Genomic DNA, 50,092 nt, shown 5'->3' with positions numbered 1-50,092 from the left:
ATAGAACCGGGCCTGGCGATGAAATCCGCGCCAACCATACAGCCGATAGGTCGCCACCCAGCGCCTGACCGTGGAGGCCTCCAGGCTGTGGCGACGAGCAACGGCTTTGACTGATGTGGACGTCTTGCAGGCCTCTTTGGCAACCTGCAGTTTGAAACGAGCGTCGTATCTGTTCATGTATCCCTCGGGGTTGGATCTGGCGTCCAACTCCCGGGGGTCACTTCACCATGGGGGCTTGGCAGCCGCATCCATGCGGCTGACACCCCGCACTCCGACACCGCCCCACCTCTGACAGTTTGCCGCGATCGGGTAGATCCACGCCATGCGTGGATGAATTTCTGTCAGATATCGAAATTCAAACTGGGGTCAGATCCGTTTTCCGAAGGAAAACGGATCTGACCCCAGTGCCATTCCGACAGCTCGCGGAAAACTGTCGAAGGCGGGGTGGGTCCGGTTGCGGGAGTGTCCGCGGCATGGATGGGTTTACGGCGTCTCCCGCAACCGGACCCACCCCGCCTACCCACGAGTAGTCAGCTTTTGCCGTTGCCGTTGATTCGGCAGGTGCAGGGCTGCAAGCCCTGCCGAACACCCCCTACCTGCGGGGTGCGAGCTGCTCGAGCATTTCCCAGGACTTCAGGCCGCGTGGCCCGAGGTGATGGGCCAGCACCCGCCGCATCGGCAGGCGCAGGCTGGCCAGGTCGGCGGCAGCGGGCTCTTCGTCGGCCGCCAACGCCAGCAGCGCCGAGCCAGTGGCCGCCGCCCGGCGCTCCCCGCCGCGCTCGCTCAGCAGTCGCTGCGCGCCTTCCTGAGGATCCAGTTCGTAGCGCGCCGCCGGGTCGATCGGCTGGCCATCGCTGGCGCTGTCCAGATCGAAACCCAGGCCCAGCGCGGACAGCAGCTCGCGTTCGAAGCGACGCAGGGTCCAGGCCAGGCCGGCGCCCACGGCCAGCCGCGCACGTGCCTCGCCGTAGGCCAGGTACAACTCAGGCAGCGGGTCCTGGCGCGGGGCCAGGCGCAGGGTCAGTTCACTCAGGTAGAAGCCGGCCAACATCGCCTGGCCGACCAGGCGTGGCGCGGCATCCAGCGCCTCGGCACCGCGCAGCTGGGCCAGTTCACCGCGCTGCTGGGCACTGAAGCGGATCCATTGCAATGGCTGCAGGGCAGCGCGCAGCACCTGGCCCTTGGCGGTTGACACACCACGCGCGAGCAGGCCGATACGGCCATGCTGCGCGCTCAGCACTTCGACCAGCAGGCTGGTCTCGCGGTAGGCCCGTGCATGCAGCACGAAGCCGGTGTCGTCCTCGATCAGCATCGAAGCGACCGCAACGACTTACTCGTAACCGAAGGCCTTCAGTGCGGCCTCGTCGTCGGACCAGCCTTCACGCACGCGCACCCAGGTCTCCAGGAACACCTTGGCCCCGAACAGACGTTCCATCTGCAGGCGGGACTTGGCGCCGATCTCCTTCAGCCGGGTGCCACCCTTGCCGATCACGATCGCCTTCTGGCCTTCACGTTCGACCCAGATAACCGCACCGATGCGCAGCAGGTTGCCATCTTCGGTGAAACGCTCGATTTCCACCGTGGTGGCATACGGCAGTTCCTCGCCGAGCTGGCGCATCAGCTGCTCGCGCACCAGTTCACCGGCCAGGAAACGCTGGCTGCGGTCGGTGATCTCGTCCTCGCCGAACATTGGCGGGGCTTCCGGCAGCAGCTTCAGCACATCGCGCACCAGCGCTTCCAGGCCGTTGCGCTTCTGCGCGGAGATCGGATGCACGGCGGCGAAGTCGCGACCTTCGGTCACCTGCTGCAGGAACGGCAGCAGCGCGCCCTTCTCCTTCAGGCGATCGATCTTGTTGACCACCAGCACCACCGGAATGCCAGCGTCGCGCAGCACATTGAAAGCCAGGCTGTCCTCTTCATCCCAGCGGCCGGCTTCGATCACCAGCAGGCCGGCGTCGACGCCTTCCAGCGAGCCGCGCGCAGCGCGGTTCATCACCCGGTTCATCGCCCGCTTCTGCACCTTGTGCAGGCCGGGGGTGTCGACCAGCACCAGCTGTCCTTCCGGATAGGTGGCGATGCCCAGCAGGCGATGGCGCGTGGTCTGCGGGCGGTTGGAAACGATGCTGACCTTGGCGCCGACCAGGGCATTGGTCAGGGTCGATTTGCCCACGTTCGGGCGGCCGATGACGGCCACGCTGCCGCAATGATGGGAAGTTTGTTCGCTCACTTGGAATCCAGTTGTTCTAGGACGGCCGCAGCCGCCTGTTGTTCGGCAAGCCGCCGCGAGGCGCCTTCGCCCTCGGTGCTGGCGGCCGGGTCGGCTACGTTGCAGCGTACCCGGAAGTGCTTGGCGTGGTCGTCACCGGATTCTGACACCAGCTCGTACTGCGGCAACGCCTTCTGTCGGGCCTGCAGCCATTCCTGCAGGCGGGTCTTGGGATCCTTCTCAGGCCGGCCCGAGGCCGGCAGCGCCTCGATCGAAGCACTGAACCAGGGCAGCACCACTGCCCGGCAGGCCTCGAAGCCGGCATCCAGGTAGATCGCAGCCACCACGGCTTCCACCGCATCGGCCAGGATCGAGTCGCGGCGATGACCACCGGACTTCATTTCGCCCGGGCCCAAGGTCAGCCGCTCGCCCAGTTCCAGGCTGCGCCCGATCACCGCAAGCGCGCCTTCACGCACCAGCTCTGCGCGGGCACGGGTCATCGCCCCTTCGTCGGCCTTGGGCCAGCGCCGGTACAACGCCTCGGCCGCCATCATGTTGACGATGCTGTCGCCAAGGAACTCCAGCCGCTCATTGTGCGGCGCACCGGCACTGCGATGCGTCAGCGCCTGCTTGAGCAGCGCCGGGTCGCTGAAGGCATGACCGATCAGGTCGCCACGTTGGATGAATTTACTGGGCACCGCTTCGTGTCAGGTCCTGGGAAGAATCGAATTTGCCAACCACATCGAGGTTGCCGATCAGCTGACGGCGCACTTCGTAGTTGACCTTGAGGGTCCAGCCATTGTCGCGACGGTCGAACTTCACGTTGGCCGGCTTCACGTTGTCCGAGTAGTTGATGTACAGGCGCTTGAAGAACAGGTCCTGGATGCGCGCCGGCTCCATGCTGCCCACGCCCGGCTCGTTGGCCAGGCTCTTCATCGCCGAGCGCACAGCGTAGTACTCCTGATACATCGGGAACAGCTTCATGCCGATGTAGAGGAAGAAGCCCACCACGATCAGGACCGTCAGGAACGAGGTCAAGGTCATGCCACGCTGCGTGTTCATCGTCTTCATTGCGTTCTCCCCAGATACGCGTTGGATGTGAAGGTACTCAGTTGATGCTCGAGCCGATCCGCGACGGCTCGAAGCCATCCTTGCACAACCAGCCCTGGCAGTTCAGCCAGATCAGGAACGCCTTGCCGCGCAGGTTTTCTTCCGGCAGCAGGCCCCAGAACCGGCCATCATCGCTGTTGTCGCGGTTGTCGCCCATCACCAGGTACTTGCCGGCCGGCACGGTCCACTGGCCCTGGCCGCGCGGATAGTCGGTCTCCAGCACCGTGTGGGTGCGGCCCGGCAGGTGCTCGAGCAGCAGGTTGGCGCCCTCGCCCTGGCCCTTGTGGCCGGCGTAGATACCCTTGTTGTCATACTTCAGCGGCTCGCCGTTGAGGATCACGCCGTCGCCTTCAAAGACCACGGTGTCACCCGGCACGCCGATCACGCGCTTGATGAAGTTCTCGCCCTTGGCCGGATCGTTCTCGCCATGGCCGGGGAAGTGGAACACCACCACGTCACCACGCGACGGCTCGCCAAACGGCACGATCTTGGTGTTGCTGATCGGCAGGCGCAGGCCATAGGAGAACTTGTTGACCAGGATGAAATCGCCGATCAGCAGGTTCGGCATCATCGAACTGGATGGAATCTTGTACGGCTCCGCAATGAAGCTGCGCACGACCAGCACGATCGCCAGCACCGGGAAGAACGCACGCGAGTAATCCACCAGCACCGGCTCGGAATCGAGCAGGCCCGCGCGCTGGGCGCGACGCTTGGCGAGGTACAGCTTGTCCGCAAGCAGGATCAGGCCCGAGGCCAGGGTCAGCACGACCAGGAGGATCTCAAACAGTTTCATTCAGGGTCCTTTGCAACGTCACCAGACGACCGGCCCCGCAGGGCCGGTGCGGGCTTACTTGTTGTCCATCTGCAGCACGGCCAGGAACGCTTCCTGCGGGATCTCCACGCGGCCGACCTGCTTCATGCGCTTCTTGCCTTCCTTCTGCTTTTCCAGAAGCTTCTTCTTGCGCGAAACGTCGCCACCATAGCACTTGGCCAGCACGTTCTTGCGCATGGCCTTGACCGTGGTGCGGGCGATGATCTGCGAGCCAACGGCGGCCTGGATGGCCACGTCGAACATCTGGCGCGGGATCAGGTCCTTCATCTTTTCGCACAGCTCGCGGCCGCGGCGGTCGGCATGGCTGCGGTGCACGATCAGCGACAGGGCATCGACCTTGTCACCGTTGATCAGCACGTCCACGCGCACGAACGGGCCCGCGTCGAAGCGCACGAAGTGGTAGTCCAGCGAGGCATAGCCACGGCTGACCGACTTCAGCTTGTCGAAAAAGTCCAGCACCACCTCGGCCATCGGCAATTCATAGCTGATCTGCACCTGGCTGCCCAGGTAATTGATGCCGATCTGGCTGCCGCGCTTTTCTTCGCACAGCTTGATGATGTTGCCGATGTACTCCTCGGGGGTGAGCACGTTGGCACGGATGATCGGCTCGCGGATCTCCTCGACCTGGTTCACCGGCGGCAGCTTGGCCGGGTTGTCCATGTTGATGATCGAGCCATCGGTCTTCAGGACTTCATACACCACCGTCGGCGCGGTGCTGATCAGGTCCAGGTTGTATTCGCGCTCCAGGCGCTCCTGCACGATTTCCATGTGCAGCATGCCGAGGAAACCGCAGCGGAAGCCGAAGCCCATCGCCTCGGAGCTTTCCGGCTCGAAGCGCAGCGCGGCATCGTTCAGGCGCAGCTTGTCCAGCGCTTCGCGCAGGTCCGGATAGTCCTCGGCATCGACCGGGAACAGGCCGGCGAACACGCGCGGCTGCATTTCCTGGAAGCCCGGCAGCGGCTTCGGTGCCGGGTCGCCGGCCAGGGTCAGCGTGTCGCCGACCGGCGCACCGTGCACGTCCTTGATGCTGGCGGTGACCCAACCCACTTCACCGGCCTTCAGCGCCGGCAGCACCTTGCGCTTCGGGGTGAACACGCCAACGTTGTCGACCTGGTGGTTGCGGCCGGTGGACATCACCTGCAGCTTGTCACCGGCCTTGATCTCGCCCTGCATCACGCGCACCAGCGACACCACGCCCAGGTAATTGTCGAACCACGAATCGATGATCAGCGCCTGCAGCTTGTCGGTGTCGCGCGGCGCCGGCGGCGGGATGCGGTGCACGATCGCTTCCAGCACATCCTGCACGTTCAAGCCGGTCTTGGCGCTGACCGGCACCGCGTCGGAGGCGTCGATGCCGATCACGGCCTCGATCTCGGCCTTGGCGCGCTCGATGTCGGCGGTGGGCAGGTCGATCTTGTTGATCACCGGCACCACTTCCAGGCCCTGCTCCACCGCGGTGTAGCAGTTGGCCACCGACTGCGCTTCCACGCCCTGGGCGGCATCGACCACCAGCAGCGCGCCTTCGCAGGCGGCCAGCGAGCGGCTGACTTCATAGGAGAAGTCGACGTGGCCGGGGGTGTCGATGAAGTTCAGGTGGTAGGTCTGCCCGTCCTTGGCCAGGTACGGCAGCGACACCGACTGCGCCTTGATCGTGATGCCACGCTCGCGCTCGATCGGGTTGGAGTCGAGCACCTGCGCTTCCATCTCGCGGGCCTGCAGGCCACCACAGAGCTGGATGATGCGGTCGGCCAGCGTGGACTTGCCGTGGTCGACATGGGCGATGATGGAGAAGTTGCGGATGTTCCGCATCGAATCAGAAGACATAGGTGGCGGCGGCGCGCGGCGTCGTCAGGGTAACGGTCGATTATCGCATGCCCGGCGCCCGCCCGCGAAAACGGCCTCATCGAGCCGGGCCCGGAATGGCCGAAGCCCCGCCGGGGCGGGGCTTCGGGGGAACCACGTGGCCGGCGGGGCGGCCCTGCACCGGCCTTATTGGCCAGCCTTGACCGCTACGAACGCGCTGTTGCCGCTGCCGGTGCGCACCAGCAGCATCACCACGTCGCCCTTCTTGTAGCTGGACAGCGCACGGTTCAGCGCGTCCACGCTGCCGACCTGGGTGCTGGCTACCTGCAGGATCACCATGCCCGGAGACAGGCCCGCATCGCGCGCGCCCTGGCCCTTGACCCCGGTGATGCGCACGCCCTCGCCCGATTCCAGGCCCAGCTGCTTGCGCTGCGGCGCGGTCAGGTCACTGACGTCCAGCCCCAGCAGGGCGTTGGCGCCGGCCTGTGGAGCCGCATCGCTGTTGACGGCAGCCGGGCCACGCGAACTGGCCTGGGCATCTTCGGTCAGTGCGGTCAGGGTGGCGCTGAGGTCGCGCGGCTTGCCATCGCGGATCACGCCCAGGGTGACCCGGCTGCCCGGTGCCATCGCGCCGATCAGCGGGGGCAGGTCGGACCAGCTGTTGACCGGCGCGCCGTTCACCGAACGGATCACATCGCCGATCTTCACCCCGGCCCGGGCTGCAGCCGAGTCCGGCACGATCTGGTTGACCAGGGCGCCGCGGCTGTCCGGCAGGCCCATCGCCTGCGCTTTCAGGCCGTCGATTTCCTGCACCACCGCGCCGAGCTGGCCACGGGTGACTTTGCCGGTCTTCTTGATCTGCTCGACCGCGCTCATCGCCAGGTCGATCGGGATCGCGAAGCTGATGCCCATGTAGCCGCCCGAAGCAGAGAAGATCTGCGAGTTGATGCCGACCACTTCGCCACGCGTGTTCAGCAGCGGGCCACCGGAGTTGCCCTGGTTGATCGCCACGTCGGTCTGGATGAAGGGCACGTAGCGCTGGTCCGGCCCGCCGGTGCTGCGGCCAAGGGCACTGACCACGCCGGCAGTGACCGAGTGATCGAGGCCGAACGGCGAGCCGATCGCGACCACCCATTGGCCCGGCTTGAGGGAGTTGGAGTCGCCAACGCGCACGGTCGGCAGGTTCTTGCCGTCGATCTTCAACAGCGCGACGTCGTACTGCTGGTCGCTGCCCACCACTTTCGCGGTGAACTCACGGCGGTCGCCCAGCTTGACCTTCACCTCGCTGGCATCGGCCACCACGTGGTAGTTGGTCAGTACATAGCCATCGGGCGAGATGATGAAGCCCGAGCCCATGCCACGGCCCTTGATGCTGGGGCCGCCATCCGGCCCACCCGGCCCCTGCCCGGGCATCGGGAAGTCCGGGCCGAAGAAGCGGCGGAAGAACTCCGGCATGTCATCGTCGCCCATCGGGCCGCGGGCGACCTGGCGGTTGTTGCGGACGATGGTGGTGTCGACGTTGACCACGCCCGGGCCGACCTGTTCGACCAGATTGGTAAAGTCGGGCAGGCCGCTGACCAGCGGCTGCGCCGGTGCCCGCGCTGCTGCAGCTGGCGCAGGCTGGGTCTGCGCGGCAGGCGCGGGGGCCTGTGCGCAGGCCACCAGGGGAAGGGTCAGGGCCAGCAGACCCATGGCCTGCGTGCGGAGTCGGGGAGTCATCGGACGGCAACCTCCGGATCGGATGGAAAGAGGAATACGGACCCCGCCGGCGGCGGGGCGTGAAAGCGCCCGGCTCAGTCGCGCGGGCGCGGCGGCACCGGCAGGTCGTCCTGCAGGCGCGGCTCGAACGGATAGAACGCCGCGCCGCCGGCATGGGCCGGGAAGCTGGCATTGAGTGCGCCACCGGCAGCGGGCGCCAGGCTGGAACGCGGCCACGGCCGGGCCTGCAGTCCGCCCACCTCGCCGAACGGCAGGTTGCGGCTGGCGTTGGCCGGCACGGTCGGGGTCAACGGCGCCGGCGCTGCGGCGACGGCCCGTTGCGGGGCCTCGTCGCGCTGGGCGGCACGCGCAGCCTGCTGGGTACGCGTGGCGCTGGCACGGCGGGCGTCCTGACGACGGCTGGAAGCGGCCATCGCCACAGCCGGCGCAGCAGCCACGGCCATCGCGGCCGTATCCACCGAAGCCTCGGTCACCGGGGCCGGCGTGGTGGGCGCCGGCGCCAGCTCCGCCTGGCTGGCGATCACCTGCGGCGCCAGCGGTTCACCCGGCGTGGCCTCCTTCAGCTTCTCGCCGCCGATGAACAGCGCGACGGCGGCCACCGACGCGGCCAGGGCGGCGCCGCCGCCCCAGGCCCGCCAGCCACTGCGGCGTACCTGGCGACGCGGCTCGACCTGCGGCGCCGGTTCGGCCGCGATGGCGGCGGCCACGGCCGCGCTGAAGCCGGCCGGCGCCAGCGCCGACGCCTGCCCGCGCATCACGTCGCCCAGCAGCTGCCAGCGTTCCTGGCATCCGGCCAGCTCGGGGTCGTGCTCCATCCGGCGCAGCAGGAAGCGCGCTTCGTCGGCGCCCAGCTCACCATCGACCAGGGCCGACAGCTGCTCGCGATGGCGCTGGTCCAGGCGCTGTCCGGCGGGCGATTGGTGGTTCTGCGATTCGTTGAACGGTTTACTGGTCATACGCGGCTCTTCTCACGGGTGGCGCTGCCGATGTCCAGCAGCGGCCGGAGTTCGGTGTCGATCGCCTCGCGCGCCCGGAAGATCCGTGAACGCACCGTGCCGATCGGGCACCCCATCTTCTGCGCGATATCCTCGTAGCTCAGGCCTTCCACCTCGCGCAGGGTGATTGCCGACCGGAGTTCTTCCGGCAGCGCGTTGACGGCCTTCATTACCGTCTGTTCCAGCTCCTGGCGCATCAACTCGCGTTCGGGCGTGTCGGTGTCGCGCAGGCGGGTACCGGTGTCGAACTGTTCGGCGTCGCCGATGTCGATGTCATCGGTCGGCGGCCGTCGATTGTGTGAAGCCAGGTAGTTTTTGGCGGTATTCACGGCGATTCGATGCAACCAGGTTGAGAACTGGGCGTCGCCACGGAAACTCCCGATCGCGCGGTAGGCGCGGATGAAAGTGTCCTGGGCGACGTCCTGACATTCGCTCCAGTCGGCGATGTAGCGACCGACCAGGGCCACCACCCGATGCTGGTACTTGCGCACCAGGACATCAAAGGCGGCACTCTCGCCGTGCTGCACGCGCCGGACCAGTTCCAGATCCAGCTCCTGTGGTGTATCAACCTCGGCCATGAGGGGCCGCACTCCTGTCAGCCCAACCGACGTCGGGCAATGAGACTGCCAATCCCGGGAAAAGTTCAGTCGCCGATCACCTGGCGCCGCACCAGCTTTTAACCACCGTTCCGTTAGCGTCCCGCTCCACGGCCATGGATCCGGGGGCGCCACTCCCCTGCTATTGGGATTTGACGCGGGGGAAACAACCTCTGGATCATAGCCGCTTCTCCATACACAACCGGATGGAACGTCCATGCTCTCAGGCTTCGATGGTCTCCGCTTCAGCCACTGGCACCCCGAGATCCGCGACGACGGCGTGGTGGTTCTCTCCCTGGATCGTCAGGACAGCAGCGTCAACGCCATGTCGCAGGACGTGCTGCTGGAGCTGGGCGACCTGCTTGAGCGCATCGCGCTGGATCCGCCCAAGGGCGTGGTGATCCAGTCGCTGAAGAAGGCCGGCTTCATTGCCGGTGCCGACCTGAAGGAGTTCCAGGAGTTCGACCGTCGCGGCACTGTCAACGACGCGATCCGGCGTGGCCAGGCCACCTACCAGAAGCTGGCCGAACTGCCCTGCCCGACCGTGGCGGCGATCCATGGCCACTGCCTGGGAGGCGGCACCGAACTGGCGCTGGCCTGCCGCTACCGCGTGGCCTCCAACGACAGCAGCACCCGCATCGGCCTGCCGGAAACCCAGCTGGGCATCTTCCCGGGCTGGGGCGGCAGCGCCCGCCTGCCGCAACTGGTAGGTGCACCGGCGGCGATGGACATGATGCTGACCGGCCGCACCCTGTCGGCGTCGGCCGCGCGGGGGATCGGCCTGGTCGACAAGGTGGTGGCGCCGGCGGTGGTGCTCGACACCGCCGTCGCGCTGGCGCTGTCCGGCACCAGCCGCCCGTTCAAGCAGCGCGCGATGGCCTGGGCCACCAACACCTGGCTGGCACGCCGGCTGCTGGCGCCGCAGATGGTCAAGCAGGTCGCACGCAAGGCGAAGAAGGACCAGTACCCGGCGCCGTACGCGCTGATCAGCACCTGGCAACGCAGTGGCGGCAAGCCGATCCAGGCGCGTTTGGACGCCGAGCGGCGCGCGGTGGTGAAGCTGGCCAGTACACCGACCGCGCGCAACCTGATCCGCATCTTCTTCCTCACCGAGCGACTGAAGGGCCTGGGCGGTGGTGATTCCGGCATCCGTCACGTGCACGTGGTCGGCGCCGGCGTGATGGGCGGCGACATCGCCGCGTGGGCCGCCTACAAGGGCTTCGAGGTGACCCTGCAGGACCGTGAGCAGCGCTTCATCGACCCGGCCATGGAACGCGCGCAGGCGCTGTTCGCCAAGAAGGTGCGTGACGAGAGCAAGCGCCCTGCCGTGGCCGCGCGCCTGCGTGCCGATCTGGAAGGCAACGGCGTGGCCGAAGCCGATCTGGTGATCGAGGCCATCATCGAGAACCCCGAGGCCAAGCGTGCGCTGTACCAGACGCTGGAACCGAAGATGAAGCAGGACGCGCTGCTGACAACCAACACTTCGTCGATCCCGCTGGTGGAACTGCGCGATCACATCCAGCGCCCGGCGCAGTTCGCCGGCCTGCACTATTTCAACCCGGTCGCGCAGATGCCGTTGGTGGAGATCATCCATCACGACGGCATGGCGCCGGAAACCGAACGCCGCCTGGCCGCGTTCTGCAAGGCACTGGGCAAGTTCCCGGTGCCGGTGGCCGGCAGCCCGGGCTTCCTGGTCAACCGCGTGCTGTTCCCTTACATGCTGGAAGCGGCCACCGCGTATGCCGAAGGCATTCCGGGTCCGGTGATCGACAAGGCCGCCGTGAAGTTCGGCATGCCGATGGGACCGATCGAACTGATCGACACCGTGGGGCTGGACGTGGCTGCGGGCGTGGGCCGCGAACTGGCGCCGTTCCTCGGCCTGCAGATTCCGGCGGCCCTGCAGACGGTGGAACAGGACAAGCGCGGCAAGAAGGATGGCCAGGGCATCTACACCTGGGAGAACGGCAAGCCGAAGAAGCCGGACGTGGCCAGCGATTACCAGGCCCCGGCCGATCTGGAGGACCGCCTGATCCTGCCGCTGTTGAACGAGGCGGTTGCGTGCCTGCACGAAGGTGTAGTGGCCGATGCGGACCTGTTGGATGCGGGCGTGATCTTCGGTACCGGTTTCGCGCCGTTCCGTGGCGGCCCGATCCAGCACATCCGTGCGGTGGGTGCCGATGCGATCGTCGAGCGGTTGAAGGCGCTGCAGCAGCGGCATGGCGACCGCTTCGCCCCGCGCCCGGGCTGGGACAACCCCGCCCTGCGCGAACCGGTGGTCTGAGTTTATCGGCCGGGCCTGCGGCCCGGCACCCGCAGAAGCAAAAACCAGAGCCAGAGCCGGAGCAACAGCCGGCTCTGGCTTTTCTGTTTGTTGGGCGGGGCGGTGTCGGTTGGTGAACTGCGATGACTGGTAGGTGTCGACCTTGGTCGACACGCTTGATCCACGCCATGCGTGGATGCGAGCGAAGCGACGTTTGCTTTTGATTTTCTTTTTCTTCTCCGTGGCTGGACAGCACACGGAAACTGTCAGAGGTCGGGCGGGTGGGTGGCGCAGGGGCGTGAGCCGCATGGATGCGGCGATCGAGCTTACATGGGTGAGGGCGCTTTGCTTGCGAAGCACTGCTTCGCGAGCGACCGAACGCACAGCCGCCAGCGGCTGGGCTGGGCCCCGGAGGGGGACTTGCAGCGTCCCCTGCGCCACCCACCCGCCCGGCCACGCGCGGCTTCTGCTTTTGCTTCTGCCTTCAGCGACCAACCAGCCAGCCACGAGGGGCTGCGCCGTTGGCTGGAACAACCTGTTACCCATACAGGGCATGTGCCCGTCACAGCTGCATGCGATGCTCACCACCTGATCCCTGCCAGCGAGAACGCCCGCATGACCACCATCATCGCCCCGCGCGTGCACGACATCGGCGGCCTCGAAGTCCGTCGCGCCGTCCCCACCCTGCAGGCGCGCAGCATCGGCTCGTTCGTGTTCGTCGACCAGATGGGCCCGGCACTCATGCACCCCGGCACCGCCATCGACGTGCGCCCGCATCCACATATTGGCCTGGCCACCGTAACCTACCTGTGGTCGGGCGCGATCGGCCACCGCGACACGCTGGGGTCGGACCAGGTGATCCGTCCCGGCGACGTCAACTGGATGACCGCTGGTCGCGGCATTGCCCATTCCGAGCGGACACCGCAACCGGACCGCGCCCACGACAACCCGATCCACGGCATGCAGACCTGGGTGGCGCTGCCGAAATCGCACGAGGAAATCGAACCGGCCTTCTACCACCATGCCGCGGCTACGCTGCCCGAGCAGCGCCGCAACGGTGCCTGGCTGCGGGTGATCGCCGGCCGCGCCTATGGCGAGGAATCGCCGGTGAAGGTGTTCGCCGATACCCTCAACGTGGCGATCGATCTCGACCCGGATGCGGAGATCGATATCGATGACGGCCACCGCGAGCGCGCGCTGTACATCCTCGAAGGCGACGCACAGCTGGATGGCGTGGACATCCCTGCACAGCATCTGGTGATTCCCGAGGCCGGCGCACGCGGCCGCCTGCGCGCGAAGACGCCGGTGAAGGCGATGCTGTTCGGTGGCGAGCCGCTGGATGGCCCGCGCCACCTGTGGTGGAACTTCGTATCCAGCTCGAAGGAGCGCATCGAGCAGGCCAAGCACGATTGGGAGGCCGGCCGATTCGGCACCATTCCGGGCGACGACAAGGAGTTCATTCCGCTGCCGCAGTATTGAACATCGCGTGTTGCACACATCCGAGGGTGTATCCCTGCACCCGGCGTTGACGCTACAGTCACCCGCTGATCACTGCAATGTGACATAAATCACACTTTCGCCCTCAAAGGAGTGCAACACATGAGCATGGGTAAACGCTTGTCCGCCGAATTCCTCGGCACGTTCTGGCTGGTGTTGGGCGGCTGTGGCAGCGCGGTGCTGGCCGCCAAGTTCGGTGGCGACGGCAATCCTCTGGGTATCGGGTTCCTCGGCGTCGCCCTGGCCTTTGGCCTGACCGTGGTGACCGGCGCCTATGCGTTCGGCCATATCTCCGGCGCGCACTTCAATCCGGCAGTCAGCGTCGGCCTGTGGGCCGGCGGCCGCTTCCCTACCAAGGACCTCGTGCCGTACATCATCGCCCAGGTGGCTGGCGGCCTGCTGGCCGGCTTCATCCTGCTGCAGATCGCGTCGGGGGCCAGCGGCTTCGCCATCGATGGCAGCCAGGCCGGTGCGTTCGCCAGCAATGGGTATGGCGCGCTGTCGCCTGGCGGTTACAGCGTGGCAGCGGCCTTCCTGTGCGAAGTGGTGCTGACCGCCGTGTTCCTGATCGTGATCATGGGCGCCACCCATGGCAAGGCGCCGGCTGGCTTTGCGCCACTGGCGATCGGCCTGTCGCTGACCCTGATCCACCTGATCAGCATCCCGGTCACCAACACCTCGGTGAACCCGGCCCGTTCCACCGCCGTGGCCTTCTTCGCCGGCAGCGGCGCAGTAACCCAGTTGTGGCTGTTCTGGGTCGCCCCGCTGCTGGGCGGCGCGATCGGCGGCATCATCTACAAGTGGATCGGCAACGACCGCTGAGGCCTGTGCGCACCATTGCGGCCGACCATCGGCCGCAATGGTTACGTCTGCAACTTCGATTTGTGCGATCGCTCACGTTCCGTTAAGGTTGAGTTGACCGTCCGTGCACACGCCGGGCGGGGCGGCATCCGGGGATGGGATGCCACGGCCGCCAGTCCATCTGGTGGAGCCACACGACCGACCACCTTGGGGGATGCATGAAGTTCGCGCCTGTAGTGTTGTCGAGCCTGCTGTTCGCCGCGGCCCAGGCTGCCGCGCAGGCTCCCGCGGAATGTCCTTCGTTGCCGGCCAGCAGTGGCCTGCAGTGGCAGCAGCAGGTGTTGGCCGACCTTCTGGTCTGCCGCGCCAGCACCGGGGATGGACGCGAGGTACTGAGCCTGATGCTCAGCGCGCGTGACCCTGATATTCCGTTGAACCGGGCACTGCGCCAGGAAAAAGGCAGCTTCGGCGGTGAACCGCTTTACTGGTACCAGCCCGATCTCGGTGGCCAGCAGCCGCCCGGCTATGCCGAGCGCCGCATCAGCGTGGTCAAGCTGGACAAGAAGCGCTACGCGCAGATTTCGCTGTACCCGGACAGCGCCCAGGAGCTGGGCTCGCTGCAGCAGTTGGCGCAGGGCATGAGCCTGACCCCGTCAGCCGTGGCCGCGGGGCGCTGAAGGTGACGGGGATGACTGCCTGGCAGCATCCCCGCAGGATCCGACTCGCGGGACGTCCGCCGGGCGTGGCCCGGCGGCGTTGCCGGCTTCTTTCGACGGGCCATGCCCGGCGCAATCCATCAGAACTTGCCTTCCTGGAAATCGACGAAGGCCTGCATCAGTTCCTGCCGTGTGTTCATCACGAACGGCCCGTGGCGCATCACCGGTTCGCGCAGCGGACGGCCGGCCACCAGGATCAGCCGCGCGCCTTCGCTGCCGGCCGAAAGGTGCAGCTGCTCACCGCCGCCCAGCACCGCCAGCTCCTGGCGTGCCACGTCACGCGCGGCGTCCTGCTCCCCCACGGTCACGCCACCTTCGAACACGTATGCAAAGGCATTGTGCCCTTCCGGCAACGCATAGGTCCAGGCGCGATCCGGGGCCAGCGTGATGTCCAGGTACAGCGGATCGGTGGCCGGCTGCACGATCGGGCCCTGCGTGCCATCCACGCTGCCGGCAATCACCTTCACGTCCACGCCCGGCTCCGGGTGCACCACGGGAATGCGCTCGGGCGCGAATTCCTGGTACTTCGGGTCAGTCATCTTCTCCTTTGCCGGCAGGTTCACCCACAGCTGGAAGCCGCGCATCTGCCCGCTTTCCTGCTCGGGCATCTCCGAATGCACCAGGCCACGCCCAGCGGTCATCCACTGCACGCTGCCCGGGGTCAGCAGGCCTTCGTTGCCGTGGTTGTCACGATGCCGCATGCGCCCGTCGAGCATGTAGGTGACGGTTTCGAAGCCGCGGTGCGGATGCTCCGGAAACCCGGCGATGTAGTCCTCGGCACGATCGGTACCGAACTCATCGAGCAGCAGGAACGGATCCAGGTCGGGCAGCGTGGGGCCACCGATGACGCGGGTCAGGCGCACGCCGGCACCGTCGGAGGTGGGCAGGCCACGGATGGTCCGCAGCACGCGGGCCGGTTCGGGAAGGCTCATGGCGACTCCTGTTGGATGGATGCCACTGAAGATGGACGCCACACGGCCGCACGCCAATGGACGGCGCCGCAACCGATTGTTCCATCCCTGATGTTCGCTGCACGTCAGCACAACAAACGTACGACCAAAGTACTACCGCCGATTCGTCCTGTGCCAATTGACCCTGTCGAGGGCACGCGGGACTCTTTGTCTGTCTTTCCGGGAGAGAGCACCTCATGAAAGGGTTTTCCAAACTGGGCTGGGCGGTACTCGCCCTGCTCGGCGCATTCTGTCTGGGCACCGTGGCACTGCGCCGCGGCGAGCACATCAATGCGCTGTGGATCGTCGTCGCCGCGGTTTCGCTGTACCTGGTCGCCTACCGCTTCTACAGCCTGTTCATCGCCAACAAGGTGATGCAGCTGGATCCGACCCGGGCCACCCCGGCGGTGATCAACAACGATGGCCTGGACTACGTGCCGACCAACAAGCACGTGCTGTTCGGCCATCATTTCGCCGCCATCGCCGGCGCCGGCCCGTTGGTCGGCCCGGTGCTGGCCGCGCAGATGGGCTACCTGCCCGGCCTGCTGTGGCTGGTGGTGGGCGTGGTGCTGGCCGGCGCGGTGCAGGACTTCATGGTCCTGTTCCTGTCCAGCCGTCGCAACGGCCGCTCGCTGGGTGACCTGGTGCGCGAGGAGATGGGCCAGGTACCCGGCACCATCGCCCTGTTCGGTGCGTTCCTGATCATGATCATCATCCTGGCGGTGCTGGCGATGGTGGTGGTCAAGGCGCTGGCCGAAAGCCCGTGGGGCATGTTCACAGTGATCGCGACGATGCCCATCGCGATCCTGATGGGCGTCTACATGCGCTATATCCGCCCTGGCAGGATCGGCGAGATCTCGGTGGTCGGCCTGATCCTGCTGCTGGCCGCAATCTGGTACGGCGGCAAGGTCGCCGCCGATCCGGTGTGGGGCCCGGCGTTCACCTTCACCGGCACCCAGATCACCTGGATGCTGATCGGCTACGGCTTCGTCGCCTCGGTGCTGCCGGTGTGGCTGCTGCTGGCCCCGCGCGACTACCTGTCGACCTTCCTCAAGATCGGTACCATCATCGCGCTGGCCGTCGGCATCCTGATCGTGATGCCGGAACTGAAGATGCCGGCGCTGACCCAGTTCGCCGCCAGCGGTGATGGCCCGGTGTGGAAGGGCGGCATGTTCCCGTTCCTGTTCATCACCATCGCCTGCGGTGCGGTGTCGGGCTTCCATGCGCTGATTTCGTCCGGCACCACGCCGAAGCTGCTGGCCAATGAAGCGCACATGCGCTACATCGGCTACGGCGGCATGCTGATGGAATCGTTCGTGGCGGTGATGGCGCTGGTGGCGGCCTCGATCATCGACCCGGGCATCTACTTCGCGATGAACAGCCCGGCCGCCGTGATCGGTGCCGATGCGGCCTCGGCGGCGCACTACATCACCAACACCTGGGGCTTCACCATCACGCCCGAACAACTGACCGCGACCGCGGCGGCGATCGGTGAACCGACCATCCTGCATCGCGCCGGTGGTGCGCCAACGCTGGCGGTGGGCATCGCGCAGATCCTGCACGAAGCGATTCCCAGTGGCAGCGACGCGATGATGGCGTTCTGGTACCACTTCGCGATCCTGTTCGAAGCACTGTTCATCCTGACCGCAGTGGACGCCGGCACCCGCGCCGGACGCTTCATGCTGCAGGACCTGCTGGGCAATTTCGTGCCGGCCCTGAAGAAGACCGAATCGTGGACCGCCAACATCATCGGCACTGCGGGTTGCGTGGCACTGTGGGGCTACCTGCTCTATACCGGCGTGGTCGATCCGTTCGGCGGCATCCAGACGCTGTGGCCGCTGTTCGGCATCTCCAACCAGATGCTGGCTGGCATCGCGCTGATGCTGGGCACGGTGGTGCTGTTCAAGATGAAGCGTGACCGCTATGCGTGGGTCACCGCGGTACCGGCGGTGTGGCTGCTGATCTGCACCACCTACGCCGGCTTCATCAAGATCTTCGACAGCAACCCGGCACAGGGGTTCCTGGCCCAGGCACACAAGTTCCAGGCTGCCATTGCCAGCGACACCATCACCGCACCGGCCAAATCGGTGGCCCAGATGAAGCAGATCGTGGTCAACGCCTACGTCAACACCGGCCTGACCGCGCTGTTCCTGCTGGTGGTGGGCGCTGTGCTGGTGTATTCGATCAAGACCATCCTGGCGGCACGCCGCAATCCGCAGCGCAGCGACCGCGAGACCCCTTACGTGGCACTGAAGCCGCACGAAATGGTGGATCTGTGATGAGCACGCAACTGGTTCCCGCCGGCCAGTACCAGGCGCACCGCCGCATCTGGCGGCGCCTGGTGCAGACCGCACGTCTGTGCTGTGGCATTCCCGATTACGACAACTATGTCCGGCACATGCTGGAAAAGCACCCGGACCAGGAGCCAATGGACTACAAGACGTTCTTCCGCGAACGCCAGGAAGCGCGCTACGGTGGGCGCAATGGTGGCCGCTGCTGTTGAGGGTTGGGTGCCGGGCTTGCAGCCCGGCGCCCGCAGAGGCAACTGCAACTGCAACGGCGAAAGCGTCGGCTCTGGTTTTCCGTGAATTTGGCGGGGTGGTGTCGGATGGCGGGGACGCCGTAAACCCGTCCTTGGGGCTTGGCCGCAGCATCCATGTCGCGGACACCCCGCCATCCGACATCACCCCACCTTCGACAGATTTCCGTTGACGGCAAGAAGCATCAGGGGGCAGATCCGTTTCCGCGGGGAAACGGATCTGTCCTTTCTTTGTTCATGGATACCCATGAAGTGCATCCACGCATGACGTGGATCTATCCGGTGGCAGGCAAAAAGAAAGCCGAGCGTGGGCTCGGCTCTGCACGGGGAAAGCGTGTCCACGGCAATTGCCGTGAACACGCAACATGATCGTCAGCTCAGGACTCAGGCGCCGGCCATCCACTTCAGGATCAGGCCGGTGACATACGCCAGCCCGGTGCCGGTGGCATAGCCCACCGTACCCAGCAGCACGCCCACCGACGCCAGCGTCGGGTGGAACGCTGCTGCCACCACGGGAGCCGAAGCGGCCGCCCCGATGTTGCCCTGCGAACCGATCGCGAAAAAGAACAACGGCGCGCGCAGCAGCTTGGCCATCACCCACAGCACCAGCACATGCGTGGCCATCCAGATCGCGCCGAGCAGGAACAGCCAAGGCCGATCCAGCAGCGACAGCAGGTTCATCTGCATGCCGATGCAGGCAATCAGGAAGTAAAGGAACACCGTGCCCAACCGCGAAGCGCCTGCCGCTTCCAGCCGGCGCGCACGGGTGAAGCTCAGGCCCAGGCCCATCGCCGTGGACAGCAGGATCACCCACACGAACTGGCTGTCCAGGCTGAACTGGCTGGCCCAGCTGATATTGGCCTTGAACCAGCCCGACAGCGGCGCGGCGATGGCGTGGGCCAGGCCGACGCCACCCAGTGCCACGCCGACGATCACCATCAGGTCGGTCATGCTGGGGATGCGCGCGTTCTGTGCCTCGTAGGCGCTGATCCGTGCCTTCATCTCGTCGATGGCGCGGGTGTCGGCCCCGTTGCGGGTATCGATCTGCTGCGCGCGGTTGGCCAGGAACAGCAGGATCGCCATCCACAGGCTGGCACAGGCCACGTCGACCACGGCGAACTGGCCGAAGGTGGTGGCGTCGGTGCCGAACACCTCGCGCATGGCCACCATGTTGGCGCCGCCACCGATCCAGCTGCCGGCCAGCGCGGCCATGCCGGCCCAGGTATCACCGGCCACGGTTTCCGGGTGGATCAGCTTCATCAGCTGGAACGAGACGATTGCGCCGAGCATGATGCCAGCGGTACCGGCACAGAACACGAGCAACAGCTTCGGGCCGAGCTTGATGACGCCCTTCAGATCGATCGACAGGGTCAGCAGGACCAGTGCAGCCGGCAGCAGCACGTCACGCGCGACCGGGTTGTACAGCGAGGTGTTGTGGCCATCGATGACACCGGCGGTGTTGTAGATGGCGGGAATGAAGTAGCACAGCAGCAGCGCCGGCACCCAGGCGAAGATCTTCTTCAACAAGGGGGTCGGACCACTGGCAGCCCAGAAGATCAGGGCCAGGGTGGCGGCGATCAGGCCCAGTCCAACGATATCGTTGCTGATCAGGGCGGTAGCGGGTTCGGTCGGCATGGGATCCTCTGTCGATCGAAAAAACGGAAAAAAAAGCGCCGCATAAAGCGGCGCAGTTCCAGATTAACACTGTCTTCACGCCGGGTCATGCCGCAGCGCGGAGCAGGTCGGCCGCTTGATCAGGCGGGGCGCGAAGCGCCAAAGTCCAGGGTGACGCGTGTCCCGCGCGGCTCGCAGGGCTGCAACTGCAGTGTCCAGCCCAGGTGTTCACACAGCCGCGCGATCAGGTCCAGGCCGATGCCGCTGCCACGGTCGGCACGCCCGCCGCGGGCCATGCGTGCATGGATCGCCGCGATCTCCTCCGGGCTCATGCCGTGCCCGGGGTCCTGCAGGGTCAGCACCGCCGACGGACTCAGCTGCAGTTCGATATGGCCGCGACCGCTGTTCTCGATGGCATTGCGCAGCAGGTTGCCGATCGCCGCCTGCACCACCGCCATCGGCGCGACGATATCCACCGGCGCGGCCTGGATACCGATGCTCAGGTCCTTGTCGCCGAGGAGGTGGCGATGGTCGTCAACGATCTCCGGCAGCAGCTGGTCCAGCGCGATGCGCTCGGCACGCGCCGCCAGGCGCGCCGGATCGCGCGCCAGCACCAGCAGCAGCTCGATCAACTGCTCCACGCTCTGCGCCGTGCGCAACACCCGCTGCATCTGCTGGCGGGCGCGCTCGGGCAGGCCCGGTTGCTCCAGTGCCAGTTCGGCGGCACCGGTCATCACGGCGATCGGCGTGCGCAGTTCGTGGCTGGCGGTGCTGATGAAGACCCGCTCACGCTCGACGAACTGCTCATTGCGGTCAAGGTAATCGTTCAGCGCATCGGCGATGGTATGCAGTTCGGAACTGCCGCGTGGATCGACCTCGATGCGCTGGCCCTGCACGCCCGGCCGCAACGCGGCGATGTGCTGTGCCAGCAGGCTCAGCGGGCGCACCATGCGTTCCATGCCGAACGACGCCATCAGTACGGTGACGAAGATCATGATCACCCCGGCCAGCATCACCCAGCGCGTGGCGAACTGTTCCAGGTCATGAAAATCGGAAATGTCCAGAACCAGCGCGACCCGGCCCATCGACTCGGTTTCGCGCACCATCACCGCCGTCTCACGGCCCTTGATCATTACGCCGTCATGCAGTCCCGGATGCAACGTACGCAGAGCGTCGGGCAGGTTGACCGCATCGAAGCGATACAGGCTGAGCGTGTCCGAATCCTGCCAGCGGTAATGCGGCTCATGCTCGACGTGCTCGACGATGCTGTCCAGTTCGGAGTTGAGCAGTGCGCGCCAGGCGGCGTGCTCGGCATGCTCGTGCACATAGTTGCCAACGCTGAACACCGCCAGTGAAAGCAGCGCCAGATAGCCCAGCAACCACCACACGACCCGACGGTACAACGGGCCCGGCTTACGCGCCTTCATCGTCATCCTTGCCGGCATCGCTGGTGGAACTCACCGCCAACCGGTAGCCCACCCGCGGCAGCGTGTGGATCAGTTTCTTGGCGAACGGGCCGTCGACGCTGCGACGCAACTCGTAGACGTGCGAGCGCAGCAGGTCACCATCCGGCGGCTCATCGCCCCACAGGGCGAACTCCAGCTGCTGTCGTGTCACCGCACCCGGGCTGGCCCGCATCAGCACTTCCAGCAGTTTGCGGCAGGCCGGGTACAGGTGCAGCACCTGGCCCTCACGCTGGGCCTCCAGCGTCGCCAGATCCAGCACCAGGTCGCCCACCTGCAGGCGCTTGCGCGGGTTGCGGCCCTGCGCACGCAGCAGCAGCGCTTCCAGCCGCACCTCCAGCTCGGGCAGCGCGAACGGCTTGGTCAGGTAGTCGTCGGCACCGGCGCGGAAGCCGGCGATCTTGTCCGGCAGTTCATCACGCGCGGTCAACATGATCACCGGCACCTCGGACGCGTGCTCGGCGCGCAGCCGGCGCAGCACTTCCGGCCCCTCCATGCGCGGCAGCATCCAGTCCAGGATCACGGCGTCGTAAGGGTGGCTGCCGGCCAGGTGCAGGCCGGTGATGCCATCCGGGGCCACGTCAAGCACATGCCCGCGCGACTCGAAATAGTCGAACAGGTTGGCTACCAGCTGGCGGTTGTCCTCGATCACCAACAGACGCATGCACGAAACACCCACGGAAGTTCGTACCATGGTAGCGCCGCGCATGTCGGAATGCGGTCGCCCCGGCCCCGCTCTGACGCTTTTCCCACCCCTGCCACCTCAGAATGGCCGTTTTGCTCCCGGAGCCTGCCGTGCCCGTAGCCCTGCCCCGCCGTTGGCGCCTGCCCCTGTTGTGGCTGTTGATCGTTGCTGCGCTGGCAGCGGGGATCGGCCTTCGGCAGCCGCAGCCGCCGGACGAGCCGCGCTTCGTGCTGGCGGCCCGGACCATGGTCGAAAGCGGGCAATGGCTGCTGCCGCACCGGGGCGTGGAGCTATATGCGGAGAAGCCGCCGGTCTTCATGTGGCTGCAGGCGGCGGCCTACGAGATCGTCGGCAGCTGGCAGTGGTCGTTCCTGCTGCCGTCGCTGCTGGGCGCCCTGCTCAGCCTGTGGCTGGTGTCGGATCTGGCACGCCGGCTGTGGTCACCGCGGCATTCCCTGTATGCCTTGGCGGCGCTGTTCTGCACCCTGCAGTTCGGGCTGATGGCCAAGCGCGCGCAGATCGACATGGTGCTGGTGGGCATGACCACGGTGGCCCTGTGGGGCCTGATGCGCCATCTCTGCGAGCGCCGCAACCTGCCCGCACTGTGGCTGGCGGGTTTCGCGGCCGGCCTGGGGACAGTGACCAAGGGTGTGGGTTTCCTGCCGCTGTTGATGGTGCTGCCATGGTTCGGCTGGTGGCTGTACCAGCGTTGCCGCGGCCTCAGGGGGGATGGTCCGCACCCGGCAACGCTGCTGTGGCTGATCCCGGCCTTCCTGCTGGGCGTGTCGGTGTGGCTTGCGCCGCTGGGCTGGGCCCTGCTGCACACGCCCAGCGCCGAACTGCAGGCCTACGCGCATGAGCTGTTGTTCAAGCAGACCGGTACCCGCTATGCCAACGCCTGGCACCACCGCCAACCGGTCTGGTACTACCTGCAGGTGATCCTGACCCTGTGGCTGCCCGGCAGCCTGTTGCTGCCGATGCTGTTCAGACCCTGGTGGCGCCGCCTCCGCCGAGGCGACCGCCGGCAGTGGCTGCTGCTCGGCTGGGCCATTCTGGTGCTGGTGTTCTTCAGCGCCAGCCCGGGCAAGCGTGAGGTGTATGTACTGCCGATGCTGCCGGCAATGGCACTGGCGGCGGCGCCACTGCTGCCGGGCCTGCTGCGCCGGCTGTGCGTGCGCCGCTACCTGTTCGGCTACAGCGTGGTGCTGATGCTGGCCACCGGCGTGCTCGGCGTCATGCTGTTGACCGAGCACCCTTGGGCCCTTGCGCAGCTTGAGCGCCGGGCAATGCCCGATACGCTGCTGCCGGTGCTGGGCGATGGCCTGCTGACCTTCGCCATCGCCCTGGCCACGCTGATCGTGTGGCTGCGGGTGCGCCGCGCCGCAACGCTGGTGCTGCTGACCCACGGCATGCTGTGGATGCTCTACGGCCTGGTGTTGATTCCGGCGCTGGATCCCTACGCTTCGGCGTCGGCGCTGATGCGCCGGGTCGGCGCACGGATCGGGCCGGACGCCGAGCTGGCGCTGGTCGCCTGGCGCGAGCAGAACCTGCTGCAGGCCGACCGCGCGGTGCGCGAGTTCGGCTTCAAGCGGCCCTGGGCCGAGCAATGGCACGATGCCGGCCCCTGGCTCGCCGAAGCGCCGGACAAGCGCTGGCTGCTGGTGCTGGACGATGCAATGAGTCCCTGCGTGGACCCGGCCAAAGTGATCGACATCGGCATGGCCAACAGGAATCGTTGGCAACTGCTTCCCGGTACGGCCTGGGACCCGAAATGCCACGCCGAACGGGCCGGCTCGACCGCCGAAGAAGACTGAACGTTGACTCGTGCCGGGGGAATCATTAACCCGGTGCGAACGGGCGTCCGACCCTTCTCCGACATGCAGGTGACGAGCATGACTGCGGATTCCCAAACCGCCCTCCCCCAGCATGCCCGTCCGTCCCCTTGATGCGGTAGCGCCGCTTGCGACACCACTGGCGTCTCGATTTGCCGTAACTCACCTCTGGCTGCCTGTCGCAATCGGTCTGCCATTGTTTACGCTGCTGATGGACTTCGGCGGTGATCAATGGCTGGCCGATCACCTGTTCCGTCTTGAAGGCAGCCACTGGGCGCTGCAGGACGCCTGGATCACCCGCAGCGTCGTGCACAAGGCCGGCAAATGGTTGAGCACGGCGGCGGCGCTGGTCGTGATCCTGCTGTGCTTCCACCACTGGCGTAAGGGTCGCGATCGCACCCTGCAATGGGCGCTGCTTTATGTCGTGATTGCCATGGCACTGGGCACCGGCGCGATCTCCCTGCTGAAGTCGCTGGTGCCGATGGAATGCCCGTGGGACCTGCTGCGCTACGGTGGCCACCAGCCTTTCATCGGGCTTTTCACGGCGCGCCCCGCTGGCATGGCCGCGCAGGCCTGCTTCCCGGCCGGTCACGCCAGTGCTGGCTACGCCTGGCTGTGTCTGTACTATTTCGCCCTGCTATGGCGCCCGTCGTGGCGCTGGACCGGGTTGTGGATCGGCCTCGGCGCCGGCCTGGTGTTCGGCATCAGCCAGCAGCTGCGCGGTGCACATTTCCTTTCGCATGACGTTGCCACTGCATTGATCTGCTGGTTGCTTTCGCTGGGCCTGTATCTCATCGTCAAGCGCGTCCTGACACACCGTCAACCGAACCATGCCAACCGCCAGGAGGCAAACGCATGAGCGCATCGGTCCAACGGCCCGCCCGCCTCCCCGCCCTTGCGGGTCTACGCCACTGGCGGCCGCAGCTGTCCACCGAAGCGCTGATCGCGCTGACCAGCCTGTTCTTCGCGGTGGCCGGCAATGGCCTGTTCTGGCACAGCGCGATGGCCAGCCATCCGGGCAGCCTGCGCTACGCGCTGTCGCTGCTGCTGTTGCTGCTGGGTGCGCACGGCGTGCTGCTCGGCATCCTGGTCTGGCGCTGGAATGCCAAGGTGGTGATCAGCCTGCTGCTGCTGGTGACCGCGTTCGCCGCGCACTACATGAGCCGTTACCACATCTACCTGGATGCGGACATGTTGCGCAACGTGCTGGCGACCGATCCCAAGGAAAGCCGCGAGCTGATGACCGTGTCGCTGCTGTGGCCGGTGCTGTTGCTTGCGGTGCTGCCGATGATCGTGCTGTGGCGCGTGCAGCTGCGCCGCCGCAGCTGGGGCCGCAGCCTGCTGTGGCGGCTGGGCTTCCTGGCGGTGGCCGCAGTGACCGCCATCGGCGGTGCCCTGATCTCGTTCCAGGATGTCTCGGCACTGATGCGCAACCAGCGTGAAGTGCGCTATCTCGCGACACCGGCCAATGTCCTGTTGGGCATGCCGCGTGCATTGCGTGGCAACAATCCGGTGCAGCGCGCGCCGAAGCTGCCGATCGGTACCGATGCCAAGGCCACCCCGCGCGCGCCGGCCAGCAAGCCGCGCCTGCTGGTGATCGTCATGGGCGAGACCGTGCGTGCGCAGAACTGGGGGCTCAACGGTGGCCGCAACACCACCCCGGAACTGGCGCAGGCCAGCGTGATCAATTTCCCGGACATGCACTCGTGCGGCACCAGCACCGAGGTTTCGCTGCCGTGCCTGTTCTCGCCATGGGGTCGTCACGACTACGACGAAAAGAAGATCCTTGCGCACCAGTCGCTGCTGCACGTCCTGGACCGCGCCGGCATCGTACCGTTGTGGCGTGACAACCAGTCCGGCTGCAAGGGCGTGTGCGAAGGCCTGGACTTCCAGTCGCTGTCCGATGCCACCACGCCGGGCCTGTGCGCCGATGGCCGCTGCATGGATGAGATCCTGCTGCAGGACCTGGCCACCCAGGTGCGGGCCAGGCCCGGCGACCGGGTGGTGGTGCTGCACCAGCTGGGCAACCATGGCCCTGCGTACTTCGAGCGTTATCCGGCCGCCTTTGCCCGCTTCAAGCCAACCTGCGACACCCGTGACATCGGCCGCTGCTCGCGCGAAGAGATCACCAACAGCTACGACAATGCCGTGCTGTACACCGATCACTTCCTGAGCAAGACCATCGGCACGCTGCAGGGCATGCAGGACTACGACACGGCGATGATCTACCTGTCCGACCATGGCGAGTCGCTGGGCGAGAAGGGCCTGTTCCTGCACGGCGTGCCCTACGCCATCGCCCCGGCCGAGCAGACCCGGGTACCGATGACGATGTGGTTCTCGCCGGGCTTCGCGAGCAGCCGCGGGTTGGACCTGCAATGCGTGCGCAAGCGCTCGACGGCATATACCGACCATGACAACCTGTTCCCGTCGGTGCTGGGCCTGATGCAGGTGAAGACGGCGCTGTACGAGCGCGATCGCGACGTGTTCGCCAACTGCGAGAGTTGAGGGTTTGTCGGCAGGGCTGCGCCCTGCACCCGCCGAGGCCACTGCACAAGCAACGGCAACAGCAGAAGCAGGCGATTCGTGGCTTGGCGGGGCGGTGTCGGAATGCGGGGACGCCGCAAGTACGTCCATGTAGGCTTGGCAGCCGCATCCATGCGGCTGACACCCCGCACTCCGACACCGCTCCACCTCTGACAGATTGTCCCGATCTGGTAGATCCACGCCATGCGTGGATGAATTTCCATCGGAATCGAATAGTCGAATTGAATTCGAAAAGCATCCACGCATGGCGTGGATCAATGACAGGTCGCGGAAATCTGTCGAAGGCGGGGTGGGTCCGGTTGCGGGGGCGTGAGCGCCATGGATGGCGCGACCGAGCCTCCATGGACGGATTTACGGCGCCCCCCGCAACCGGACCCGCCCCGCCAAACCACGGATAGTCCGCTGTTGCTGTTGCTTCGGCTTTGCCGTTGCTTGAAAGCCTCTGCGGGTGCCGGGCGCGGCCCGGCCGACTTCCGCCACTTGCGGTGGCAGCGACGGCCCACTAGCCTTCGGCCGTCGTTCACCACCCAAGGACCGCCCGTGAAACACCGTCATCTCCTGCTGGCCTCGGCAATCGCCGCCGCCACGCTGGCCCTGGCCGCCTGCAAGAAGGAAGCTGCCCCAGGCACCGATACCGCCAGCAGCAGCGCCCCGGCCGGCGAAACCGCCGACCAGTTCGTGGCCCGCATCAATGCCGAGTTCAAGGCCGCCTACCCGGAGATGACCTCGGCGCAATGGCTGTCCTCCACCTACATCAACAGTGATTCCGAACGCATCGCAGCCAAAGCCAACGAACGCTCGTTGACCCAGCTCAACAGCTGGATCGAACAGGCAGCCAAGTTCGACGGCCAGCCGATGAGCGAGGACAGCAAGCGCGCGATCCACCTGCTGAAGTTGATGTCCTCGATGCCGGCGCCGCGCGACCCGGCCAAACTGGCCGAGCTGACCCAGATCGCCACGCGCATGGAAGGCAGCTATGGCGCCGGCAAGTACTGCACTGATGCCAACGACCCGAACTCCTGCCGGCAGCTGGGCGAGCTGGAGCAGGTGCTGGCACGCAGCCGCGACTACGACAAGCAGCTCGACGCCTGGCAGGGCTGGCACAGCACCACCAAGAACATGCGCGGCGACTATCAGAAGTTCGTCGGCCTGGTGAACGAAGGCGCCAAGGGCATGGGCTTCACCGATGCCGGCCAGATGTGGCGCAGCGGCTATGACATGCCGCCGGAGCAGATCGGCCCGGAAACCGATCGCCTGTGGGAACAGGTCAAGCCGATGTACGAACAGCTGCACTGCTATGCGCGCGCCAAGCTGGACAAGACCTACGGCAAGGACAAGGCCGAAGTGGGCAATGGCCTGATCGCCGCGCACCTGCTGGGCAACATGTGGCAGCAGGACTGGTCCAACCTGTGGGACCAGCTGGAACCATACCCGGGTGCCGGCAGCCTTGACATCACCGCTGCACTGGAAAAGCAGTACCAGACCAACCTGAGCGCGGCGCTGGCCAAGGCCGGCAAGGACGCCAGTGTGGCGGCCCAGTACAAGGCGCAGCGCGAAGCCGAACTGCGCACCGCCAAGCAGATGACCGAGCGCGCGCAGGACTTCTACGTGTCGCTGGGCATGCCGTCACTGCCGCAGTCGTATTGGGAAAAAACCCAGTTCATCAAGCCTGACGACCGCGACGTGGTCTGCCACGCCAGCGCCTGGGACATGAACATGGAAGGCGACGTGCGCACAAAGATGTGCATCAAGCCGAACGAAGAGAATTTCACCACCATCTACCACGAGCTGGGCCACATCTATTACGACCTGGCCTACAACCCGCTGCCGCCGCTGTTCCAGGGCGGTGCCAACGACGGCTTCCATGAAGCGATCGGCGACACCATCGTGCTGGCGATGACGCCCAAGTACCTCAGCTCGATCGGCCTGGTCGACGCGCCGACCGAAAGCCGCGAGGCGGTCATCAACAACCAGATGCGCATGGCGCTGTCGGGCGTGTCGTTCCTGCCATTCGGGCTGATGATCGACCGCTGGCGCTGGGGCGTGTTCGATGGCTCGATCACCGCCGACAACTACAACAAGGCATGGTGGGACCTGAAGGCCAAGTACCAGGGCGTGGCCCCGGCCAGCAGCCGTGGCGAAGAATTCTTCGATCCGGGCGCGAAGTATCACGTGCCGGGCAACACCCCGTACACCCGTTACTTCCTGGCGCGCATCCTGCAGTTCCAGTTCTACAAGGGCCTGTGCGACGCCTCGGGGTACAAGGGCCCGCTGCATGAGTGCACCTTCTACGGCAACAAGGAAGCCGGTCAGAAGTACTGGGCGATGCTGAGCAAGGGTGCCAGCCAGCCGTGGCAGGCCACGCTGAAGGAGCTGACCGGCACCGACAAGCTCGATGCCGGCCCGATGATCGAGTACTTCACACCGGTCAACGAGTGGCTGAAGCAGCAGAACGAAGGCCAGATGTGCGGCTGGCAGGCCAACGCGGCCCCGGCGGCGAAATGAGAAAAGGGGCGGGTCCGCGAGGATCCGCCCCTGATGTAGCGCCGGGCCGCGCCCACGTGACCGGTGGGCGCCATTGCAGCGAACGCATCGCCATGCGCGCGGAGCCTTTCGCCAAGCAGTGAGAGTGATTCATGCCCGGCGGCTCTTCATCGCACCGCTGCGCTCGCCGGGCATGGCCCGGCGCTACCCACGGCGGATCAGCTGTTCTTCTTCGCTGCCATCGCCGCGGCCAGCTCGGCCTTGAACTCCTCGAAGGTCTGGCCCTTCTCCTTTGCTTCGGCCTGTGCGGCATCACGAAGTGCATCGGAGTACATCAGGCGCACCGGCGTGCCATTGCGTTCGTGCAGCTCACCGGCCTGCATGATCAGCGCCAGCACCTGCGCAGCGCTCTCGCTGTGGCCGGCGATGCGGCCATCCATGCCCAGCACCCATTCGCCATCGCGGCGAACGACACCGGCCAGCAGGGTGCGCTGCGCGTCGCGCAGTTCGGCATGCGGCTCCACCGGCGACGCCTGCGCGGCTGCCTTGTTGGCGGCCTTCTTTTCCTGGCGACGGCGCTGGTCGCGGCGGGTCTTGGAGCTGGTGGACATGGTGCGGTACCGCTGCGAAGGGGGCGCAAGGATAACGCACCCCGCCCGCAGCGCTGCTTCACGCGTGCTCGATCCAGCACGGTCAGTCCAGCACCTTGCCGTGCCGCCAGTAGCCCATGAAGGTGATCGCGCGGCGGTCCAGCCCGCAGTCGCGGACCAGGTGGCGACGGATCGCCATTACCGCCGCCGCCTCGCCTGCCACCCAGGCATACAGCGGCCCGGCCACGCGGGTATCGGCCTGCTCCCAGAGGATCTGCGTATCGACGTCGATCTCATCCGGCGCATCGCCGGCAGCCGCGCCCGGGGCCGCTGCCAACCGCGCCTGGACCGCCTGCAGCAACGGCTGTCCGTAGGCGGCCCGCCCGCGCGGCAGCCAGACCAGCTCGGCGCTGGAGGGCGCCTTCAGGTGCACGGCATCACCGGCCTGCGCCACCTCCAGCAGCGCCAGCGTGCGCGGCGGATCGACCATGGCCGCCAGTTCCTCGAGGATGCCGGCCACCGCCGGCAGCGCGGTTTCATCCGCCACCAGCAGCACCTGGCCGACTCCCATCGGCGGTTTCCATTCCCAGCCTTCGCTGCTGTCGGCACAGTCGGCATCGGGGGCCAGCAGCACTACGCGGTCGCCCGGTCGCGCGTGGATGGCCCAGCGCGAGGCCGGCCCGGTCTCGCCATGCAGCACGAAATCAACGTCGACCTCGCCCTGCTCGGCGCGCAGGTGGCGGATGGTGTAGGTGCGCATGGGCGGACGCTGGTCGTCCGGCAGCGCCCGGTAGCGCGGGTACCAGTCCTCGCCGCTGGGCACCGGCGGCACGTCCTGGCCGGGCAAGGGGAAGAATACCTTGATGCGCTGGTCCGGGCCTTCGGTCTTCATCCGCGCCACGTCGGCACCGGTGAATACCATGCGGTCCAGGGAAGGAGAAAGAACGCGGCGCTCCTTCAGCGCCACCTCGAACAGGCGGTAGGTCTGCTGCGCAGCCATGGGGGAACCTCATGCAACGACATCGGATCGGCTGGCTGTCGTGCATCCACGCACCGGCTGGCTGGAGTCCCCAGCCTAGTCCGGTCGTTCCTCGCCGCAAGCGTTACGGGCATCGCGGCGTACCCTACCCCTGCGCGCTGCTCAATCGCCCGTGCAGGCTGCCTGCGCCGCGCGCTCAAGCCGGTGCTCCCAGTACCAGAACACGAAGCCGGCGCCAAAGAACGCGGCCTGGCCCAGCGCCAGGTGCAGCGGGCTGGCACTGAGCAACGGCGACACCACGCCGGCCACCACGGTGCTGATCATCAGCTGCACGAAGGCCTGCAGCGACGAGGCCAGGCCGCGCTGGTGCGGATACATGTCCAGCACCGCCAGCGCCAGGATGGGGAAGATCAGCGCCATGCCCATGCCGCCCAGGAAGATCGGCAGCACTGCCCACGGCAACACGAACTGCGGCGACAGCGCCACGTAGCCGACATTCAGCAGCGCCGACAGCGCGCACAGGCTGAAACCGATGGCGACCTGGCGGGTGGGCGTGGTGTGCCCGGCCATGCGCCCGGACAGGAACGAGCCGGTGGTCATGCCGCCGATGGTGGGGATGAACAACCAGGCGAAACCGCCCTCGCCCAGGTGCAGGTGCTGCATCACGAACACCGGCGCCGACGAGATGTACAGGAAGATGCCACCGAAGCCGATGCTGCCGGCCAGCGCCAGGCGCAGGAAGCGCGGGTTGAAACCGATGCGCACGTAATCGCGCATCAACGCGTGCGGCGACAACGGCACGCGCGCTTCGACCGGATGGGTCTCCGGCAGGTAGCGTGCAGTGGCTGCCAGCAGGACCAGCGCGAACACCACCAGGAACCAGAAAATCAGCGGCCAGCCGGCGCCACTGAGCAGGATCCAGCCACCGATGATCGGCGCGATGGCCGGGGCGATGCCGAACAGCATCGACACCTGGCTCATCAGGCGCTGCGCGTCGTGGCCATGGTAGAGATCGCGGATCACCGCGCGGCCGACGATCATGCCGACACCCGCCGACAGGCCCTGCAGCGCGCGGAACGCCAGCAGCGTGGCCAGATCGGTGGACAGCGCACAGCCGACCGAGGCGCCGACGAACACCACCAGGCCACCGAGGATCACCCGCTTGCGCCCCCACGCATCGGACAGCGGGCCATGCGCCAGGCTCATCAGGCCATAGAACAGCAGGTACACGCTGATGGTCTGCTGCACCGCCACCTCGTCCACCGACAGGCGCTGCGCCAGCTGCGGGAACGCGGGGAAGATGGTATCGATCGAGAACGGGCCGAACATGGCCAGGCCGGCAAGCAGCAGGGCCATGCGGCGGGTGGAGGGAGCAACGGCGGCGGTCATGAAGGAAGCGTCCGGCAGGGCCATGCGCGGCACGCACGGCGGGCGCCGGTCCCGCTGCAACGGGGACGGCGCCAGATGAATTCGGGTATCCGCCCATCATAGGTGGGGATTGCGCCCGATGCCATGCAGCGGTGCACAAAACGCACGGCCGGGCCATCGGCCATTCAGCCGCGGGCCCGCGCCGGGGCGCGGCCAGCGGGCCCGCAACGGGCTATAATCGGCGGGCAACACGGTGGGAGAAGCGGAACACCGCTGCCGAAGGCGCAACGCCCGTAATCGCTCAGGCCCGATACCACCCGTAACAGAACTCTGGAGAGACCGGTTCGATCCGGCGCCGAAGGGGCACGAAGCCGCGGTTTTCCGCGCTTCCAAACTCTCAGGCAAAAGGACAGAGGGGCGCCCCGCAGACCGCCGACCGGCGGCTTGTGCCCGTGCGTGTGCCCTTTCCTGACGGATCCTTCGCCATGTCCCAGAACACCCCTTCCCTGCGTGAGCTCGAGCACCACAATGCGTTCGTCGAGCGCCACATCGGCCCCAACGATGCCGAGATCGCGCAGATGCTCGACGTCGTCGGCCACGCGTCGCTGGATGCGATGACCGATGCCATCGTGCCGGCCAAGATCAAGTCGCCGGCGCCGCTGGCGCTGCCGGAGTCGATGACCGAAGTGCAGGCACTGGCGAAGATCCGTGCGATCGCCGACAAGAACACCGTGCTGCGCAGCTTCATCGGCCAGGGCTACTACGGTACCCACACGCCGAACGTGATCCTGCGCAACATCCTGGAAAACCCGGCCTGGTACACCGCCTACACCCCGTACCAGGCGGAAATCTCGCAGGGCCGCATGGAAGCGCTGATCAACTTCCAGACCCTGTGCGCCGACCTGACCGGTATGGAGATCGCCAACGCCTCGCTGCTGGACGAAGCCACTGCCGCCGCCGAAGCGATGACCCTGGCCAAGCGTTCGGCCAAGTCGAAGTCGGACACCTTCTTCGTGCACGATGCCGTGCACCCGCAGACCCTGGAACTGCTGCGCACCCGCGCCGAGCCCATGGGCATCGTGCTGCGCGTCGGCACCCCGGCCGAGGCACTGGAAGCAGAAGCCTTCGGCCTGCTGCTGCAGTACCCGGACACCTTCGGCCAGGTCGGTGACTACAAGGCGCTGGTCGATGCCGTGCACGCACGCGGCGGCCTGGTGGCCGTGGCCACCGACCTGCTGGCCCTGACCCTGCTGGCTGCCCCGGGCGAATGGGGCGCGGACATCGTGGTCGGCAACAGCCAGCGTTTCGGCGTGCCGTTCGGCTTCGGTGGCCCGCACGCCGCCTTCATGGCCTGCCGTGACGCCTACAAGCGCTCGATGCCGGGCCGCCTGATCGGCGTTTCGGTCGATGCCCAGGGCAACCCGGCATACCGACTGACCCTGCAGACCCGTGAGCAGCACATCCGCCGCGAGAAGGCCACCTCCAACATCTGTACCGCACAGGTGCTGCTGGCAGTGATGGCCTCGATGTATGCGGTCTACCATGGCCCGGAAGGCCTGACCCGCATCGCCCGCCGCACCCACCGCCTGGCCGCCATCCTGGCTGCGGCACTGCGCAACGCCGGCGTACAGGTCGGTGGCGACTTCTTCGACACCCTGCACGTCACCGGCGTGCACGCCGATGAGATCCATGCCAAGGCACGCGCCGCCGGTTACAACCTGCGCGCGATCGACAGCGACTCGGTCGGCATCAGCCTGGACGAGACCGCCACCCGCGCCGACGTGGTCGCGCTGGCCGCCGTGTTCGGCGCGCAGGCCGACATCGATGCGCTGGACGCAAGCACCGCCGACGCGCTGCCGGCCGGCCTGCTGCGCCAGTCTGCGTTCCTGACCCATCCGGTGTTCAACACCCACCACAGCGAGCACGAACTGCTGCGCTACCTGCGTTCGCTGGCCGACAAGGACCTGGCGATGGACCGCACGATGATCCCGCTGGGCTCGTGCACCATGAAGCTCAACGCCACCGCCGAGATGATCCCGGTGACCTGGCCGGAGTTCTCGCAGATCCACCCGCTGGTGCCGGCCGACCAGGCGCTGGGCTACAAGGAACTGATCGACACGCTGGAAGCGATGCTGGTCGAATGCACCGGCTACGACGCGGTCAGCCTGCAGCCGAACTCCGGCGCGCAGGGCGAGTACGCCGGCCTGTTGGCGATCCGTGCCTACCACCGCTCGCGCGGCGAAGGCCACCGCGACATCTGCCTGATCCCGGACTCGGCGCACGGCACCAACCCGGCCTCGGCGCAGATGTGCGGCATGAAGGTGGTGGTGACCAAGACCGATGCCAACGGCAACGTCGACGTCGAGGACATCCGCCTCAACGCCGAGAAGTACAGCGACCGCCTGGCCGCGATCATGATGACCTACCCGTCCACGCACGGCGTGTTCGAGGAAGAGGTGGTCGAGATCTGCGAGATCATCCACAAGCACGGCGGCCAGGTGTACACCGACGGCGCCAACATGAACGCCCTGGTCGGCGTGGCCAAGCCGGGCAAGTGGGGTTCGGACGTTTCGCACCTTAACCTGCACAAGACCTTCTGCATTCCGCACGGCGGTGGCGGCCCGGGCGTCGGCCCGTGCGCGGTCAAGGAGCACCTGGCGCCGTTCCTGCCGGGCAAGCTGGGTGACAACGGTCCGGTCGGCATGGTCAGCGCGGCCAGCTTCGGCAGCGCCTCGATCCTGCCGATCAGCTGGATGTACATCGCGATGATGGGCCGCGAAGGCCTGCGCAAGGCCACCCAGGTCGCGCAGCTCAACGCCAACTACATCGCCAAGCGCCTGGCGCCGCACTTCAAGACGCTGTACACCGGCCGCAACGGCCTGGTGGCGCATGAGTGCATCCTCGACGTGCGCCCGCTGGAGAAGACCAGCGGCATCGGCGCCGAGGATGTGGCCAAGCGCCTGATCGACTTCGGCTTCCACGCCCCGACCCTGAGCTTCCCGGTGGCCGGCACGCTGATGGTCGAGCCGACCGAGAGTGAGTCGCTGCACGAGCTGGACCGCTTCATCAACGCCATGATCCAGATCCGAGAGGAAATCAGCGCGATCGAAGACGGCCGCCTGGACCGCGAGGACAACCCGCTGAAGAACGCGCCGCACACTGCCACCGCAGTGACCGCCAGCGAGTGGACCCACGCCTACCCGCGCGAACTGGCTGCCTTCCCGCTGGCCAGCCTGAAGCAGAGCAAGTACTGGCCGCCGGTGGCACGCGTCGACAACGTGTACGGCGACAAGAACGTGATGTGCGCCTGCATCCCGGTCGATGCCTACAAGGACGATGAAGTCGAAGCGTGATTGACGGAACGGCCCGCGCAAGCGGGCCGTTTTCGTTTACGGTAGCGCCGGGCCATGCCCGGCGAGCGCAGCGGCTGAACCGATCACGGATCCGGCATCTGCCCCAGGCTCAACTGCCACGACACCCCGAAGCGGTCCTGCACCCAGCCGTAGCGGTTGCTGAAATCGTACTCGCCCACCGGCATCAACCAATGGCCGCCCTCGCCCAGCACGCGCGCGGCGCGCTCGAACTGCTCGGCGCCGGAGCACTCGACGAACAGCGAGATCGACGGGCTGAAGGTGAAATCGTGCACGTCCAGGCTGTCAAAGCACAGGTAGTGGGTGCCACCGAGCAGGAAGATGGCCTGTCGGACCTGCCCGGGCACGCCGGCACCGGCGCCGTCCGGATGGCGCTGCATTGCCAGCAGGCGGAAATCGGCGAAGGCCTCGGCGTACAGGGCCAGGGCGGCCTCGGCCTGGCCGGTGAACATCAGGAAGGGGCGACTGCGCAGCATGCGGTACTCCCGGTCGACGGGCCGCTGGCGGCCCACCTGCGCACAGTGCCACGCGGAGTGTGTGCCTGTTGTAGAGCCGAGCCCATGCTCGGCTGGCGATCGCGCAAACAGCAGCCTCGACCGTAGGGTCGGCTCTACAGAATCACGCCTCGCGCATGCGCCGCGCGATGGCGCTGCCGGCGGCGATCGTGGCGGTCAGCGCCACCATCGACAGGAACTGCAGGCGGGTGTGCGACTCGCTCAGCAGCAGGCCGAAGATCAGCGCCAGGATCGCCAGCGCGCAGCAGGTCAGCCACGGGAAGCCCGCCATGCGGAACGGCAGCCGGGTACCCAGGCGATCCGCGCGGCGGCGCAACACCAGTTGTGAGACCAGCGACAGCGTCCACACCAGCAGGCAGGTCGAACCGACGATGTTCAGCAGCACCGGCAGCACCCGGTCCGGGAACAGCAGTTCCATCACCGTGGCGGCGAAACCGAACAGGACGCTGGCCAGCACGGCGATGACCGGCACCTGGCGCGGATCGGTCCAGCCCAGCACGGCCGGGGCTTCACGTCGCTGCGCCAGCGAATACATCATGCGCGAGGCGCCGTAGAGGTTGGCATTGAGCGCCGACAGCAGCGCGATCACAGCGATCAGGGTGATGGCGGTGCCGGCACCCGGAATACGGGCAATGTCCAGCACCGCGGCGAAGGGCGACTTCAGCGCCTCGCTGGTCCACGGCACCACGGCGATGATCACGCTCAGCGAGCCGATGTAGAACACCAGGATGCGCCACGCCACGGTGCGGATGGCACGGGCGATGCTGCGCTCCGGATCTTCGGTCTCCGCCGCCGCAACGGCCACGATCTCGGTGCCGCCGAAGGCAAACACCACCACCAGCAACGCCGCGCCGATCCCGGCCAGGCCCTTCGGCGCAAAACCACCATGCTCGGTGAAGTTGCTCAGCCCAGGCGAGGTCACCTGCGGGAGCCAACCCATCAGCAGCGCCACACCGATGGCAATGAACGCCAGGATCGCCGCCACTTTCAGGATGGCGAACCAGAATTCGAACTCGCCGAAGTTCTTCACCCCCAGCAGGTTGATGGCGGTGAAGAACAGCATGAAGGCCAGCGCCGCCATCGGTACAGGTACTGCTGGCCAGACCGTGGCCAGCAGACCGGCCGCTCCCACCGCCTCGGCGGCGATCACGATCACCAGCTGCACCCACCACAACCAGCCGACGGTGGCACCGGCGGTGGCGCCCATGGCATCGGCGGCATAGACCGAGAACGCGCCGCTGGTCGGTTTGGCCGCCGCCATTTCGCCCAGAGCGTTCATCACGATGATCACCAGCGCGCCGGCGACCAGATACGACACCAGGACCGCCGGACCGGCCGCCTGCACACCCACGCCCGAGCCGAGGAACAGCCCGGCGCCGATGGCGCTGCCCAGGCCCATCATGATCAGCTGGCGGGGCTTGAGCGAATGTCCGAGGCGGGACGGCGAAGCGGTCGGAATCGAGTTGGGCATCGGCAGGGCTGGCGGCGGGCTACAGGGGCGACACCTTACCCTGTCCCATGCCCGCGGGGATAGGCACAACGCAGCAGGCGGCTCAGGCCAGTGCCGGCTCTCCGACACTGCCACCAATACGGGCGCGGTAGGCACGCGGCGAGAAACCGGTTTCAGCCTTGAACTTGCGGGTAAAGGCGCTCTGGTCGCTGAAACCGCAGGCCTGGCCGATGCTGGCGATGCTCTCGTCACCGTGCAGCAGGTGCATAGCCATCTGGATCCGCAGCCGGGTCAGCACCTGCTGCGGGGTCATCTGGAACACCTTGCGGAAGCTGCGCTCCAGCTTGGACAGCGAGAAGCCGGTGATGTCCAGCAGGGTCTGCATGCGCACGTTCTCGGCGTAGTGCGCGTTGAGGTGGGCCAGCGCCAGCCGCAGCTGCTCGTACTGGGTGCCGAGGCTGTCCTTCTGGCCCAGGTCGCGGGAAATGCCGATCAGGCCCTCGATGGCGCCATCGACCAGCAGCGGGCGCTTGCAGGTCAGGCACCAGCCCGGTTCGCGGTTGGCGAACAGGTGCAGCTCCATCAGGTTCTCGATCACCTCGCCGGACAGCACGCGGGCATCCTGGTCGACATAGTCCGCGCTGAGGCCGGTCGGGTAGATCTCGGCCGCGGTCCGCCCGATGACGTCCTTGCGCGCACGCAGGCCCAGCCGTCGCAGCATGGTCTGGTTGACGTGGGTGTACCGCCCCTGGCGGTCCTTGATGAAGAACAGCACGTCCGGGATGGCGTCGAACAAGGCTTCGATGTCGGCGGGCTCGACTCGCATGCGGCAAGCATACCCGAGCCCGCTTTTGCCCGTACGTTCACCTTTGCCGGACCGGGGTTTAACGGGCTCGGTTCCAGTGTCGTGGTTCCCTTTGACGATCCGGAGCCACCCTCCATGGCCGCCAGCAAGCCGACCGGCAAGCGCGCAACCACCCCGCCCGAAAGCCACCCACGGGGCAATGGCGATGAGCTCCACCAGCAGGCCGGGGGCAGCCATCCGGTGATGACCACCGATCAGGGCATCCCGGTGGCAGACAACCAGAACTCCCTGCGACAGGGGCCTCGGGGGCCCACGCTGCTGGAAGACTTCATCCTCCGCGAGAAGATCACCCACTTCGATCACGAACGCATTCCCGAGCGCATCGTGCACGCACGTGGCAGCGCGGCACATGGCTACTTCGAGTTGACCCGGTCACTGGCCGCCCATACCCGCGCGCGCATCCTGACCGAGGTAGGGGTGAAGACACCCGTATTCACCCGTTTCTCGACCGTGGCCGGTGGCGCAGGCTCGGTGGATACCCCGCGCGACGTGCGCGGCTTCGCGGTCAAGTTCTATACCAGGGAGGGCAACTGGGACCTGGTCGGCAACAACATTCCGGTGTTCTTCATCCAGGACGCCATGAAATTCCCGGACCTGGTGCACGCAGTGAAGATGGAACCGGACCGTGCCTTCCCGCAAGCCGCCTCGGCCCACGACACCTTCTGGGACTTCATTTCGCTGATGCCCGAGTCGATGCACATGATCATGTGGGCAATGAGCGACCGTGCCATTCCGCGCTCGCTGCGCATGATCGAAGGCTTCGGCGTGCACAGTTTCCGCCTGCTGAACGAGGCAGGCGAGTCGACCTTCGTCAAATTCCATTGGCGGCCAAAGCTGGGCATCCAGTCAACGGTCTGGGACGAAGCGCTGAAGCTGCAGTCAGCCGACAATGACTTCCATCGCCGCGACCTGTTCGAGGCCATCCAGCGCGGCGACTTTCCCGAATGGGAGCTGGCGGTGCAGTTGTTCACCGAAGAAGAAGCCGACGCATTCCCGTTCGATCACCTGGACCCGACCAAGATCATTCCCGAATCGCTGGTGCCGTTGCAGGTGATCGGGCGCATGGTGCTGGACCGTTGGCCCGACAACTTCTTCGCCGAGACCGAACAGGTGGCGTTCTGCCCGGCCAACGTGCCGCCGGGCATCGACTTCAGCAACGACCCACTGCTGCAGGGCCGCCTGTTCTCCTACCTGGACACCCAACTGCTGCGCCTTGGCGGCCCGAATTTCCACCAGATCCCGGTGAATGCCCCGAAGTGCCCATTCGCCAATCATCAGCGCGATGGCCACATGCAGATGCAGGTGCCCAAGGGCCGGGTGGCCTACGATCCCAGTTCGCTGCAGGAGGACTCACCGCGTGAGACGCCTGCGGGTTTCCGCAGCCACGCCAGCGCCGACGATGGCCGCAAGGGCCGTGCCCGCGCGGAGAGTTTCGCCGACCACTACAGCCAGGCCCGCATGTTCTTCCGCAGCCTTGAAACGCCGGAGCAGGCGCACCTGGCATCGGCGCTGGTGTTCGAGTTGTCCAAGGTGGAAACGCTGAAGGTGCGGGTACGTACCGTCAGCCACCTGCGCAACATCGATGACTCACTGGCGCGGCGCGTGGCCGATGGTCTGGCCTTGCCCGCCCTGCCCGACCCGGCACCCACCGCCACCCCGGCGCGGGACATGCCTCCCGCTCCCGAGGTGCGTGTGATCGGACGCAACAAGCCTACCCTGCAGGGTCGCTGCATCGGCATTCTATTCGACGAAGGCTCCGACGCCCGCATCATTGCCAGCCTGAGCAAGGCAGCCAGGAAAGCAGGTGCAGACGTGAAGCTGGTCGCGCCCAAAGTCGGTGGCGCCACGCTGAGCGATGGCGCGATGCAGGCGGCGGATGGGCAACTGGCAGGCACGCCATCGGCTGTGTTCGATGCGGTGGCCGTGGTGCTGAGCGTAGAGGCATCAAAGGCATTGTCGAAAGAGAGCGCCGCGCTGGAGTTCGTCAGCCAGGCGTGGGCACACCTGAAGGCCATCGCCAGCGACGCGGGAGGCCAAGCGCTGCTGAAGGCGGCGCGGGTCGGCAACGATGCCGGCATCGTCGAAGCGGAAGACGCCAAGGCATTCCTGGCGGCGGCCGCCACCCGCCAGTGGGCGCGTGAGCCCAAGCTGCGCCTGCTGGCCTGACCACAACGACAGGAGAATAGTCATGCCCCGTGGTGACAAATCCGCATATACCGAAAAGCAGAAGCGCCAGGCCGAGCACATCGAGGAAAGCGAACGTGATCGCGGCGCGAGTGAAGGCACCGCCGAGCGCATTGCCTGGGCCACCGTGAACAAGCAGGACGGCGGCGGCAAGCGTAGCGGCAGTGCACGCAAAACTACAAAGAAGGCGACCCGCAAGAAGACCGCCAAGACGTCGACAACCAGGAAGACGGCAGCGAAGAAGGCGCCGGCGAAGAAAGCGGTGGCAAAGAAGGCGGTGGCAAAGAAGGCACCGGCTCGCACGACCGCGACAAAGAAGGCCGCAAAGAAGACAGCGAAGAAGGCTGCGGCAAAGAAGGGGAGTACGGCCGCCTCGCGGAGCGCCGCCGCGAAGAAGGCAGCCAAGACGCGGGCCGCGAAGAAGTCCGTGCGCAAAGTGGCGGCGAAGAAAGCTGCGCGTACGCGTGCGCGCGGCTGATGCTTCGGTCAGAAGGGGAGCGTCCTCATCCATGCCGCAACTTCGGCTGCGTCAGCATCAGCACGGGCCTGCAGCAGTAGATGGGGCCCTTCCAGCGAAATACGGCCGCTCAAGGCGGCCGTATTCCTGTCGCTGCAGTGGCAGCCCGCTCAGGCTGCGCGACGGGGCGCAGCGGAGACCGCCGCGCCTTCCATCTTGAATACCGACACCGACGTGGTCAGTGCATGCGCCTGTTCCTCCAGCGCGCGGCTGGCGGCAGTGGCTTCTTCCACCAGCGCAGCGTTCTGCTGGGTCACCTGGTCCATCTGCACCACCACCTGGTTGACCTGCTCGATGCCGGCGGCCTGTTCCTTGCTGGCCGCTGCGATGTCGCTCATCAGCTGGGTGGTGCGCGAGCTGGCCTGGGCCACGCGGGCGATCGCGGCTTCCGATTCAACAGTGACGGCCAGGCCACTCTTCACCTGTGCAGCGGCGTCTTCGATCAGCTCCTTGATTTCCTTGGCGGCGACACCGGCACGCTGCGCGAGCGTACGCACCTCGCTGGCGACCACCGCAAAGCCACGCCCCTGCTCGCCCGCGCGCGCGGCTTCCACTGCAGCATTCAGCGCCAGGATGTTGGTCTGGAACGCGATGCCGTCGATCACCGTGGAGATTTCCGAGATGCGTGCCGAGGACTGATCAATCTCGCCCATCACCGATGCCATCTGTGCCATCGCCTGCTCGGTCTCGCGCACGGCGGCGCCGGCAGCGTGCGCTTCGCTGTCGGCCTGACGCGCCAGTTCGGCGTTCTGGCGTACGGTGGAGGTCAGCTCCTCCATCGACGCGGCCGCTTCTTCCAGATTGGCCGCCTGCTGCTCGGTTCGGCGCGACAGGTCGTTGTTGCCAGCGGCCAGTTCCTGCGCCGCGTTGTTGATGCTGTCGGCAGCCACCTGGATGCCGCGGACGATGCCGGTCAGCTGCGCGGTGGTGGTGTTGGCATCGTCGCGCATGCGCGCGAACACGCCTTCGTACTCGCCCTCCATGCGTGCGGTCAGGTCGCCATGCGAGATCGCGCGCAGCACGTCGGAAACATCGGCGATGCTGGCCTGCGAACTGGCCATCATGCCGTTAAGGTGCTCGACCATCGTCTTGAACTGGTACTGGAAGGCCCCGGCATCGCCACGCATGCTGAAATCGCCGGCGCGTGCGGCACGGGCCAGTTCATCGATCTGCGCGTTGATCGCCATCAGGCTCTGCTTCACCGCGGCCAGGGTGCGGGTCAACGTGCCCTTTTCGCCCGGATAGTCCGGCAGGTCGCGGCTGAGGTCACCGATGGCGTAACGCTGCATTACTTCAGCCATCAGCAGTTCCACCTGCACGTGCGATTCGACCAGGCTGTTGGTGGCCTGCACCATGCGGCCGAAATCGCCGGGGAACGCACTGGCGTCCATGCGATAGCGGATTGCGCCGGCCTCGTGCTGTTCCGCCATCTGCAACTGCGCGCCGATCGCCGCCTGCACACTCTGGCGCACGCTGGCCATCGCCTCACCCAGCTGGGTCAGCTCGTCGCGGCCACCGAGGCGGAACTCCTGGTCCAGCTGCCCCTTGGACAGGCGCTCGGCCAGGTTCACCGCGCACGCCAGCGGACCGGTCAGGCTGCGGCCGATCATCACCGAGGCGCCGATGCCAGCAAGCAGCGCAACGCCGCCCAGCACCAGCAACTGCAGCAGGCTGCGCTCGCCCAGGCGGATCGCCTCGGCGGCAGCCTCACGGCTTTCCTTCTCCTCGAAGTCCACGCCATCGGACAGCGCCTTGTTCCAGCCGTTGGCGGCGTCCTGCACCGGGCCCAGGGTCAGCGCCACGGCACCGGGATAATCGCCCTGCTCCATCAGTTCGCTGGTCTGCTTGTTGAGCGGGCGAGCAACGGCTCGCTTGGCGGCGATGGTTTCAGCGATGGCCTTGCCTTCGGCGTCACTGGGAAGCGCCTGGTAGGCGCTCCAGCTGGCCTCGTAGCGCTTGACGAGATCAGCAATGCGCTTCTCGTCGCTGGTGCGGTGATCACCCTGGCGGATCAGCATCTCGCGGCGCACCACCATCATCTGGTTGTTGGCATCAAGCATCTGCGACAACAGGCGCACCTTGGCCACGCTGACGTCGACCACCTGCTGCATCGCGCGCTTCTGCACGACACTGGCAGTGGCGCCGGTGGCCACCACGGCGGCAACCAGCAGCAGCAACAGGCCAAAGCCCAGCCCAAGACGCCAGGCAACCCTGACGTTCCTCAAGTAGTTCATGGGGGTATCCAAAACGGGGGGATGCGCCCTTATCGGCGGCACGGCAGGCAATCTTGATCGCCATCCACCAATGGCGTCGGCCACTGTTCACCTTGGTGAGTCGCCGTCCCAGTGGCACCTGCCGGTGCAAACCGGCCGCAATGACATGCCTGCTCATGCGGGCATCAGATCCCTTTCACGGTGGCTCGGCGCCGTCTGCGGGCAAGGTGGTGGCGTTCCCTGCTGGAGTCCCCGATGCCGTTACCCATGCCCCGATCCGCCCTGCTCGCTCTCTCGCTGCTGGCATCACCTGCCTTCGCGCAGGCGCCGCCGCCTGGCCTGCCTGCCCCCATTGCCGAGAAGGCAGGACCGGACACCGCACCCCGCTCTGTCCTGCACGCCCAGGTGCTGCTGGATCGCGCGAATTTTTCCCCCGGCCAGATCGATGGCGAAGTGGGCAGCAACCAGCGGCGCGCGGTGTCGGGCTTCCAGGCGGCGCATGGGCTGAGCGTAACGGGTGAACTGGATGACGCTACCTGGAAGGCCCTGCAGGCCGATACGATCACGCCGCTGGCAAGCTATACGCTCACGGCTGAAGATGTTGCCGGCCCGTTCCAGGCCATACCGAAAGGGCCCGCCGCACAGGCCAAGCTGAAGTCGCTGGGCTTCAGCAGCGTGGAAGAAGGCCTGGGCGAGCGCTTCCACGCCTCCCCTGAGCTGCTGAAGGCACTCAATCCCGGCGTCGATCTGGCCAAGGCCGGCAGCCGCATCCAGGTGCCCAATATCGGAACGGGGGACTTGCCGAAGGCGGCGAAGATCGTGGTCGACAAGTCCGACTCCACACTTCAATTGCTGGATGCGCAGGGCAAAGTGATCGCACAGGTGCCTGTCTCATCCGGCAGCCAGCACGATCCGCTGCCGATCGGCGAATGGAAGATTCTCGGCGTGTATCGCGACCCGCCGTTCCACTACAACCCGAAGCTGTTCTGGGATGCGCGCAAGGGCGAAAAGAAGGCGACGCTGCCGCCGGGCCCGAACAATCCGGTCGGGCGGGTCTGGATCGACCTGTCCAAGCCGCACTACGGCCTGCATGGCACACCCGAACCCGGCCACGTCGGCAAGACAGAATCGCATGGCTGCGTGCGCATGACCAACTGGGATGCGCTGCGCGTGGCCGATGCGGTGGATACTTCGGTGCCCGTGGTGATGCAGGAGTGAGCCGATGCGCCTTTCGCAGCTGATCGTGCTGGGCGTGCTGCTGGGCGTGGGAGTGGGCTGGTGGCTGCACCGCGATGCAGGTGAGCCGGTGGCGGTTGCCCCGCCCGCAGTGCAACCTGCGGTGGCTGCGGCTGCAACGCCGGGCGTGGACGCCCCGGCTCCCACGGCCGTGCCGCCGTCCAACGCCACCGATGCGCCAGCCGGTCTGCTGCTGCCGGTGCAGGGCATCCAGGCGTCCCAGCTGCGCGACACGTTCACCGATGCACGCAGCGAGGGCCGCGTGCACGATGCCATCGACATCATGGCCGATGCGGGTACTCCGGTACTCGCGGTGGCCGACGGCACGGTAGAAAAGCTGTTCGACAGCAAGCGCGGTGGCCTGACGATTTATCAGTTCGAGCCCAGTGGACGCTGGTGCTACTACTACGCGCACCTGCAGCGCTATGCCGATGGCCTGGCCGAGAAGCAGGTGATCAAGCGCGGGGAGGTGATCGGCTACGTCGGCAGCACCGGTAACGCCAGCGCCGACGCGCCGCACCTGCACTTCGAGGTGCACGTGCTGGGACCGGAAAAACAGTGGTGGAAGGGCAAATCCATCAACCCGTACCCGTTGCTGAAGCCGCCTGCTTCGACGGCCGGCGCTGCCAGCGCCGCAAGGTGAAGGTGAACACCGCCAAGACAGCCCCTGGGACCAGCACGAACAGAACCGTCTCGCCTTTCACGCTGGCATGCTGGTCATCGCGTCGCTTCCCCGCTGGCCTGCCCACACGGTAATGAAGAAGCCCCGCTTTCGCGGGGCTTTTTCTTTCAGCGACGCCGGGCGTGGCCCGGCGCTACCAGTCACGCCCTCAGGCGAACGGATCCTGCAGGACCATGGTGTGGTCGCGGTCCGGGCCGGTGGAGACGATGCTGATCGGGCAGCCGGCCAGCTCTTCCAGCGAACGCAGGTAGGCGCGTGCGGCCGGCGGCAGGTCGTCCCACTGGGTGATGCCGTGGGTGTTCTCGCTCCAGCCCGGGAACTCCAGGTACACCGGGGTGCATTCTTCCCAGCCCTGCGCGTCCAGCGGCGCGTACTCGGTGCGCTTGCCGTTGTATTCGTAGGCGATGCAGACCTTCAGCTTTTCCATGCCGTCCAGCACGTCCAGCTTGGTGATGCACAGGCCGCTGATGCCGTTGATGGCCACGGCGCGCTTCAGCGCGACGATGTCCATCCAGCCGCAGCGACGCGGGCGGCCGGTCGAAGCGCCGTACTCGGCGCCGCGGTCACGGATGCCCTGGCCGACTTCGTCGTCCAGTTCGGTCGGGAACGGGCCGCCGCCGACGCGGGTGGCGTACGCCTTGGCAATGCCCAGCACGTAGTCGATCGAATCGGCGCCGACGCCGGAACCGGCCAGCGCACCACCGACGGTGGTGTTGGAGCTGGTGACGTACGGGTAGGTGCCGTGATCGATGTCCAGCAGCGCACCCTGCGCGCCTTCGAACAGCACGCGCTTACCCTGCTTGCGCAGGTCGTGCAGGATGCCGGCCACGTCGGACTTCATCGGCTGCACGTATTCGCCGAAGGCCAGCGCCTCGTCGAAGGTCTTCTGGAAGTCGACCGCATCGGTGTTCAGATACTTGGTCAGCACGAAGTTGTGGTAGTCCAGCGCAGTGCGCAGCAGTTCTTCCAGCTGCTTCGGGTAGTGCAGGTCGGCGATGCGGATGCCGCGGCGCGCCACCTTGTCTTCGTAGGCCGGGCCGATGCCACGGCCGGTGGTGCCGATTGCCTTGCCACCGGCAGCGCGCTCGCGCGCCTGGTCCAGGGCGATGTGGTACGGCATGATCAGCGGCGCGGCCGGGGAGATCTTCAGGCGCGAACGCACTTCCACGCCGGAGCCTTCCAGCTCGGCGATTTCCTTCTGCAGCGCGGCCGGCGAGATCACCACGCCATTGCCGATCAGGCACAGCGCGTCGTCACGCAGGATGCCCGACGGGATCAGGTGCAGAACGGTCTTCTTGCCGTTGATGACCAGGGTGTGGCCTGCATTGTGGCCGCCCTGGAAGCGCACGACGGCGCCGATTTCCTCAGTGAGCAGATCGACGATCTTGCCCTTGCCTTCATCGCCCCACTGGGCACCCAACACTACGACAGACTGACCCATGACGGGCTCCTCGATTTGTAGCGGCCATCGGGGCCGCGGACGGGTAAACCGTGGCGGGGCTGGCCAGCACCTGGAGGGCGGCTCCAAACGGGGAGCGGCCGGCGATGGAAGGCCCAGACACGGAAAAAGCCGGACGGGGAGGCCCGTCCGGCTTTTGTGCATTATCCGGGTTTCCGGGGTCGGGTGCCACCTTTCCGACGGACGGCTTCACCGGCCGGTCAGCCGCCCCGCCCGGTCGTGCCGGCCGTTGGCCGGCAATCCCGGGTTGCCGGCCAGCGGCCGGCACTACCCTCTCAATGCCGCGCCCACCACAGCAGGCTCAGGCCGGCCAGCAGCACCAGCCCCCCGAAGCTGCGCAGGGCCGGGCTGGGCAGGTCCAGCAGGCGTTCGGCCATGCGCTTCCAGGCGAACGGCGCCACGAACAGGAACAGGCCTTCGAGCACCGCGACCAGGCAGACGGCGGCGAACAGATCTTTCATGGGGGACTCCGGAAAAAGCACGGGGCCCGGCGTCTGGCCGGGCCCCGTGGGGTAGTGCCCTGCGACCTCAGCGGTCGTTCTTCAGGTACTGCAGGAACGGGTCGTTCTTGTCGAGCACGATCACGCCATTGCCGTCGGTCATGGAGCCACGGTAGGCCTCCAGGCTGCGGTAGAACGCATAGAACGACGGATCGGCCGAGCCGGCCTTGCCATAGATGCGGGCCGCCTCGGCATCGCCTTCACCGCGCAGGCGCTGCGCATCACGCTCGGCCTCGGCGATCAGCACGGTGCTGTCGCGGTCGGCCTGGGCACGGATGGTCAGCGACTGCTCCTCGCCCTCCGCACGCAGCTTGGCCGCTTCCTGCTTGCGCTGGGCGCGCATGCGCTCGTACACGTCGTTGATCACCTGGCTGTCGGTCGGCAGGTCCACCTGCTTGATGCGCAGGTCGATCATCTGCATGCCCAGGCCAGCCACCGCTTCGTTGATGCCCTTCAGCTGCTCGGCGATCAGCTCGCTGCGGTCGCCGGACACCAGCTGCTGCAGGGTGCGCGAGTTGATCTGGTTGCGCAGCGAGTCGGTGATGATCGGCGCCAGGCGGGCGTTGGCCACACGCGGGTCGCCGCCGGTGGCACGGAAGTAGTCACCCACGTTGGAGATGTAGCCGATGGCGAAGAAGTCGACGCTGACGTCCTTCTGCTCGGCGGTGAAGTAGCGCGCCGGCGCAGTGTCGAGCACCTGGAAGCGGCGGTCGAAGACCTTCACCGTTTCCACCACCGGCACCTTGAAGTGCAGGCCCGGCTTGATGTCCGAACGCACCACCTTGCCCAGGTTCAGCACCATGGCGGTCTGGTCCTCACGGACCACGTACACCGAGCCGAGCAGGCCCAGCACCACCGCCACGATCACGGCGATCCAGATAGGACTCTTCATCGGCTGCCCTCCTCACGGCCGCTCGGTCGCCCGGTCGGGCGGCCCACCGGCCGGCCCGGATCACGGGAAGCTTCCGCCGCTGCACCCGGCAGCGACGGCATCACCACGTCCGGGTTGGCCACTGCGGCCGGAGCCGACGTGCTGGGACGGGTATCGCCGGTCATCGGCACGTAGATCAGCTGGCGGCCATCGCCACCGATCACCTTGCGGTTCTCGCTCAGCACCTGCTGCACGGTCTCCAGCCACAGGCGCTTGCGGGTCACTTCCGGAGCGTCCTTGTACTGGGCCTGCAACAGGCTGAAGCGCTGCGCGTCACCCTCGGCCTTGGACACCACGGCCTGCTTGTAGCCTTCGGCAGTGGTACGGGCGCGCGAGGCCTGGCCCCGGGCTTCCGGCACGACCTTGGCGGCGTAGGCCTGGGCTTCGTTGATCAGGCGTTCCTTGACCTGCTGGGCACCGTTGACCTCGTCGAAGGCCGGCTTCACTTCCTCCGGCGGACGGGCGTCCTGCAGGGTCAGGCCGGTCACGGTCAGGCCGGTCTTGAACGCCTTCAGCAGCGCCTGCAGGCGCTCCTCGGCGGCGACGGCCAGCGGACCACGGTTGTTCAGCACGGCGTTGAGGTCGGCGCGGCCAACTTCCTCGCGCACGGCGCTCTGCGCCGACTGCTCCAGCACCTGGTTGGCATCCACGGTGCCGAACAGGTATTGCTGCGGATCGTCGATGCGGTACTGGACGTTCAGCGAGACGTTGACGATGTTCTCGTCGCGGGTCAGCACCGGCACCTGGATCGAGAACGTCTTGATCTCGGTGGCATTGACCTTGGTGACCGATTCGATCGGCCAGGGCAGCTTGAAGTTCGGGCCGGGCTGCAGAATGCGCGAGAACTGGCCGAAGCGCAGCACCACACCGCGCTGCTGTTCGCCGATCAGCTGGAAGCTGGAGAACAGCACCAGCAGCACCACGGCTGCCACCACCCAACGCACGATGCCGCCGTCGAACAGGTCCTTCAGCGGCCCGGGCAAACCGCCCCAGCCACCACCATTGCCACCGCCGCGTGACCCGAACGGCCCGCGTCGATTGTCCTCGGGGCCTTGTCCGCCCTTGTTGCCGCCGGGTGTATTCCAGGCCATGCACGCTCCATCAAGATTTGGGCTGCGGCGCGGGCCCTTCCCGCACCGCCAGCCGTGAAACCATCACCGATCATACAAGATGGGGCGGATCGGCAGGATCGAAAGGGGGGCAACGGGGTAAGGTGGCGTTTTCCTCGAAGTCAGGCAACGCCGATGGCCCCCACCACCCCGTTCACCGCCTTCCGCATCGAAAACGACGACGCCGGCTATCGCAGCGGCCTGGTCCGGCTCGGGGTCGACGACCTCAACCCCGGCCAGGTGCTGATCCGCGCCCACTGGTCCTCGGTCAACTACAAGGACGCGCTGGCCGGTACTGGAAAAGGGAAGATCCTGCGCCGCTTCCCGCTGGTGGGCGGCATCGATGTGGCCGGCACCGTGGTCGCCAGCACCGACCCGGACTGGCGTGAAGGCGACGCGGTGCTGGCCACCGGCTGCGGCCTCAGCGAGACCCGCGATGGCGGCTACAGTCAGTACGTGCGGCTGGAATCGCGCGCGGTGATCGCCCAGCCGGCCGGGCTGACCCCACGCGAGGCGATGGTGCTGGGCACCGCCGGCTTCACTGCGGCGCTGGCCCTGCTGCGCATGCAGGACAACCGGCAGACCCCGGAACTCGGCCCGCTGGCGGTCACCGGTGCCAGCGGCGGTGTCGGTGCGCTGGCGCTGTCCATCTTCAGCCGTGCCGGCTACAGCGTGCACGCGGTCAGCGGCAAGCCGGACCAGGCAGGATTCCTGCGCAGCATCGGCGCCGCCGAGGTACTGCCGCGCGACGCGCTGGCCGACACCGGCGCGCTGCAGTCGGCCCGCTTCGGGGGTGGCCTCGATAATGCCGGAGGCGACATGCTGGCCAGCCTGCTGGCGCAGACCGTGCCCTACGGCAGCGTCGTCAGTGCCGGCCTGGCAGCCAGTCCGACGCTGGACATGACGGTGATGCCGTTCATCCTGCGCGGTGTCTCGCTGCTGGGCGTGTCCTCGGCCAATGCGCCACGCGGACTGCGTGAGGAAGTGTGGTCGCGGCTGGGTAGTGACTGGAAGCCGCAGCACCTGGACCGCATCTGCACCGCCGAAGTCGGCCTCGATGGCCTTCCCGCCGTATTCGAACGGATGCTGGCGGGCGGTTCGCTGGGTCGCACCGTGGTACGGATCGACTGAACGTCGCAGGCAGGCGACGGACGGCAGACGCGGCCCTCCCGCCGGTAATGGGCCCGCACTACACTGCGGGCATTACATGGGGAACAACATGGCACGCATTCTGATCGTCGACGACTCACCGTCGCAGCTGTTGGGGATACAGCGCATCGTCGAGAAGCTCGGGCACCAGATCCTGACCGCCACCGATGGCGCCGCCGGGGTCGAAACCGCCAAGGCCGAGCTGCCCGACCTGGTCCTGATGGACGTGGTGATGCCCAACCTCAACGGCTTCCAGGCCACCCGTACCCTCGCCCGCGACGAGGCGACCCGGCATATCCCGGTGATCCTGGTGACCACCAAGGACCAG

Annotated in this window: 42 protein-coding genes, 1 pseudogene and 1 riboswitch (1 of these 44 cut by a window edge); of the genes and pseudogenes, 17 read left to right on the top strand and 26 right to left on the bottom strand. The window is 66.7% G+C overall.

Annotated elements, in window-relative coordinates:
• The 10 genes from AC5P6A_RS14005 to rpoE form a co-directional block, all read right to left on the bottom strand.
• Window positions 1–177, bottom strand: a 177-nt coding sequence (locus tag AC5P6A_RS14005) for a transposase (protein WP_495222329.1), incomplete at its 3' end; no start/stop codon positions are given.
• Between the two features lie 415 nt (window positions 178–592).
• Entirely contained in the window at window positions 593–1,312 is a 720-nt protein-coding gene (gene recO / locus AC5P6A_RS14000; protein WP_171952934.1) for a DNA repair protein RecO, read from the bottom strand.
• 18 nt (window positions 1,313–1,330) lie between these two features.
• The gene (gene era / locus AC5P6A_RS13995) at window positions 1,331–2,227 is read right to left on the bottom strand and encodes a GTPase Era (RefSeq protein WP_019662166.1); all 897 of its coding nucleotides are present in this window, start codon (window positions 2,225–2,227) and stop codon (window positions 1,331–1,333) included.
• Complete coding sequence (gene rnc / locus AC5P6A_RS13990) at window positions 2,224–2,904, bottom strand: ribonuclease III (protein WP_019662167.1); 681 nt, start codon at window positions 2,902–2,904, stop codon at window positions 2,224–2,226. The genes era and rnc overlap by 4 nt, the downstream gene beginning before the upstream one ends.
• The gene (locus tag AC5P6A_RS13985; protein WP_010482821.1) at window positions 2,894–3,277 is read right to left on the bottom strand and encodes a DUF4845 domain-containing protein; all 384 of its coding nucleotides are present in this window, start codon (window positions 3,275–3,277) and stop codon (window positions 2,894–2,896) included. Before AC5P6A_RS13985 ends, rnc begins: the two co-directional genes overlap by 11 nt.
• Before the next feature lie 37 nt (window positions 3,278–3,314).
• Complete coding sequence (gene lepB, locus AC5P6A_RS13980; protein WP_019662168.1) at window positions 3,315–4,109, bottom strand: signal peptidase I; 795 nt, start codon at window positions 4,107–4,109, stop codon at window positions 3,315–3,317.
• 54 nt (window positions 4,110–4,163) lie between these two features.
• Entirely contained in the window at window positions 4,164–5,957 is a 1,794-nt protein-coding gene (lepA, locus tag AC5P6A_RS13975) for a translation elongation factor 4 (protein ID WP_019662169.1), read from the bottom strand.
• A gap of 180 nt (window positions 5,958–6,137) precedes the next feature.
• Window positions 6,138–7,670, bottom strand: a complete 1,533-nt coding sequence (locus AC5P6A_RS13970; protein WP_227844699.1) for a DegQ family serine endoprotease — start codon at window positions 7,668–7,670, stop codon at window positions 6,138–6,140.
• A 74-nt stretch (window positions 7,671–7,744) separates the two neighbouring features.
• Entirely contained in the window at window positions 7,745–8,626 is an 882-nt protein-coding gene (locus AC5P6A_RS13965) for an RseA family anti-sigma factor (RefSeq protein WP_134732519.1), read from the bottom strand.
• The gene (rpoE, locus tag AC5P6A_RS13960; RefSeq protein WP_019662172.1) at window positions 8,623–9,243 is read right to left on the bottom strand and encodes an RNA polymerase sigma factor RpoE; all 621 of its coding nucleotides are present in this window, start codon (window positions 9,241–9,243) and stop codon (window positions 8,623–8,625) included. The genes AC5P6A_RS13965 and rpoE overlap by 4 nt, the downstream gene beginning before the upstream one ends.
• 235 nt (window positions 9,244–9,478) lie before the next feature.
• Between rpoE and AC5P6A_RS13955 the strand changes: the two genes are divergently transcribed.
• The 4 genes from AC5P6A_RS13955 to AC5P6A_RS13940 all read left to right on the top strand — a co-directional run bounded on the left by AC5P6A_RS13955 (window position 9,479) and on the right by AC5P6A_RS13940 (window position 14,496).
• Entirely contained in the window at window positions 9,479–11,542 is a 2,064-nt protein-coding gene (locus tag AC5P6A_RS13955) for a 3-hydroxyacyl-CoA dehydrogenase NAD-binding domain-containing protein (protein WP_171952935.1), read from the top strand.
• A 594-nt stretch (window positions 11,543–12,136) separates the two neighbouring features.
• Complete coding sequence (locus tag AC5P6A_RS13950; RefSeq protein ID WP_021203180.1) at window positions 12,137–13,000, top strand: pirin family protein; 864 nt, start codon at window positions 12,137–12,139, stop codon at window positions 12,998–13,000.
• A 120-nt stretch (window positions 13,001–13,120) separates the two neighbouring features.
• Window positions 13,121–13,840, top strand: coding sequence for an aquaporin Z (gene aqpZ / locus AC5P6A_RS13945; protein WP_260833087.1), 720 nt, complete (start codon window positions 13,121–13,123; stop codon window positions 13,838–13,840).
• A 197-nt stretch (window positions 13,841–14,037) separates the two neighbouring features.
• Window positions 14,038–14,496: a hypothetical protein gene (locus tag AC5P6A_RS13940; protein WP_019662176.1), complete on the top strand. Its 459-nt coding sequence runs from the start codon at window positions 14,038–14,040 to the stop codon at window positions 14,494–14,496.
• Window positions 14,497–14,615: 119 nt separating this feature from the next.
• Here the strand turns inward: AC5P6A_RS13940 and AC5P6A_RS13935 are convergent, their stop codons facing one another.
• On the bottom strand, window positions 14,616–15,467 hold the full coding sequence (locus AC5P6A_RS13935) for a pirin family protein (protein ID WP_227844698.1): 852 nt from the start codon (window positions 15,465–15,467) through the stop codon (window positions 14,616–14,618).
• A 215-nt stretch (window positions 15,468–15,682) separates the two neighbouring features.
• Between AC5P6A_RS13935 and AC5P6A_RS13930 the strand changes: the two genes are divergently transcribed.
• Window positions 15,683–17,764: a carbon starvation CstA family protein gene (locus AC5P6A_RS13930; protein ID WP_019662178.1), complete on the top strand. Its 2,082-nt coding sequence runs from the start codon at window positions 15,683–15,685 to the stop codon at window positions 17,762–17,764.
• Window positions 17,764–17,988: a YbdD/YjiX family protein gene (locus AC5P6A_RS13925; protein ID WP_005410613.1), complete on the top strand. Its 225-nt coding sequence runs from the start codon at window positions 17,764–17,766 to the stop codon at window positions 17,986–17,988. Before AC5P6A_RS13930 ends, AC5P6A_RS13925 begins: the two co-directional genes overlap by 1 nt.
• Before the next feature lie 420 nt (window positions 17,989–18,408).
• Here the strand turns inward: AC5P6A_RS13925 and AC5P6A_RS13920 are convergent, their stop codons facing one another.
• From AC5P6A_RS13920 to AC5P6A_RS13910, 3 genes are all read right to left on the bottom strand, one after another.
• Window positions 18,409–19,659 carry a DUF819 family protein gene (locus AC5P6A_RS13920; protein ID WP_180877971.1) on the bottom strand — a complete coding sequence of 417 codons (1,251 nt, stop codon included), beginning with the start codon at window positions 19,657–19,659 and terminating at the stop codon, window positions 18,409–18,411.
• 119 nt (window positions 19,660–19,778) lie between these two features.
• On the bottom strand, window positions 19,779–21,065 hold the full coding sequence (locus AC5P6A_RS13915; protein WP_019662180.1) for a sensor histidine kinase: 1,287 nt from the start codon (window positions 21,063–21,065) through the stop codon (window positions 19,779–19,781).
• Window positions 21,052–21,765, bottom strand: coding sequence for a response regulator transcription factor (locus AC5P6A_RS13910; RefSeq protein ID WP_171952937.1), 714 nt, complete (start codon window positions 21,763–21,765; stop codon window positions 21,052–21,054). The genes AC5P6A_RS13915 and AC5P6A_RS13910 overlap by 14 nt, the downstream gene beginning before the upstream one ends.
• Before the next feature lie 104 nt (window positions 21,766–21,869).
• On the opposite strand from AC5P6A_RS13910, the gene AC5P6A_RS13905 reads away from it, so the two are divergent.
• The 4 genes from AC5P6A_RS13905 (at window position 21,870) to AC5P6A_RS13890 (ending at window position 28,667) form a co-directional block, all read left to right on the top strand.
• Entirely contained in the window at window positions 21,870–23,600 is a 1,731-nt protein-coding gene (locus AC5P6A_RS13905) for an ArnT family glycosyltransferase (protein ID WP_194445554.1), read from the top strand.
• Between the two features lie 112 nt (window positions 23,601–23,712).
• Window positions 23,713–24,477: a phosphatase PAP2 family protein gene (locus AC5P6A_RS13900; protein WP_155029943.1), complete on the top strand. Its 765-nt coding sequence runs from the start codon at window positions 23,713–23,715 to the stop codon at window positions 24,475–24,477.
• Window positions 24,474–26,123, top strand: a complete 1,650-nt coding sequence (locus tag AC5P6A_RS13895; protein ID WP_180877970.1) for a phosphoethanolamine transferase — start codon at window positions 24,474–24,476, stop codon at window positions 26,121–26,123. Before AC5P6A_RS13900 ends, AC5P6A_RS13895 begins: the two co-directional genes overlap by 4 nt.
• A 579-nt stretch (window positions 26,124–26,702) precedes the next feature.
• Entirely contained in the window at window positions 26,703–28,667 is a 1,965-nt protein-coding gene (locus AC5P6A_RS13890) for a M2 family metallopeptidase (RefSeq protein ID WP_180877969.1), read from the top strand.
• 197 nt (window positions 28,668–28,864) lie between these two features.
• On the opposite strand, the gene AC5P6A_RS13885 is transcribed toward AC5P6A_RS13890, so the two are convergent.
• The 3 genes from AC5P6A_RS13885 to AC5P6A_RS13875 form a co-directional block, all read right to left on the bottom strand.
• Window positions 28,865–29,257, bottom strand: coding sequence for a hypothetical protein (locus tag AC5P6A_RS13885; RefSeq protein ID WP_180877968.1), 393 nt, complete (start codon window positions 29,255–29,257; stop codon window positions 28,865–28,867).
• Window positions 29,258–29,339: 82 nt separating this feature from the next.
• Complete coding sequence (locus tag AC5P6A_RS13880) at window positions 29,340–30,236, bottom strand: siderophore-interacting protein (protein WP_019660027.1); 897 nt, start codon at window positions 30,234–30,236, stop codon at window positions 29,340–29,342.
• 141 nt (window positions 30,237–30,377) lie between these two features.
• Window positions 30,378–31,604: a multidrug effflux MFS transporter gene (locus tag AC5P6A_RS13875; protein ID WP_134732050.1), complete on the bottom strand. Its 1,227-nt coding sequence runs from the start codon at window positions 31,602–31,604 to the stop codon at window positions 30,378–30,380.
• Between the two features lie 299 nt (window positions 31,605–31,903).
• Window positions 31,904–32,006: riboswitch (glycine riboswitch) on the top strand.
• A gap of 62 nt (window positions 32,007–32,068) precedes the next feature.
• Between AC5P6A_RS13875 and gcvP the strand changes: the two genes are divergently transcribed.
• The gene (gcvP, locus tag AC5P6A_RS13870) at window positions 32,069–34,936 is read left to right on the top strand and encodes an aminomethyl-transferring glycine dehydrogenase (RefSeq protein ID WP_021204410.1); all 2,868 of its coding nucleotides are present in this window, start codon (window positions 32,069–32,071) and stop codon (window positions 34,934–34,936) included.
• Between the two features lie 83 nt (window positions 34,937–35,019).
• On the opposite strand, the gene AC5P6A_RS13865 is transcribed toward gcvP, so the two are convergent.
• From AC5P6A_RS13865 to AC5P6A_RS13855, 3 genes are all read right to left on the bottom strand, one after another.
• A complete protein-coding gene (locus AC5P6A_RS13865) occupies window positions 35,020–35,430 on the bottom strand; it encodes a VOC family protein (protein WP_058980986.1) in 411 nt (136 codons plus the stop codon).
• Between the two features lie 142 nt (window positions 35,431–35,572).
• Complete coding sequence (locus AC5P6A_RS13860) at window positions 35,573–36,940, bottom strand: amino acid permease (protein ID WP_005410628.1); 1,368 nt, start codon at window positions 36,938–36,940, stop codon at window positions 35,573–35,575.
• Window positions 36,941–37,022: 82 nt separating this feature from the next.
• On the bottom strand, window positions 37,023–37,745 hold the full coding sequence (locus AC5P6A_RS13855; protein WP_021204412.1) for a helix-turn-helix transcriptional regulator: 723 nt from the start codon (window positions 37,743–37,745) through the stop codon (window positions 37,023–37,025).
• A gap of 114 nt (window positions 37,746–37,859) precedes the next feature.
• Here AC5P6A_RS13855 and AC5P6A_RS13850 point away from each other — a divergent pair, with 114 nt between their 5' ends.
• Both AC5P6A_RS13850 and AC5P6A_RS13845 read left to right on the top strand, forming a co-directional pair.
• On the top strand, window positions 37,860–39,950 hold the full coding sequence (locus tag AC5P6A_RS13850) for a catalase (protein WP_180877967.1): 2,091 nt from the start codon (window positions 37,860–37,862) through the stop codon (window positions 39,948–39,950).
• A gap of 22 nt (window positions 39,951–39,972) precedes the next feature.
• Window positions 39,973–40,446, top strand: a complete 474-nt coding sequence (locus AC5P6A_RS13845; RefSeq protein ID WP_164144778.1) for a hypothetical protein — start codon at window positions 39,973–39,975, stop codon at window positions 40,444–40,446.
• 8 nt (window positions 40,447–40,454) lie between these two features.
• On the opposite strand, the pseudogene AC5P6A_RS13840 reads toward AC5P6A_RS13845, so the two are convergent.
• Both AC5P6A_RS13840 and AC5P6A_RS13835 read right to left on the bottom strand, forming a co-directional pair.
• A pseudogene (locus tag AC5P6A_RS13840) lies at window positions 40,455–40,547 on the bottom strand (alpha/beta fold hydrolase); the annotation flags it as partial.
• 48 nt (window positions 40,548–40,595) lie between these two features.
• On the bottom strand, window positions 40,596–42,719 hold the full coding sequence (locus AC5P6A_RS13835) for a methyl-accepting chemotaxis protein (RefSeq protein ID WP_180877966.1): 2,124 nt from the start codon (window positions 42,717–42,719) through the stop codon (window positions 40,596–40,598).
• A 234-nt stretch (window positions 42,720–42,953) separates the two neighbouring features.
• Here AC5P6A_RS13835 and AC5P6A_RS13830 point away from each other — a divergent pair, with 234 nt between their 5' ends.
• Both AC5P6A_RS13830 and AC5P6A_RS13825 read left to right on the top strand, forming a co-directional pair.
• Window positions 42,954–43,916, top strand: a complete 963-nt coding sequence (locus tag AC5P6A_RS13830) for a L,D-transpeptidase family protein (RefSeq protein WP_019660034.1) — start codon at window positions 42,954–42,956, stop codon at window positions 43,914–43,916.
• 4 nt (window positions 43,917–43,920) lie between these two features.
• Window positions 43,921–44,577, top strand: a complete 657-nt coding sequence (locus AC5P6A_RS13825; RefSeq protein WP_180877965.1) for a M23 family metallopeptidase — start codon at window positions 43,921–43,923, stop codon at window positions 44,575–44,577.
• 187 nt (window positions 44,578–44,764) lie between these two features.
• On the opposite strand, the gene AC5P6A_RS13820 is transcribed toward AC5P6A_RS13825, so the two are convergent.
• From AC5P6A_RS13820 to hflK, 4 genes are all read right to left on the bottom strand, one after another.
• Entirely contained in the window at window positions 44,765–46,057 is a 1,293-nt protein-coding gene (locus tag AC5P6A_RS13820) for an adenylosuccinate synthase (RefSeq protein ID WP_019660036.1), read from the bottom strand.
• Window positions 46,058–46,350: 293 nt separating this feature from the next.
• Window positions 46,351–46,536, bottom strand: coding sequence for a DUF2065 domain-containing protein (locus AC5P6A_RS13815; RefSeq protein ID WP_005410640.1), 186 nt, complete (start codon window positions 46,534–46,536; stop codon window positions 46,351–46,353).
• A 67-nt stretch (window positions 46,537–46,603) separates the two neighbouring features.
• The gene (hflC, locus tag AC5P6A_RS13810; protein ID WP_019660037.1) at window positions 46,604–47,467 is read right to left on the bottom strand and encodes a protease modulator HflC; all 864 of its coding nucleotides are present in this window, start codon (window positions 47,465–47,467) and stop codon (window positions 46,604–46,606) included.
• A complete protein-coding gene (hflK, locus tag AC5P6A_RS13805; protein WP_005410642.1) occupies window positions 47,464–48,597 on the bottom strand; it encodes an FtsH protease activity modulator HflK in 1,134 nt (377 codons plus the stop codon). The genes hflC and hflK overlap by 4 nt, the downstream gene beginning before the upstream one ends.
• Before the next feature lie 153 nt (window positions 48,598–48,750).
• On the opposite strand from hflK, the gene AC5P6A_RS13800 reads away from it, so the two are divergent.
• Both AC5P6A_RS13800 and pilH read left to right on the top strand, forming a co-directional pair.
• The gene (locus tag AC5P6A_RS13800) at window positions 48,751–49,746 is read left to right on the top strand and encodes a YhdH/YhfP family quinone oxidoreductase (RefSeq protein ID WP_180877964.1); all 996 of its coding nucleotides are present in this window, start codon (window positions 48,751–48,753) and stop codon (window positions 49,744–49,746) included.
• Window positions 49,747–49,834: 88 nt separating this feature from the next.
• Window positions 49,835–50,092 carry the 5' portion of a twitching motility response regulator PilH gene (gene pilH / locus AC5P6A_RS13795; protein WP_005410644.1) on the top strand. 114 nt of this gene lie beyond the right edge of the window, so the window shows 258 of its 372 coding nt (coding positions 1–258); its start codon is at window positions 49,835–49,837; the stop codon falls past the right edge of the window.

This window comes from Stenotrophomonas sp. YJH_SMC_20 (assembly GCF_059367845.1).
Note: the sequence above shows the minus strand (reverse complement) of the source record. Positions and strands in the feature narration are given on the sequence as shown.

Bases quoted from the DNA above. Each gene is read 5' to 3' on its own strand.
- recO (WP_171952934.1), bottom strand. From the start codon at position 1,312: ATGCTGATCGAGGACGACACCGGCTTCGTGCTGCATGCACGGGCCTAC.
- AC5P6A_RS13985 (WP_010482821.1), bottom strand. From the start codon at position 3,277: ATGAAGACGATGAACACGCAGCGTGGCATGACCTTGACCTCGTTCCTG.
- lepB (WP_019662168.1), bottom strand. From the start codon at position 4,109: ATGAAACTGTTTGAGATCCTCCTGGTCGTGCTGACCCTGGCCTCGGGC.
- lepA (WP_019662169.1), bottom strand. From the start codon at position 5,957: ATGCGGAACATCCGCAACTTCTCCATCATCGCCCATGTCGACCACGGC.
- AC5P6A_RS13970 (WP_227844699.1), bottom strand. From the start codon at position 7,670: ATGACTCCCCGACTCCGCACGCAGGCCATGGGTCTGCTGGCCCTGACC.
- AC5P6A_RS13965 (WP_134732519.1), bottom strand. From the start codon at position 8,626: ATGACCAGTAAACCGTTCAACGAATCGCAGAACCACCAATCGCCCGCC.
- rpoE (WP_019662172.1), bottom strand. From the start codon at position 9,243: ATGGCCGAGGTTGATACACCACAGGAGCTGGATCTGGAACTGGTCCGG.
- AC5P6A_RS13955 (WP_171952935.1), top strand. From the start codon at position 9,479: ATGCTCTCAGGCTTCGATGGTCTCCGCTTCAGCCACTGGCACCCCGAG.
- AC5P6A_RS13950 (WP_021203180.1), top strand. From the start codon at position 12,137: ATGACCACCATCATCGCCCCGCGCGTGCACGACATCGGCGGCCTCGAA.
- aqpZ (WP_260833087.1), top strand. From the start codon at position 13,121: ATGAGCATGGGTAAACGCTTGTCCGCCGAATTCCTCGGCACGTTCTGG.
- AC5P6A_RS13940 (WP_019662176.1), top strand. From the start codon at position 14,038: ATGAAGTTCGCGCCTGTAGTGTTGTCGAGCCTGCTGTTCGCCGCGGCC.
- AC5P6A_RS13935 (WP_227844698.1), bottom strand. From the start codon at position 15,467: ATGAGCCTTCCCGAACCGGCCCGCGTGCTGCGGACCATCCGTGGCCTG.
- AC5P6A_RS13930 (WP_019662178.1), top strand. From the start codon at position 15,683: ATGAAAGGGTTTTCCAAACTGGGCTGGGCGGTACTCGCCCTGCTCGGC.
- AC5P6A_RS13925 (WP_005410613.1), top strand. From the start codon at position 17,764: ATGAGCACGCAACTGGTTCCCGCCGGCCAGTACCAGGCGCACCGCCGC.
- AC5P6A_RS13920 (WP_180877971.1), bottom strand. From the start codon at position 19,659: ATGCCGACCGAACCCGCTACCGCCCTGATCAGCAACGATATCGTTGGA.
- AC5P6A_RS13915 (WP_019662180.1), bottom strand. From the start codon at position 21,065: ATGAAGGCGCGTAAGCCGGGCCCGTTGTACCGTCGGGTCGTGTGGTGG.
- AC5P6A_RS13910 (WP_171952937.1), bottom strand. From the start codon at position 21,765: ATGCGTCTGTTGGTGATCGAGGACAACCGCCAGCTGGTAGCCAACCTG.
- AC5P6A_RS13905 (WP_194445554.1), top strand. From the start codon at position 21,870: ATGGCCGTTTTGCTCCCGGAGCCTGCCGTGCCCGTAGCCCTGCCCCGC.
- AC5P6A_RS13900 (WP_155029943.1), top strand. From the start codon at position 23,713: ATGCCCGTCCGTCCCCTTGATGCGGTAGCGCCGCTTGCGACACCACTG.
- AC5P6A_RS13895 (WP_180877970.1), top strand. From the start codon at position 24,474: ATGAGCGCATCGGTCCAACGGCCCGCCCGCCTCCCCGCCCTTGCGGGT.
- AC5P6A_RS13885 (WP_180877968.1), bottom strand. From the start codon at position 29,257: ATGTCCACCAGCTCCAAGACCCGCCGCGACCAGCGCCGTCGCCAGGAA.
- AC5P6A_RS13880 (WP_019660027.1), bottom strand. From the start codon at position 30,236: ATGGCTGCGCAGCAGACCTACCGCCTGTTCGAGGTGGCGCTGAAGGAG.
- AC5P6A_RS13875 (WP_134732050.1), bottom strand. From the start codon at position 31,604: ATGACCGCCGCCGTTGCTCCCTCCACCCGCCGCATGGCCCTGCTGCTT.
- gcvP (WP_021204410.1), top strand. From the start codon at position 32,069: ATGTCCCAGAACACCCCTTCCCTGCGTGAGCTCGAGCACCACAATGCG.
- AC5P6A_RS13865 (WP_058980986.1), bottom strand. From the start codon at position 35,430: ATGCTGCGCAGTCGCCCCTTCCTGATGTTCACCGGCCAGGCCGAGGCC.
- AC5P6A_RS13860 (WP_005410628.1), bottom strand. From the start codon at position 36,940: ATGCCCAACTCGATTCCGACCGCTTCGCCGTCCCGCCTCGGACATTCG.
- AC5P6A_RS13855 (WP_021204412.1), bottom strand. From the start codon at position 37,745: ATGCGAGTCGAGCCCGCCGACATCGAAGCCTTGTTCGACGCCATCCCG.
- AC5P6A_RS13850 (WP_180877967.1), top strand. From the start codon at position 37,860: ATGGCCGCCAGCAAGCCGACCGGCAAGCGCGCAACCACCCCGCCCGAA.
- AC5P6A_RS13845 (WP_164144778.1), top strand. From the start codon at position 39,973: ATGCCCCGTGGTGACAAATCCGCATATACCGAAAAGCAGAAGCGCCAG.
- AC5P6A_RS13835 (WP_180877966.1), bottom strand. From the start codon at position 42,719: ATGAACTACTTGAGGAACGTCAGGGTTGCCTGGCGTCTTGGGCTGGGC.
- AC5P6A_RS13830 (WP_019660034.1), top strand. From the start codon at position 42,954: ATGCCGTTACCCATGCCCCGATCCGCCCTGCTCGCTCTCTCGCTGCTG.
- AC5P6A_RS13825 (WP_180877965.1), top strand. From the start codon at position 43,921: ATGCGCCTTTCGCAGCTGATCGTGCTGGGCGTGCTGCTGGGCGTGGGA.
- AC5P6A_RS13820 (WP_019660036.1), bottom strand. From the start codon at position 46,057: ATGGGTCAGTCTGTCGTAGTGTTGGGTGCCCAGTGGGGCGATGAAGGC.
- AC5P6A_RS13815 (WP_005410640.1), bottom strand. From the start codon at position 46,536: ATGAAAGATCTGTTCGCCGCCGTCTGCCTGGTCGCGGTGCTCGAAGGC.
- hflC (WP_019660037.1), bottom strand. From the start codon at position 47,467: ATGAAGAGTCCTATCTGGATCGCCGTGATCGTGGCGGTGGTGCTGGGC.
- hflK (WP_005410642.1), bottom strand. From the start codon at position 48,597: ATGGCCTGGAATACACCCGGCGGCAACAAGGGCGGACAAGGCCCCGAG.
- AC5P6A_RS13800 (WP_180877964.1), top strand. From the start codon at position 48,751: ATGGCCCCCACCACCCCGTTCACCGCCTTCCGCATCGAAAACGACGAC.